The organism is Sinosporangium siamense (genome assembly GCF_016863435.1).
Classification (GTDB): domain Bacteria; phylum Actinomycetota; class Actinomycetes; order Streptosporangiales; family Streptosporangiaceae; genus Sinosporangium; species Sinosporangium siamense.
Window position 1 is genome coordinate 173,015 of the sequence record NZ_BOOW01000010.1, and the last position, 53,993, is coordinate 227,007.

General features: G+C 68.9%; 46 protein-coding genes and 1 pseudogene (1 of these 47 cut by a window edge). 34 read left to right on the forward strand and 13 right to left on the reverse strand.

The window, feature by feature from the left end:
* Positions 1–391 carry the 5' end (the start) of an esterase-like activity of phytase family protein gene (locus Ssi02_RS09095; RefSeq protein ID WP_204023417.1) on the reverse strand. Its footprint begins 761 nt before the window's first position, so 391 of the gene's 1,152 nt are visible here — the first part of the coding sequence; its start codon is at positions 389–391; its stop codon lies off the left edge, out of view.
* A gap of 447 nt (positions 392–838) precedes the next feature.
* On the opposite strand from Ssi02_RS09095, the gene Ssi02_RS09100 reads away from it, so the two are divergent.
* The 5 genes from Ssi02_RS09100 (at position 839) to Ssi02_RS09120 (ending at position 5,950) form a co-directional block, all read left to right on the forward strand.
* Complete coding sequence (locus tag Ssi02_RS09100) at positions 839–1,348, forward strand: SigE family RNA polymerase sigma factor (protein ID WP_204023419.1); 510 nt, start codon at positions 839–841, stop codon at positions 1,346–1,348.
* Positions 1,348–2,727 carry a hypothetical protein gene (locus Ssi02_RS09105; RefSeq protein WP_204023421.1) on the forward strand — a complete coding sequence of 460 codons (1,380 nt, stop codon included), beginning with the start codon at positions 1,348–1,350 and terminating at the stop codon, positions 2,725–2,727. The genes Ssi02_RS09100 and Ssi02_RS09105 overlap by 1 nt, the downstream gene beginning before the upstream one ends.
* A 144-nt stretch (positions 2,728–2,871) precedes the next feature.
* Positions 2,872–3,906, forward strand: a complete 1,035-nt coding sequence (locus Ssi02_RS09110; protein WP_204023423.1) for a FecCD family ABC transporter permease — start codon at positions 2,872–2,874, stop codon at positions 3,904–3,906.
* Between the two features lie 5 nt (positions 3,907–3,911).
* On the forward strand, positions 3,912–4,961 hold the full coding sequence (locus Ssi02_RS09115) for a FecCD family ABC transporter permease (RefSeq protein WP_239128743.1): 1,050 nt from the start codon (positions 3,912–3,914) through the stop codon (positions 4,959–4,961).
* Positions 4,961–5,950: an ABC transporter substrate-binding protein gene (locus tag Ssi02_RS09120; RefSeq protein WP_204023430.1), complete on the forward strand. Its 990-nt coding sequence runs from the start codon at positions 4,961–4,963 to the stop codon at positions 5,948–5,950. Before Ssi02_RS09115 ends, Ssi02_RS09120 begins: the two co-directional genes overlap by 1 nt.
* An 87-nt stretch (positions 5,951–6,037) precedes the next feature.
* Here Ssi02_RS09120 and Ssi02_RS09125 read toward each other — a convergent pair whose 3' ends face one another.
* Complete coding sequence (locus tag Ssi02_RS09125; protein ID WP_204023432.1) at positions 6,038–6,739, reverse strand: DUF4328 domain-containing protein; 702 nt, start codon at positions 6,737–6,739, stop codon at positions 6,038–6,040.
* A 242-nt stretch (positions 6,740–6,981) separates the two neighbouring features.
* A complete protein-coding gene (locus Ssi02_RS09130; protein ID WP_204023435.1) occupies positions 6,982–7,632 on the reverse strand; it encodes a response regulator in 651 nt (216 codons plus the stop codon).
* 123 nt (positions 7,633–7,755) lie between these two features.
* Between Ssi02_RS09130 and Ssi02_RS09135 the strand changes: the two genes are divergently transcribed.
* The 14 genes from Ssi02_RS09135 (at position 7,756) to cobA (ending at position 23,047) form a co-directional block, all read left to right on the forward strand.
* A complete protein-coding gene (locus Ssi02_RS09135; protein ID WP_204023437.1) occupies positions 7,756–8,481 on the forward strand; it encodes an ABC transporter ATP-binding protein in 726 nt (241 codons plus the stop codon).
* On the forward strand, positions 8,478–10,223 hold the full coding sequence (locus Ssi02_RS09140) for an FtsX-like permease family protein (RefSeq protein WP_204023439.1): 1,746 nt from the start codon (positions 8,478–8,480) through the stop codon (positions 10,221–10,223). Before Ssi02_RS09135 ends, Ssi02_RS09140 begins: the two co-directional genes overlap by 4 nt.
* A 182-nt stretch (positions 10,224–10,405) precedes the next feature.
* Positions 10,406–11,398 (forward strand): ABC transporter substrate-binding protein, encoded by a 993-nt coding sequence (locus Ssi02_RS09145; protein WP_204023441.1) that lies wholly within the window; start codon positions 10,406–10,408, stop codon positions 11,396–11,398.
* Positions 11,395–12,378: an ABC transporter substrate-binding protein gene (locus Ssi02_RS09150; RefSeq protein ID WP_204023450.1), complete on the forward strand. Its 984-nt coding sequence runs from the start codon at positions 11,395–11,397 to the stop codon at positions 12,376–12,378. Before Ssi02_RS09145 ends, Ssi02_RS09150 begins: the two co-directional genes overlap by 4 nt.
* Positions 12,375–13,289 (forward strand): ABC transporter permease, encoded by a 915-nt coding sequence (locus Ssi02_RS09155; protein WP_204023453.1) that lies wholly within the window; start codon positions 12,375–12,377, stop codon positions 13,287–13,289. The genes Ssi02_RS09150 and Ssi02_RS09155 overlap by 4 nt, the downstream gene beginning before the upstream one ends.
* The gene (locus Ssi02_RS09160; protein ID WP_204023456.1) at positions 13,286–14,059 is read left to right on the forward strand and encodes an ABC transporter ATP-binding protein; all 774 of its coding nucleotides are present in this window, start codon (positions 13,286–13,288) and stop codon (positions 14,057–14,059) included. Before Ssi02_RS09155 ends, Ssi02_RS09160 begins: the two co-directional genes overlap by 4 nt.
* Entirely contained in the window at positions 14,056–14,937 is an 882-nt protein-coding gene (locus Ssi02_RS09165) for an ABC transporter substrate-binding protein (RefSeq protein ID WP_204023466.1), read from the forward strand. The genes Ssi02_RS09160 and Ssi02_RS09165 overlap by 4 nt, the downstream gene beginning before the upstream one ends.
* Positions 14,934–16,016: an LLM class flavin-dependent oxidoreductase gene (locus Ssi02_RS09170; RefSeq protein ID WP_204023468.1), complete on the forward strand. Its 1,083-nt coding sequence runs from the start codon at positions 14,934–14,936 to the stop codon at positions 16,014–16,016. Before Ssi02_RS09165 ends, Ssi02_RS09170 begins: the two co-directional genes overlap by 4 nt.
* Before the next feature lie 477 nt (positions 16,017–16,493).
* The gene (locus tag Ssi02_RS09175; protein WP_204023470.1) at positions 16,494–17,228 is read left to right on the forward strand and encodes a (Fe-S)-binding protein; all 735 of its coding nucleotides are present in this window, start codon (positions 16,494–16,496) and stop codon (positions 17,226–17,228) included.
* A complete protein-coding gene (locus Ssi02_RS09180; protein ID WP_204023472.1) occupies positions 17,225–18,619 on the forward strand; it encodes a lactate utilization protein B in 1,395 nt (464 codons plus the stop codon). The genes Ssi02_RS09175 and Ssi02_RS09180 overlap by 4 nt, the downstream gene beginning before the upstream one ends.
* Positions 18,616–19,257 (forward strand): LutC/YkgG family protein, encoded by a 642-nt coding sequence (locus Ssi02_RS09185; RefSeq protein WP_204023486.1) that lies wholly within the window; start codon positions 18,616–18,618, stop codon positions 19,255–19,257. The genes Ssi02_RS09180 and Ssi02_RS09185 overlap by 4 nt, the downstream gene beginning before the upstream one ends.
* A gap of 104 nt (positions 19,258–19,361) precedes the next feature.
* Complete coding sequence (locus Ssi02_RS09190; RefSeq protein WP_204023488.1) at positions 19,362–20,267, forward strand: sirohydrochlorin chelatase; 906 nt, start codon at positions 19,362–19,364, stop codon at positions 20,265–20,267.
* A 190-nt stretch (positions 20,268–20,457) separates the two neighbouring features.
* Complete coding sequence (locus Ssi02_RS09195; protein WP_204023490.1) at positions 20,458–21,591, forward strand: nicotinate-nucleotide--dimethylbenzimidazole phosphoribosyltransferase; 1,134 nt, start codon at positions 20,458–20,460, stop codon at positions 21,589–21,591.
* Positions 21,592–21,814: 223 nt separating this feature from the next.
* Entirely contained in the window at positions 21,815–23,047 is a 1,233-nt protein-coding gene (gene cobA / locus Ssi02_RS09200) for a uroporphyrinogen-III C-methyltransferase (protein ID WP_204023492.1), read from the forward strand.
* 881 nt (positions 23,048–23,928) lie between these two features.
* Here the strand turns inward: cobA and Ssi02_RS09205 are convergent.
* On the reverse strand, positions 23,929–24,528 hold the full coding sequence (locus tag Ssi02_RS09205; RefSeq protein ID WP_204023493.1) for a hypothetical protein: 600 nt from the start codon (positions 24,526–24,528) through the stop codon (positions 23,929–23,931).
* Between the two features lie 15 nt (positions 24,529–24,543).
* Here Ssi02_RS09205 and Ssi02_RS09210 point away from each other — a divergent pair, with 15 nt between their 5' ends.
* From Ssi02_RS09210 to Ssi02_RS09240, 7 genes are all read left to right on the forward strand, one after another.
* Positions 24,544–26,895 (forward strand): dynamin family protein, encoded by a 2,352-nt coding sequence (locus Ssi02_RS09210; RefSeq protein WP_239128734.1) that lies wholly within the window; start codon positions 24,544–24,546, stop codon positions 26,893–26,895.
* Entirely contained in the window at positions 26,892–28,592 is a 1,701-nt protein-coding gene (locus Ssi02_RS09215) for a GTPase (protein WP_204023494.1), read from the forward strand. Before Ssi02_RS09210 ends, Ssi02_RS09215 begins: the two co-directional genes overlap by 4 nt.
* Positions 28,593–28,678: 86 nt before the next feature.
* Positions 28,679–29,317: a single-stranded DNA-binding protein gene (locus Ssi02_RS09220; protein WP_204023495.1), complete on the forward strand. Its 639-nt coding sequence runs from the start codon at positions 28,679–28,681 to the stop codon at positions 29,315–29,317.
* Between the two features lie 1,072 nt (positions 29,318–30,389).
* Entirely contained in the window at positions 30,390–31,688 is a 1,299-nt protein-coding gene (locus Ssi02_RS09225; protein ID WP_204023496.1) for a GGDEF domain-containing protein, read from the forward strand.
* A gap of 1,000 nt (positions 31,689–32,688) precedes the next feature.
* On the forward strand, positions 32,689–34,353 hold the full coding sequence (gene ettA, locus Ssi02_RS09230) for an energy-dependent translational throttle protein EttA (RefSeq protein WP_204023497.1): 1,665 nt from the start codon (positions 32,689–32,691) through the stop codon (positions 34,351–34,353).
* Positions 34,346–35,062 carry an acyl-CoA thioesterase gene (locus tag Ssi02_RS09235; protein ID WP_239128735.1) on the forward strand — a complete coding sequence of 239 codons (717 nt, stop codon included), beginning with the start codon at positions 34,346–34,348 and terminating at the stop codon, positions 35,060–35,062. The genes ettA and Ssi02_RS09235 overlap by 8 nt, the downstream gene beginning before the upstream one ends.
* Positions 35,063–35,172: 110 nt before the next feature.
* Positions 35,173–35,397: a hypothetical protein gene (locus Ssi02_RS09240; RefSeq protein ID WP_204023499.1), complete on the forward strand. Its 225-nt coding sequence runs from the start codon at positions 35,173–35,175 to the stop codon at positions 35,395–35,397.
* Here the strand turns inward: Ssi02_RS09240 and Ssi02_RS09245 are convergent.
* Together Ssi02_RS09245 and Ssi02_RS09250 are read right to left on the reverse strand one after the other, a co-directional pair.
* A complete protein-coding gene (locus tag Ssi02_RS09245; RefSeq protein WP_204023508.1) occupies positions 35,394–35,789 on the reverse strand; it encodes a globin in 396 nt (131 codons plus the stop codon). The genes Ssi02_RS09240 and Ssi02_RS09245 overlap by 4 nt on opposite strands.
* Before the next feature lie 113 nt (positions 35,790–35,902).
* Positions 35,903–36,778 carry a mechanosensitive ion channel family protein gene (locus Ssi02_RS09250; RefSeq protein WP_204023513.1) on the reverse strand — a complete coding sequence of 292 codons (876 nt, stop codon included), beginning with the start codon at positions 36,776–36,778 and terminating at the stop codon, positions 35,903–35,905.
* Positions 36,779–36,824: 46 nt separating this feature from the next.
* On the opposite strand from Ssi02_RS09250, the gene Ssi02_RS09255 reads away from it, so the two are divergent.
* Entirely contained in the window at positions 36,825–36,965 is a 141-nt protein-coding gene (locus Ssi02_RS09255; RefSeq protein WP_204023518.1) for a hypothetical protein, read from the forward strand.
* Positions 36,966–37,982: 1,017 nt separating this feature from the next.
* Here the strand turns inward: Ssi02_RS09255 and Ssi02_RS09260 are convergent.
* Positions 37,983–38,270, reverse strand: a complete 288-nt coding sequence (locus Ssi02_RS09260) for a hypothetical protein (protein ID WP_204023523.1) — start codon at positions 38,268–38,270, stop codon at positions 37,983–37,985.
* A 422-nt stretch (positions 38,271–38,692) separates the two neighbouring features.
* On the opposite strand from Ssi02_RS09260, the gene Ssi02_RS09265 reads away from it, so the two are divergent.
* From Ssi02_RS09265 to Ssi02_RS09275, 3 genes are all read left to right on the forward strand, one after another.
* Positions 38,693–40,207, forward strand: coding sequence for an NsdA family TPR-like regulatory protein (locus Ssi02_RS09265; RefSeq protein ID WP_239128736.1), 1,515 nt, complete (start codon positions 38,693–38,695; stop codon positions 40,205–40,207).
* Positions 40,204–40,704: a GNAT family N-acetyltransferase gene (locus Ssi02_RS09270; protein WP_204023529.1), complete on the forward strand. Its 501-nt coding sequence runs from the start codon at positions 40,204–40,206 to the stop codon at positions 40,702–40,704. The genes Ssi02_RS09265 and Ssi02_RS09270 overlap by 4 nt, the downstream gene beginning before the upstream one ends.
* A gap of 464 nt (positions 40,705–41,168) precedes the next feature.
* Positions 41,169–42,446, forward strand: coding sequence for a DMT family transporter (locus tag Ssi02_RS09275; RefSeq protein ID WP_275410637.1), 1,278 nt, complete (start codon positions 41,169–41,171; stop codon positions 42,444–42,446).
* A gap of 1,080 nt (positions 42,447–43,526) precedes the next feature.
* Here the strand turns inward: Ssi02_RS09275 and Ssi02_RS09280 are convergent.
* Together Ssi02_RS09280 and Ssi02_RS09285 are read right to left on the reverse strand one after the other, a co-directional pair.
* Positions 43,527–44,096: a TIGR03086 family metal-binding protein gene (locus tag Ssi02_RS09280; RefSeq protein WP_239128738.1), complete on the reverse strand. Its 570-nt coding sequence runs from the start codon at positions 44,094–44,096 to the stop codon at positions 43,527–43,529.
* A 20-nt stretch (positions 44,097–44,116) separates the two neighbouring features.
* A complete protein-coding gene (locus Ssi02_RS09285) occupies positions 44,117–44,569 on the reverse strand; it encodes an NUDIX hydrolase (RefSeq protein ID WP_239128739.1) in 453 nt (150 codons plus the stop codon).
* Between the two features lie 91 nt (positions 44,570–44,660).
* Between Ssi02_RS09285 and purU the strand changes: the two genes are divergently transcribed.
* Complete coding sequence (gene purU / locus Ssi02_RS09290) at positions 44,661–45,509, forward strand: formyltetrahydrofolate deformylase (RefSeq protein ID WP_204023545.1); 849 nt, start codon at positions 44,661–44,663, stop codon at positions 45,507–45,509.
* A 60-nt stretch (positions 45,510–45,569) separates the two neighbouring features.
* On the opposite strand, the gene Ssi02_RS09295 is transcribed toward purU, so the two are convergent.
* Complete coding sequence (locus Ssi02_RS09295) at positions 45,570–47,645, reverse strand: prolyl oligopeptidase family serine peptidase (protein ID WP_204023547.1); 2,076 nt, start codon at positions 47,643–47,645, stop codon at positions 45,570–45,572.
* Positions 47,646–48,035: 390 nt separating this feature from the next.
* On the opposite strand from Ssi02_RS09295, the gene Ssi02_RS09300 reads away from it, so the two are divergent.
* The 3 genes from Ssi02_RS09300 to Ssi02_RS09310 all read left to right on the forward strand — a co-directional run bounded on the left by Ssi02_RS09300 (position 48,036) and on the right by Ssi02_RS09310 (position 50,314).
* Positions 48,036–48,545 (forward strand): HNH endonuclease, encoded by a 510-nt coding sequence (locus Ssi02_RS09300; protein WP_204023548.1) that lies wholly within the window; start codon positions 48,036–48,038, stop codon positions 48,543–48,545.
* Positions 48,546–49,043: 498 nt separating this feature from the next.
* Positions 49,044–49,760 (forward strand): GNAT family N-acetyltransferase, encoded by a 717-nt coding sequence (locus tag Ssi02_RS09305; RefSeq protein WP_239128740.1) that lies wholly within the window; start codon positions 49,044–49,046, stop codon positions 49,758–49,760.
* A 341-nt stretch (positions 49,761–50,101) separates the two neighbouring features.
* A complete protein-coding gene (locus Ssi02_RS09310; RefSeq protein ID WP_204023552.1) occupies positions 50,102–50,314 on the forward strand; it encodes an FmdB family zinc ribbon protein in 213 nt (70 codons plus the stop codon).
* Positions 50,315–50,415: 101 nt separating this feature from the next.
* Here the strand turns inward: Ssi02_RS09310 and Ssi02_RS09315 are convergent.
* The 3 genes and pseudogenes from Ssi02_RS09315 to Ssi02_RS09325 form a co-directional block, all read right to left on the reverse strand.
* A pseudogene (locus Ssi02_RS09315) lies at positions 50,416–51,108 on the reverse strand (aminoglycoside 3'-phosphotransferase); the annotation flags it as partial.
* Between the two features lie 872 nt (positions 51,109–51,980).
* The gene (locus Ssi02_RS09320) at positions 51,981–52,916 is read right to left on the reverse strand and encodes a serine hydrolase (protein ID WP_204023554.1); all 936 of its coding nucleotides are present in this window, start codon (positions 52,914–52,916) and stop codon (positions 51,981–51,983) included.
* Positions 52,917–53,215: 299 nt separating this feature from the next.
* A complete protein-coding gene (locus tag Ssi02_RS09325; RefSeq protein ID WP_204023563.1) occupies positions 53,216–53,707 on the reverse strand; it encodes a WYL domain-containing protein in 492 nt (163 codons plus the stop codon).
* Between the last annotated feature and the right edge of the window lie 286 nt (positions 53,708–53,993).

A 53,993-nucleotide genomic window follows, 5' to 3' on the forward strand; every position in this document is an offset into this window, starting at 1 on the left:
CGACGGTCTCCGGCAGGCCGAAGCCGGGGTAGGGCGTGCCGTCGGCGCGGAGCAGGGTTTTGACGCCGGTGAGGCGAACTCCGGTGAACGCACCGGTCACCCGGTTGAAGTCGAGTTTGCCGGTATAGAAACGGGCGGGGTTGTAGCGCGCCCGGTCGTCGGAGAGGAAATACCACGTGTTCGTGAGCGGGTCGCGGTCGATGCCGGAGAATCCGCCCACGGTGGTGCCGGCGTATTGGAGTTTATGCTCCACGCGTTGTTCGCCGAGGAAGCGGGTGATCTGAACCTCTCGCGGTGCGGCGGCGCCGGCGGGGTGGGTGCCGGCGCCGGTGATTCCGGCGATTGTCGCAAGGGCCAGGGCGACTCTGGTCACGCTCCGCCAACGTGTCATGGGTGCTCCGAATCCGCGAATTGGACAGCTGAAGGATTGGCGATCATATGAGATCGCGAATCCAGGGAATTGTCCAATGAGATCGGCGGCCGTCGGCAAGGGATGTCGGGCGAATCGCGCCTTTTAGATTTATAGCCTTATAGGCCGATAAATCGGGGCAAATGAGGTCCAAGTTCCCGGATAAATCCGTCTATGTCGGACGAGCAGAAGGGCGCGGAATGCGGCCCCGCTCCCTGAGAGGAGGGGTGTAAACGGGGCCGCGGTCTCGATCGTGACACGGAAGCTGCGCGGCCGGGAGGGGTATGCGGAGCGCCCCGGCCAACGGGGAGGAATGTCACCCTAGGGGCAGTCGCCGGCAAGCCATGGAAACAGTCCCCCCACGCTCTCAACCTTTCCCACCCACCCCGGTATCTGAAGGGGAGAAGGGCCACGAGAGGAGGCACACGCGTGAGGCAGGACGGCGAGGAGCGTTTCCGTGAGTTCGTCACCTCCCGATGGCAGGCACTGCTGCGTACGGCATGCCTCCTGACCGGCGACGACGACAGGGCCGAGGACCTGCTTCAAGTGGCCCTCGTCCGTGTCCACCGCCGCTGGAACCGCATCGACGACCCCGAACTCTACGTGCGGCGCGTCGTGATCAACCTCAACAACTCCTGGTGGCGCAGACGCCGGGTGCAGGAACAGCTCATGGGCGTCGTGCCCGACACGCCGGGGGCCGAGCCGCAGGAGGCCCTCGCCGTACGCGACGAGCTGTGGAGGGCCGTGCTGGCCCTGCCACCGAGGATGCGGGCGGTGCTGGTGCTGCGCTATTTCGAGGATCTCCCGGAGGCCGAGGTGGCGAGGCTCATGGGCTGCTCGCTGGGCTCGGTGAAGAGCCAGGCGTCACGCGGCCTGGACCGGCTGCGGGGAGTACTCGGACGTGAGGCCCGTGAAGCCGATCTGGCGAGGAGGGTGTGATGACCGACCTGGAAGAGAGATTGCGCGACACCTTCACCGCGCGGGCCGAGAGCGCCCGGGGCCGCTCGGATCCTTACGAGGCGGTCATGGGCAGGGTGCGGCGGGCGCGGGGGCGTCGCCGTAAAGCCGTCGCGGGGGTGCTGGCCGCGGCGTCGGTGCTGGTGGCGGTCCAGCAGTTCGAGGTGGTGTCGGTGCGGCAGTCTCCCTTGGCTGAGCAGCAGCAGCAGGAGGAGGAGCAGCAGGAGCAGAAGCAGCGGCGGGTGCGGGGCGTGCTCGCCTGGCCGGCGCGTGGGTCGTTGGCGAGGGACGCTGATTTCCTGGGGGAGATGCGAGCGTGGTCCGCCCGCGAGACCGCTCGTGTGCTGTATGCCGAGGACGCGGGCGACCTGGGCCGCGTGGTGGTGGCCGCGTTGTGGAACGGGAGCACATGGCGGGTCGCCCTGCTGGAAGGGGAGGCCGGTACATCCGTGGCGCGCCTGACCGAGCACGCGATCTCCGACGTGGGCCCGGAGGTGCCCGTCTCGGCTCCGCTCTACTGGTTTGGCGAGGAGCGGTCTGTCGCGCTCGTGGTGGGACCGCCGGAGATGACCAAGGTGAAGATCTCAGGCGGCATCGACTATCTCGCGGACGGCACCCCCTCGCGTGTCGTCCATACGCCGCCCGTGGACAACGGCGTGGTGTTCACCGAGGTGCCCGAACCCCGGTCTGGGCAGATCGCCTTCAAGGCCCAGGTCGGTGACACCGTCTACCCGGAGGCCGTCCTCCCCTCAAAGAGGGAACGGGACGCGGACGCCTTCAGCCGGGAGGTGGGGAAGGCCGCGCGCCGGGCGGCGGGGACGGTGGATCCCGCTCGGGCGCTCGATCTGCTCTACAGCGTGCCGGCCTTGGCGAGTCCGGTGGAGCGGCTCACCTACGACCTTCTGTGGGGAGGTTCGCTGGGCGATGGACGTGACGCGGTGGTGGCGACCGTGTCGGGACCTGGGACGCCCACCTTCCTGGCGGTGCAGGTGATCGGCGTCCTCCCCGGCGGCGTCACCGAGACGGCGCTCATGGGGCGGGTGGTGCCGCGTGATCTGTGGCCGGACGGGGCGCGGGCACGGGGGGAGGAGCCGGTCGTGGCGTGGACCACGCGTGAGAACGAAGTGGCCGTCTACACGCCGACCCGGCCGAGGAGCAAGGTCGAGATCCACTCCGAGGGAAGGATTCTGGTCGAAGGGACGACCGATGCGACGGGCTTCGTCCTCCTTCGCCCGCTGACGCCGCCCTCACTCCAGAGCGAAGCCCGAATTCTTGACGAGAGGGGCAGACCGGTCGTAGTCACCAAGACCCACCTCGGGGACCTGTGGACGGCGGTGCACGGAGACGACTCCTCCTGGTAGGTCAGGAAGGCGTGGCCGTCGAGTGGCCCATGTCGTGATGAACCTGACATAGGCGTGGCTAGAGGGGTGTGCCATAGTGGTGCGCAGCTTAGGTATGCCTTACCTAAGCAAGCCTCCCCTTGGTTCGTCGAAAGTTGTACACGCATGCTCGTAAGCGCGCCCACCGCGCCCAAGGGCAGGGAATCCCGCTGGAGCCGCAACTCCGGCCTCGCCCTGCTCCTGACGGCCGTGCTCGTGGTGGCGGTGCTCTCCCTGGGGATCGGCAGCCGATTCGTGCCCCCGGGCGAGGTGTTGAACGCCCTGTTCAACCCGAGTTCCAGCTTCGCCACGACGATCGTGCACGACCTGCGCATGCCCCGCACCCTCGGCGGGCTGGCGCTCGGGGCCGCGCTCGGCATGTCGGGCGCGGTCATGCAGGGCCTGACCCGCAACCCGATCGCCGACCCCGGCATCCTCGGGGTGCACGCGGGCGCGGCGTTCGGTGTGGTGCTCGCGATCCACCTGTTCGGCATCCTCGGCTTCCACGGACACATGCTCTTCGCGTTCGCCGGCGCCGTCGTCGTCAGCGTCGTCGTCTGGATGGCGGGCTCCTCCGGCCGCGGCGGCGCGACACCGGTCAAGGTCGCCCTCGCCGGGGCGGCGATCACGGCGTTCGTCGGCTCGGCGACCACCCTGGTGCTCTATGCCGACGAGGTCGCCTTCGACGAGTTCCGCTTCTGGACGATCGGCTCGCTCTCCGGCACCAAGGCCACCACGCTCGTCTCGGCTCTGCCGTTCCTCATCGCGGGCACGCTGCTCGCGCTGATCCTCACCCGGGGGCTCAACGGCCTGGCGATGGGGGAGGACATGGCACGCTCGCTCGGGCTGCGTGTGCACAACGTGCGGGTGTTGTCGGCGGTCGCGGTGGTGCTCCTGTCGGGTACGGCTGTCGCCGTGGCCGGCCCGATCGGCTTCATCGGGTTGACCGTGCCGCATCTCGCGCGGTTCGCGGCCGGCCAGGACTACCGCTGGATCGTGCCCTACTCGGCGCTGATGGGGGCGGTCCTGCTGCTCGGGGCCGACGTGATCGGGCGCGTCATCGCGAGTCCGGCGGAGGTGCAGGTCGGCGCGGTGACCGCGGCGATCGGCGCGCCGCTGTTCATCTGGTTCGTACGGCGTGCGGCGGTGCGTGCCCTGTGACCACGATGACGGCCAGACGGAACAGAGTCCGCCTTGGCAGTGCCGTACGGCTCGGCCCCGCATCCATGCGTGTGTTCCCGAGGGCCGTGGCGGTCGCTGCGGCGGTGGGGCTGGCGCTGCTCGGTGTGCTGCTGCTCGCGGTGTGCGTCGGCGACTATCCGCTGCCGATCGACCGGGTGCTCCACGCGGTGTTCGGCGGCACCGGCGGCCAGACGTACATCGTCAGGGAGTTCCGCCTGCCCCGCGCCCTCGTCGGGGCGCTGGCGGGGGCGGCGCTCGCGACCGCGGGGGCGATCTTCCAGTCGCTGACCCGCAACGATCTGGCGAGTCCCGACATCCTCGGCGTGGAGTCCGGTGCCGGGTTCGCCGCGGTCATCCTGATCGCGTTCGGGATCGGCGGCACCCTGTCGGTCACCGGCATGGCGCTGCTCGGCGCGGTCACGGCGACGCTCGTCGTCTATGTTCTCGCCTACCACCGCGGCCTTCTCGGCATGCGGATGATTCTCGTCGGCATCGGCGTCAACGCGGTCATCGCCAGTGCCACGACCTACGTGCTCATGCTGGCCGACCTGCACGACGCCCAGATGGCGCACAACTGGCTGCTCGGCAGCTTCAACGACCGGCGCTGGGAGCACGTGCTCTCCCTCGGCGTCCCCGTGGCGATCCTGCTGCCGCCGGCCCTCCTCCAGGCCAGGCGGCTGCGCATGCTGACGCTCGGCGACGACGTGTCGCGCTCCCTCGGACTGCGGGTGGAGCCGGCGAGGTTCGGCCTGGTCGCCGTCGCCGTGCTGCTGGCCGCGGTCACCGTGTCCATCGTCGGACCGGTCGGCTTTGTGGCCCTCGTCGCCCCCCACATCGCGCGCCGGCTCACCGGCCGGCCCGGCGGAGCGCTGTTCACCTCGGCTCTCGTCGGCGCGCTGCTCGCGGTCGCCGCCGACCTCGCGGGCCGGACGCTGTTCGGCGCGGTGGAGATGCCCGTCGGTGTGATCACGGCCTTCGCGGGCGGGCCGTGGCTGATTTACCTGCTCATTCGTCCAGGACGAAAGGAATCATGATGTTCGGCAAGACCGCGTGGCGCAGCCTCGCATTGGGTGTGGCCGCCATGCTGGCGCTGTCCGCCTGCGGCGGCGGCGAAACCGCCGCCGCCCCGGCGGGCGACGGCGGAGACAAAGGGGGCGCCGCGGCGACCCGTGAGGTCACCCACACGCTCGGCACCACCAAGGTGCCGGCCGATCCCAAGCGGGTGGTCGTGCTCGGCGACCAGACGCTCGACTTCGCCGTCGCCGCCGGCATCAAGCCGGTCGGCATCAGCTCCACTCGCGGTCTGTCCGGCCCCAACCCGTACATCGCGGACCAGGTGGCGGGTGTGCCCGTCGTCGGCAACCTCCGTGAGATCAACTACGAGGCCGTCGCCAAGACCGAGCCCGACATGATCGTCGCGGTGGGCTGGCTGCTCGACGACGCCTCCTACAAGCAGCTCAGCGGCATCGCCCCGACGGTCACCACCGGCGACCCGAAGGCCGAGATCGAGCGCTGGCGCGAGGACATCGTCGAGTCCGGCCGCGTCTTCGGCAAGCCCGACGTCGCCACCAGGCTCGTCGGCGAGATCGAAGACAAGATCAAGAAGACGAAGGAGGTCCTCGGCGACGTCAAGGACGAGAAGGTCGTCCTGATCCGCTGGGCCGACTCCGGCCCCACCCCGATGCTCCGCGGCATGCAGGCCGGTCAGCTCCTCAGCGAGCTCGGCTACTCGTGGCCGTCGATCGTCGACAAGGAGGCCGGCGGCCACGGCCCGGCGCTGAGCCTGGAGCGCCTCGACGAGATCGACGTCGACCACATCTTCGTCAGCACGCTGAACCCCGCGGCCGACAAGAGCCTCGAAGAGGCCAAGACGCAGCCCGCGTGGACGTCTCTCAAGGCCGTCAAGGAGAACCGCGTCAAGACCGTGCGCAACGACCTGTGGAACAACAGCCCCGGCCCGCTGGCCGCGAAGGCGTTCCTGGACGACTTCGCCGCGCAGTTCAAGCTGACCGTCGCGCAGTAGCGCGCCAGTGGACGAGGCCCGCGTCCGGGGGAGCGCGGGCCTTCAGCTCGCGTGCGCCGGCGACCGGGCGTGTGCCGTGCCGGGTGTTCAGCGTGTGCGCGGCGGCACGGAGGTGAGCTCGTGTGGGAGGGGTACGGTGACCAGCGGCGGCGTCGCCGGGCGGGGTGCCCGGGCGACTGTCGTCTGGAGGCGGGTGATCTCGCGTACGGTGGCCGCGCAGAGCAGCGCCGCGACGACGGTGACAGCGGCCTCCAGCGGCCCAAGGCCGGTGAGTCCGGGCATCGCGGCGTCGGCCGGGGGCGCCAGCCGCACGACGAACAGCACCACCGTCGCCGCGAGGCTCAGCCACCAGGCCAGCACCAGCGCCACCCAGCGGCCTCTGCGCTCCTCCACGGGGGCGGCGCCCTGCCAGAGGCGGTCCAGCAGCATCGGCGGCGCCATGAGGTTCACAAGGGGGACGGCCCAGGCCGCGAGGGCCGACCGCAGCGCGGGGGCGCCCGGCTCGTCGGCCTGGCAGGCCCGGGTCAGCCAGGTGAGGTAGCTCAGCGCGGCGGCCGCCGTGGTGGCGACCGCGGCCAGGATGAGCACGGCGAAGACGGTCACCGCGCCGACGACGGCCTGCGCTCCGGGGGAGCGGGGGTCTCCGTCGAGGGCGGCGAGTTCCTCGGCCAGCCGCCTGCCGCGGAGCGTCTCGAACACCACCAGTGCGATGACCGCCGAACACTGCGCCGCCAAGGTCGTATAGACGGCGGAGGCCGACCTGGTCGGCGGTGGCGGGGCAAGGCGCATCTGTCATTCCCCCCGGCGTGCGCTGAAGGACTCGCCAGGTTCCTATCCCGTGGTCACCACCGTTAATCAGGCCATCGCGCCTGGTCACAGCACTATCACCTGACTATCACCCAATGAGGGTGACAAACCCCCTCAGAACGCAGGCTTCACAAGCTGCCCCAAGGACGTCACAACTCACCTCACAACGCGACCGGGCGTCTCGGGCGCCACGTGACTGGGGATCCCCCCAAGGACGTCGCGACTCACCTCACGACGCCCGACTCCCAAGCCCAGGCCGCGATCTCCCCCCGGTTGCGTGCGCCCAGCTTCGCCTGGATCGATCCCAGGTGCGTCTTCACCGTGGACAACGAGATGAACAACTCGGCGGCCACCTCCTGGTTGGTCCGCCCTCGCGCCACGTGCCGCACCACGTCGAGCTCACGATCGGTCAGCGGCTCGATGAGCGGCTTGGCGTTGCTGGGACGCGGCTTGGCGAAGTGGGCGAGCAGCCGTACCGTCACCGAGGGCGACACGAGCGCGTCACCCGCCGCGGCGGCCCTGACGGCCTCGATGAGCAGTGTCGGCCCGCTGTCTTTCAACAGGAAGCCGCACGCGCCGGAGCGCAGCGCCCCGTAGACGTATTCGTCCAGGTCGAAGGTCGTGACGATCACGACGCGCATGGGCTGTTCCGCCTCAGGGCCGGCGAGGATGCGCGTCACCTCCAGCCCGTCCAGCTTGGGCATGCGGATGTCGAGCAGGCACACGTCCGGGCGCAGCCGCCGCGCCTGCTCCACGGCGGCGGCGCCGTCTGCCACGGCAGCCACGACCTCCATGTCCGGCTGGGCGTCAAGGATCATCTGAAAGCCGGTACGCACAAGTTCCTGGTCGTCGGCGATGAGTACCCGAATCGTCACCTTGGTGATTCTGCCAGCCTCTATCAGCCGTTCGGCCGATACCTGCTCAGCGTGGACCCGACGCTCGGCCGATCCGCAGGACCGGGTGCCCGCGAAAGGCTTTCCTGCATGAGTGAGGCATCGATGAGAGCGGCGGGTCCATGGAACACGCATGACAAGACGCAGGGAAGCGTCGTGCTGGAGGGCCGCGCACTGGAGAAGCGCTTCGGCTCGACGGTCGCGCTGGCCGGGGTCGAGCAGGCGGTGCGGCAAGGGGAGGCGCTCGCCGTCATGGGCCCGAGCGGATCGGGCAAGTCGACGCTGCTGCACTGCCTGGCCGGGATCATGAAGCCCGACGCCGGGGAGGTGCACCTGCTCGGCCGCCGCGTCGACACCATGGGCGAGCGGGAGCGCAGCGCGCTCAGGCGCACGAGGTTCGGGTTCGTGTTCCAGTTCGGCCAGCTCCTGCCGGAGCTCCCGGCCGAGGAGAACGTCGCGCTGCCCCTGATGCTGGGCGGCGTGCCGCGAGGCCAGGCCGTACGGCAGGCCCGCGGATGGTTCGCCCCGCTCGGCCTCACCGGCATGGAGGGCCGTAGGCCCGGCGAGCTGTCCGGCGGGCAGGCGCAGCGCGTGGCCATCGCGCGGGCCCTCGTGACCCGCCCGGCGGTGGTGTTCGCCGACGAGCCGACCGGCGCGCTCGACCAGACCACCGGCCACGAGGTGATGAACCTCCTCGTCTCGGCCATCAAGGAGAACGGCGCCGCCCTGGTCGTCGTCACCCACGACCGGCAGGTCGCCGACTGGTGCGACCGGGTCGTGGAGGTCCGCGACGGCCGCATCGTCACCCCCGCGGCAGGCGCGGCGCGATGAACTCGATCAGGCTGAGCTGGCGGCTGCTGCGCGGCGGCGGTCGTAAGGGGCTGCTCGGGGCGGGACTGACATTGGCCGCGGTGGCGGTGTCGTCCATGTTGCTCGTCTTCGCGGTGACGGTGAATTTCGCGTTCGACGGCCGCGCCGATCGCAGCGCGTGGCGCAACCCGCCACCGGCGGCGAAGGTGACCGGAAAGAAGAGCCCGCACAAGAAGGACGCGGTCGCGGTGCAGGCCGTGCACTATCAAGCGGTGGGCGACCGGATGCTCACCGTCGTGCGCCTGGCCGCGCTCGACGAGCGGGCCACACCCCCGCCCGGCCTCGACCGCCTGCCCGCCCCAGGCCAGGTCGTGCTCTCCCCGGCTCTGGCGGAGGTCCTCTCCGGGCTCGGCGGCGCGATCGGCGACCTGCGCCCGCAGCCGGAGGGTTCGGTCCGGCTCGGCGACGAGGCGCTCATCCATCCGGGGGAACTCGTCGCGGTCGTCGGCCACACCCCGGACGACCCCGAACTGCTGAAACCCCGGAAGGGGGCCCACGGCAAGGACGTCCCGGCCACGTGGATCAAGGGTTTCGCCAACGAGCCGACCAACGACGCCATCGCCTATCAGGCGCTCGCCCTCATCGCGACGGTGCTGATCGTGGTGCCGCTGCTGGTGTTCGGCGGCGCGGCGGCCAGGCTCACGGTGGCCAGGCGCGACCAGCGGCTCGCCGCGCTCCGGCTCGTCGGGGCGACCCCCGGCCAGGTCGTGCTGATGACGGTCGCCGAGGCCATGGTGGTGGCCTTCGCGGGCGCGGTGCTCGGTGTCGTGTTGTACGGCGCCGCCGCGCCGGCGTTGTCCCGCATCGAGATCGGCGGCGGCCCGTGGTTCGCGGGTGACCTGTGGCCGGGTCCGCTCCCGCTGCTCGCCGTGGTGCTCGCCGTGCCGCTGCTCGTGGGGGTCTCCGCCGTCGCCGGCCTGCGGCGTGTCGTGGTGAGCCCGCTCGGCGTGGCCAAGCGGGAGACCCCGCCCGGCATGAGGGCCGTCCGGGTGGTCGTGTTCCTCGCGGTGGTGGCGGCCTTCCCGGTGAGGACCGCCGGGGTCGGCGTCGGTGTCGTCGCGGTGATGCTGGGCCTCGTCTTCCTCTGCGTCAACCTGGTCGGCCCCTGGGTGGTGGCCCTGATCGGACGCGTCACGACGCGTATGGCGAGGACCCCGGCCAGGCTGCTCGCGGGACGCCGCCTGACCGACGACCCCCGCTCCGCCTGGCGGACCGTCAGCGGTGTGGCGATGACCGGGTTCGTGGCGGGGTTCATCGGGCTGCTGACCCCCGGCATCACGTCCGGCGAGGTGGAGGACCCCGGTGTCGCCATGCTGATTCAGGATCTCAAGACCGGGACGATCGTGGTGCTGACCGTGTCGTTCCTCGTCGCCATCGCGAGCGCCGGCATCACGGCGGCCTCGTCGATCCTGGACCGCCGGCAGACCTATGCGCTGCTGCGCCTGGCGGGCACCCCGCTTGAGGTGCTGGACCGGGCGCGGCGGGCCGAGACGCTGATCCCGCTGACCGTGATGGGCGGCGGCTCGATCGCGACGGGCGCCTTCACCGCCATGTCGTTCACGGGGGGCGTGCCCAGTGCCGACGGGCTGATCGTCCTTGGGGTGTCGGTGGCCGCCGGGTTCGCCGGTGTGGTCGCGGCCGGAGCTCTGAGCAGGCCGCTGCTCCGCTCGGTCACGACCGAGCCGGTGCCCCGGCCGGATTAGGAATTCCATGTTATTCAAGTAGGAAAAGTTGCAAAGGAGCACGGTGGTGTCTTACGGTGATGGCGTGATCCTCAGCGCACATCTGACCACCCGCGACCACGTCGACTTCTGCCGCGTCGCCAGTGCGCTCTGTCGTGACGAGCCGTTCCCGCACCGCTCGACCACGACAGGAGAGACCCGACATGCAGGAGCTGTGGTTCACCCGCTGCCCCGTGCCCACCGCGACAGGCGTCGCCGCTGACCTCGGCTGGCTCGACGACGAGTTCGGCCCCGACGGCATCGCCGTACGTTCACTGCAAGGCGGCCCCGACCCCTGGGGCCGGCACGTTTCCCGGCGACGCTTCACTCATCAGCACTTCACCCACGAGCTCTCCGCGCTGATCCGGGAGGGCGGCAACGTGCCCGCCCTCTGGGCGAAGGCGCGGGGGCGGGACACCCGGCTGATCGGACTCACCTGGATCGAGGAGCGCCAGGTCGTCCTCACCACGCCGGGTTCCAGCATCCGCGACGCCGCCGATCTGCGCGGCAGGCGGCTCGCCCTGCCCGTGCGCACCGACGCTCCCGTCGACTTCTGGCGGGCGATGGCGCTGCGCGGCTTCCACGGCGCACTGTCCATCGCCGGGCTGACGCTCGGCGACGCCCGCCTGACCGACGTATACGTCAAGGACGATCCCGGCCACTGGGCGCCCGAGCTCGACGCTCTGGCGGCCGGCGACGTCGACGCCGTCTACGTGAAGGGCGCCCGCGCCGTCGAGGACGCCGAGCGGCGCGGCCTGCGCGTCGCGGTCGACCTCGACGCCCACCCGGACCCCGCGGTCCGCGTCAACAACGGCACACCACGCCCCATCACCGTCGACCAGTCCTTCCTCGACACCCGGCCGGACCTGGTGATCCGCTTCCTGCGTGTGCTGCTCGACGCCGTGCGCTGGACGGCGGCCTATCCGGGGGAGGCCGCACTGGTCCTCGGCCGTGAGACGGGTGCGGGTGCGGCCGGTGTCGCCGGGGCGTACGGCACGCCCGACCTGTCCATCGACCTGTCGGAGGAGCGGCTCGCGCTCCTCGCCGACCAGGAGCGGTTCCTGTGGGAGCACGGCTTCCTCGCCGAGGCGGTCGACGTCGAGGCGTGGGCCGACCACACGCCGCTGTACGGCGCACGCCTGAGGAGGACGGCATGAGGCGGCTCGCCACGGCGGCGCTGCTGCTCGCCGCACTCGTGCCGGTCGCGGGATGCGCCGCCACCTCCGCTCAGGGGGCGCAGACCGTGACGGTGCGCCTGCCCGACCCCGGCAACGCCGGGGTGCTGGCGGCGGGCAAGAAGGACGGCAGCCTGGCCAAGGCCCTGGAGAAGGCGGGCGCCCGGATCGAGTGGACGGGGCAGTTCGCGGCCTTCGCTCCCATCGCCCAGGCGATTAACTCCGGTCAGCTCGACTACGGCGTCGGCTCGATCACCTCCGGGGTCGGGGCACTCGCCGCCAAACCCAGCTTCAAGATCTTCGCGGTCGGCAAGCCCGACCTGGCGGGCGAGGGCATCCTCGTCAAGGAGGGCAGCCCGATCGCGTCGGTCGCCGACCTCGCCGGCCGCAAGGTGGCCGTCAACAAGGGCGGCACCGGTGAATATCTGTTGCTCAAGGCACTGGCGAAGCACGGCATAAGCCCCGACAAGGTCGAGCGGGTCTACCTGCCGCCCGCCGACGCGGCCACCGCCTTCAACGCCGGCCAGGTGGACGCCTGGGCGTCGTGGGGCAACTTCGTGCTGGCCGCCCAGGCCAACTCGGGAGCGAAGTTCCTCGCCGACGGCACCGCGATCGGGTCGGACAACTACCAGATCCACGTCGTGTCCACCGCACTGGCCGACAAGCACCCGCGGGTGGTGCGTGCCCTTTACGACTATCTCAACCGGGGTAGCCTCGCCAGCCGCGAGAACCCCGCTCCCTACATCAACGTCTTCACGTCGGCCGGGCCCACCGCCGTCGCGGGCCGGCTCAAGGAGCTGACCGAGGCGTCGGTCAGGGAGGACCCCGTCATCGAGGCCGTCACCCCCGCGGACCTGCCGAGGTTCGACGCCGTGGCCGGTTTCTTCGCCGAGCAGAAGGTCACCCAGACCCGCGTCTCGGTCAAGGAGCACGTCGTCGACCCGCTGAAGGCCGCGCCATGACGGTCCTGCACACCGGGGGCGTTCCCGCCCCCCGCGAACGCGGTGCGGTGGGCCCGGGGCCCTCGCCGCACGCGACGGATCCCGGACCGGGGCGGACGACCTCCACCGCTCTGGTCCGGCCCGAGCCTCCACGACGGGTGAAACGCGGGGCCGCGGCCGCCTTCGCCCTGAGAGCGCTCGGACCCGTGGTGCTGGCCGCCCTCTGGGCGGCCGGCACCACCTCCGGCTGGATCCGCCCCGACGTGCTGGCCTCCCCGGCGCAGGTCGCCGCGGCGTTCGCCGAGCTGTACGGCGACGGCCAGCTCGGCGACGCCCTCGCGGTCTCGCTGACCCGAGCCGGGGTGGGGCTCGCCCTCGGCGCCGCCGCCGGGCTGGCGCTCGGCCTGCTCAGCGGGCTGGTGGCACTGGGCGAGGAGCTCGTGGACCCCACCGTGCAGATGCTGCGCACGATCCCGTTCCTGGCGCTCGTGCCGCTGTTCATCGTGTGGTTCGGCATCGGCGAGGCGTCCAAAGTCATCCTGATCGCCGTCGCCACCTCCTTCCCGATGTACGTCAACGCCCTCAGCGGCACCCGCAACGCCGACCGCAAACAGGTGGAGGCCGCCAAGGCGTTCGGGGTGCGCGGGTTCAGGCTCGTGCGCGAGGTGATCCTGCCGGGCGCGCTGCCGTCGCTGCTCGTCGGGCTGCGCCTGTCGCTTACGCTCAGCGTGATCGCGCTGATCGCGGCCGAGGAGATCAACTCCACGGCCGGGCTCGGCTATCTGATGACGCAGGCCAGGGAGTTCGTGCGGACCGACATCCTGGTGGTCGTCATCCTGCTCTACGCGTTGCTTGGGCTGCTGGCCGACCTGCTCGTGCGCACGCTGGAGCGGGTGCTCATGCCGTGGCGGGCGGGGGTGGCGATCCGATGACCGGGGCTGCCGCCGAGGCTCCCGCCGTACGCACCGGGTGGACCGCCGAGGCTCCCGCCGTACTTTCCGATCGGGCCGAGGCCCTCGCCGTGCACGCCACCGGGGTGCGCCGGGTGTTCGGGGAGCGGGCGGTGCTCGACGGTGTGGACCTGTCGATCGCGCCGGGGGAGTTCGTCGCGCTCCTCGGCGCGAGCGGCACAGGTAAGACGACCCTTTTGCGGATCCTGGCCGGACTGGACGGCGCGGACGAAGGGGATGTGTTCGTCCCCGAGGTGCGCACCGTCGTCTTCCAGGAACCCCGCCTTATCCCCTCCAAAAGGGTCGTCGACAACGTCGTCCTCGGCCTGTCGCGGAGTGCCCGCGCCGCAGGGCTCACCGCGCTGGCCGAGGTCGGCCTCCACGCCCACGCTCAGGCGTGGCCCGCGACCCTCTCCGGCGGCGAGGCCCAGCGGGTGGCGCTCGCCCGCGCCCTCGTGCGCGAACCCGGGCTGCTCCTGCTCGACGAGCCGTTCGCCGCGCTCGACGCCCTCACCCGCCTGCGCATGCAGGACCTGATCGCCGAGCTCTGCCGCAAACACCGCCCCGCCGTACTACTCGTGACACACGACGTGGAGGAGGCCGTGCGGCTCGCCGACCGCGTCGTCGTGCTGTCGGAGGGGCGGTTCGCCACCGATGTGCGCGTCGGCCTCGACCATCCGCGCGACCGCACCGACCAGGCGTTCGCCGCGCTCCGCCGCCGCCTTCTCGAAGACCTTGGAGTCGACCAGTGACCATCCGCATCGGCGTTCACGCCAACAACCCCTCGCTGCTCTTGCTCTCCCACCTGGACCACCTGCTGGCCGGCATCGAGGTGCACCGCTACACCGACGGCACCACCACAGGCCGCCTCCTCGCCGACGGAGTCTTCGACGTCGGCGGCACCGGTTCCACCCCGCCGCTCGCCGCCCAGGCCGCCGGCCTGCCGATCGTCTACGCCGCCGCCTCCGCACCCCGCCCCGGCCACGGCGCGCTGCTCGTCGCCAAGGACGGCCCTGTCACCGGGGTCGCCGACCTCGCGGGGCGGCCCGTCGCGTTCGGTGTGGGCTCCTGGCAGACGCACTTCCTGGCCAAACTGCTGGCCGTCGCCGGACTCTCCTACCGCGACATCGAGCCGCGCCGGGCCACGTCCGACTCCGGGCCGGACCTGCTGACCGGCGTCGTCGCGGGATGGGTCGCGCAGGGCGCCGAACTGGTCGAGGCCGAGCGGTCAGGCAGGTACACCCGGCTCGCGGTCACGGGGGAGGTCATCACCGACCGATCGGTCTACTTCACCAGCAGATACGTCGCAGAAGAGCGGCCCGAGGTCGTCGCCACCGTGGTGAAGGCGCTGCGTGAGGCCGACCGCTGGGCCGTGGAGCACCCGCGCGAGGCGGCCGAGATCACCGCCGCCGCTCTCGGAGGCACCGCCGGCTCCTGGGAGACCGCGCTGAAGCGGCTGCCCTGGGCGCTTGAGCCGGTGACGCCCGAGTTCCTGGCCGAACAGCAGGAAGGGGCCGACATCCTGGCCGCCGCCGGCTACCTGCCGGGCCCGATCGACGTGCGCGCGGCCGTCGTGCCCGCCCTGAACACGGCGGTCGCGTCGGTGCTCGCCGAGGCGGCGGCCCGATGAGCACCGAGGTGCTGTGGTACGCCGTGCCGCGCGACGGGGCATACCCCTGGGAACCCGAAGGGCGGCAGGACGTCGACCTCGGCCACCTGCAAGACCTGGCGGTCACCGTCGACCGGCTCGGCTACGACGGCGCGCTCTTCGCCACCGACCTGCACGACGTGTGGGTGCTCGGCAGCGCCCTCGCCTCGGTCACCGAACGCCTGCGGCCCCTGCTCGCCGTCCACCCCGGGCTCATCTCACCGACGCTGCTCGCCAAGATGGCCCTGACGTTCGACCACTTGTACGGCGGGCGCCTGCAGATCAACGTGGTCAACGGTGACACACGCACCCTGCGGCAATACGGGCTGCACGTCGACCACGACGAACGTTACGACCTCAGCGCGGAATACTGGCAGATCTTCAAACGGCTCACCGCCGGGGAGCAGGTCTCCTTCCAAGGGCGCTACTTCACGGTCGACGGCGCCAGTTTCCCCGAGCTGCCGCCGATCCAGCGTCCGCATGTGCCGCTGTGGTTCGGCGGCTCCTCCGAGGCGGGCCTGCGGATGGCGGCCGAGCACATCGACGTCTACCTGTCGTGGGGGGAGCCACCCGCCCAGCTTGAGGAGAAGATCGCCAGGCTGCGGCGGGCCGCCGAGGAGTTCGGCAGGGAGATCCGGTTCGGGGTGCGGCTCCACCTGATCGTGCGCGACACCGAACGGGAGGCGTGGGACTGGGCCGACCACCTCCTCCGCGTCACCAGCCCCGAGACCTACGCCCGCATGTCGGGCGTCAACCTGGCCGCCGACTCCGAGGGCATGCGCCGCCAGTTCGGCCACCACGGCGGCCGCGTGCCCGACCGGGCCAAGGACCTGGAAGTCCATCCCAACATCTGGCCCGGCATGAGCCTCTTCCGCCCAGGCCCCGGCACCGCCCTCGTGGGGAGCACCGAGAACGTCCTGGAACGACTCCAGGAGATCCAGGCACTCGGGGTGGACACGTTCATCCTGTCGGGCAACCCCCTGATCGAGGAGGCCGGGCGCATCGCGGAAACCATCCTCCCGGCCCTGCGCACCGACCGTGCGGAGGTGGCCACGGCCTGAGCTGCGCGGCTGGTGTGATGCGGCCACGTCTTTATACGGCACGTCTTTATACGGCACAGCCGGAATGTCGGCCGGGTAATCCGTTGGCGGATGCCGCGCCCGGTTCGCCATGACCCGGCGCGGCCGTTCTCCGATGCGTCCGCGGCCAAACTGCCGCGGGCACTCACGCGGGCCCACGTTATCGCCGGCCACGCCCTCCCCCCCACCGCACTCAAAGGCGGAGGCCGGCATAACGCTCGCGTATGACGTGCGCCGGGTTGAGTCGTCGGGGGGCTCAACCCGGCGTCACGCCGCCCCCGCCCGTAGGGGGAGGCGCCGACCACGCAGGTGCCTTCGTGTCCCGCTCGCCGGGATACCCGCGCCGCTGACTGGAACGTGTTTCAGTCAGCGGCGTCGGGCGTGTCGTGGGGGTGTGAGATGGGGTTGTCGTGGGTGGCGGCGTAATGTGGTGCGGCCGATGGTGGTTGAAGGAGCATTGTGCGCGTCGCCCTGTTCATTACCTGTGTCAACGACACCCTCTATCCGGGGACCGGGCGGGCGGTCGTGTCCCTGTTGCGGCGGCTCGGTTGTGAGGTTGATTTTCCCGAAGCCCAGACCTGCTGTGGGCAGATGCACCTGAACACCGGATATCAGGACGAGGCGCGGCGGCTGGCACGGCGTTTCCGGGCGGTGTTCGCGCGGCATGAGATCGTGGTCGTGCCGTCGGGGTCGTGTGCGGCGACCATTCGGGAGCACTATCCGAGGCTTGGAGTGGAGACGCCGAGGGTGGTGGAGCTGACGGAATTCCTGGTAGACGTGCTCGGCGTAACCGACGTGGGCGCATATTTCCCGCACCGGGTGACATATCACCCGACCTGTCACTCGCTCCGCGGCTTGCGCCTCGGCGACCGCCCCGAGACCCTCCTCCGCGCCGTCCGCGGACTAGAACTCGTTCCACTCCCAGGCGCGGAGGAGTGCTGCGGCTTCGGCGGCACCTTCGCCGTCAAGAACCCCGCCGTCTCTGCCGCCATGTGCGCCGACAAATGCCGTGCCGTGCTCGACACCGGCGCCGAGGTGCTCTGCGCCGCCGACAACTCCTGCCTCACCCACCTGGGCGGCGCGCTGCACCGCCAGCGCACCGGGGTGCGGGTGGTGCACATCGCCGAGATCCTCGCCAGCACGGAGCAGGACAAACCGGCGGGCACGCCGATCGCGAGCGGGCGCGGCCGATGAGCGGCACGTTCCTCGGAATGCCCGCGTTTCCCGCCAACGCGGCTCGTGCCGTACAGGACTCCCAGCTTCGCCACAACCTGCGCAAGGCCACTCACACCATCCGCGCCAAACGGCTCAGCACCATCGCCGAGGTGCCCGACTGGCGCGAGTTGCGTGAGGCGGCGAAGGCCGTCAAGGACGCCACCCTGCGCGACCTGGACCGCCACCTGCTGTGCCTGGAGGAGCAGGTGACCGCGACGGGCGGACACGTGCACTGGGCGCGGGACGCGGCCGAGGCGTGCCGCATCGTCGCCGGCCTCGTGCGCGCCACCGGCGAGACCGAGGTAGTCAAGGTCAAGTCCATGGCCACCCAGGAGATCGGCCTCAACGAGGCGCTCGCCGAGCACGGCATCGAGGCCTACGAGACCGACCTCGCCGAACTGATCGTGCAGCTCGGCGACGACCGGCCGTCGCACATCCTGGTGCCCGCCATCCACCGCAACCGCGCCGAGATCCGCGAGATCTTCCTGCGCTCCATGCCCGACGCGCCACCCGGCCTCACCGACGAGCCCGCCGCCCTCGCCGAGGCCGCCCGCCTCCACCTGCGCCAACGTTTCCTGGCGAGCAAGGTCGCGATCTCCGGCGCCAACTTCGCCGTCGCCGAGACCGGCACCCTCGTCGTCCTCGAATCCGAGGGCAACGGGCGCATGTGCCTCACCCTCCCCGAAACCCTGATCAGCGTCGTCGGCATCGAGAAGATCGTGCCCACCTGGCGGGACCTTGAGATCTTCCTGCAGGTGCTTCCGCGCAGCTCCACAGGGGAGCGGATGAACCCCTACACCTCCACCTGGACCGGCGCGACCGAGGGGCAGACCTTCCACCTGGTGCTCCTCGACAACGGCCGCACCGACGTGCTGGCCGACGAGATCGGGCGGCAGGCGCTGCGCTGCATCCGCTGTTCCGCCTGCCTCAACGTCTGCCCTGTGTATGAGCGCGCAGGCGGCCACGCCTACGGCTCGGTCTATCCGGGCCCGATCGGCGCCATCCTCACCCCCCAGATGCGCGGCATGGGCTCGCCGCTCGACGCCTCCCTGCCATATGCGTCCACCCTGTGCGGCGCCTGCTACGACGCGTGCCCGGTCGCGATCGACATCCCGGAGGTCCTCGTCCACCTGCGCGCCCGAGCCCCGCACCCGCCCGCGGAACGCGCCGCCATGGGCGCCGCGGCGTGGACCTTCTCCCGTGCGGTACGGCTGACGCGCGCCCAGCGTCTCGCCTCGCGCCTGCGGCGGCTGCTCCCGCGCCGCCTGCCCGGTCCGCTGTCGGCCTGGACCGACACACGCGACCTTCCCGAGGTCCCCGCGGAGTCCTTCCGCGACTGGTGGAGCCGCACCCAAGGAGGCCCGCGATGAGCGCCCGCGAGACGATCCTGCGCCGCATCAGGGCCGCCGTCGCAGATGCGCCCGAGGTCGCCGTGCCCCGGGACTATCGCACGGCGTCCGGGGCGGGCGGCCTCGGCGGCTCCGCCGTACAAGACCTTCCCGGGTTGTTCGCCGAGCGGGTCGACGACTATCGCGCCACCGTGCTCCGCGCCGGTCCCGGGGAGGTCGCCGGGGTCGTGGCCGAGCGTGCCGCCGCACGCGGGGTGGAACGGCTCGCCGTGCCGCCGGGGCTGCCGGAGGAGTGGCTCGCCGGGCTCTGCGATGTGCGGCTTCTGCGGGACGATCCGCCGCTCGCCAACGATGAGCTGGACCGTGCCCACGGCGTGATCACCGGGTGCGCGGTCGCCGTCGCCGAGACCGGCACCATCGTGCTGGACGGCGGGCCCGGGCAGGGGAGGCGCGCGTTGACGCTGCTCCCCGACTATCACCTGTGCGTCGTTCCGGCGGGCCACATCGTGCGCGGTGTGCCAGAGGCGGTGGCGCTGCTCGACCCGCGCCGCCCGCTCACGTGGATCAGCGGGCCGTCGGCGACGAGCGACATCGAGCTCGACCGCGTCGAAGGAGTGCACGGACCGCGGGTGCTGGATGTCGTCATCGTAGGGAACTGACCTGCAAAGCTCACCGTTGCCTGGGAGAGCGAGCGCTTGATGGGCTATTCTCGCGTGTCTTGCTCAAAAAAGTCCCAGGTCACTGACACGGAGATCCACATACAATGAAGCCGCCGTTGCTGCTCATCGGGCACGGCTCGCACGATGACGCGGGCGTCGCGGAGTTCGGCAGGTTCGTGCACCGCCTGCGTTGCCGGCTTGATCGTTCCGCGGCCGACGTCACCGGTGGCTATCTGGAGAACTCCCGCCCCGGCCTCCGCGATTCGATCGCGTCGCTCGTCGCCAGGGGCCACCACCGCGTCGTCGCGCTGCCGCTCGGCCTCGCCGGCGAGTCGCGGATCGCCGCGGAGACCTCCGAGGCGCTGGCCCGCGAGCAGGAGCGCCAGCCCACGCTGGCCTACGAGATGTGCCCGCCGCTCGGTCCCGACCCCGCGGTGCTCGCGCTGCTCGCCGAGCGGCTCGCCGACGCCTCCGTCGACATGCCCCGCCCCACCCTGCGCTCCCGCCCCCTGGTCTCCGTGGGCGACGCCCCACGGCTCAGGGTGGTGGGCTCCCCGGCCGAACCGCCGCAACTGCGCGCCGTGCCAGCGCTGAACGAACTCGACGGCCACGAGCGCATCGACCCCGCCGACACGGCGGTCGTGCTGGTCGGCGAGGGGGCTACCGACCCCGTGGCCAACGCCGAGATCCACCGGGTGTCGCGGTTGTTCTGGGAGACCCAGGCCTACGACCTGCTGACCGTCGAGACGGCCTTCGTCTCCCTCACCCCGCCCGGCGTCGCGGGCGGTTTGGAACGCTGCCGCCGCCTCGGCGCTAAACGCGTCATCATCGTGCCCTACCTGCTGTTCGCGGGCAGCACGCTGGAACGTGTCTGGGCCCAGGCCCTCGCCTACGGCGCGGGCCACCCCGACCTCGACATCCGCTGCGCGGAGGCGATCGGCGACTGCGAGGCGCTGGCCGACATCGTCATCGATCGTTACCAGCGCGCCCTGCTGGCCGCCGCGGAGTGAACATCGGGGCAGGCCGGAGCCGGTCTGAGAGCCAATTCACCGAGTGAATCCGCTCACGTCGCCCGTGTGACCTCCGAGCAGGTCAGCGTCTTTGCTGAGGATTTCGTAGCCGTTGAGAGATAAGCGAAACGCGTCGATCTCGTTAGGATCGGTCTCGCAGGTCGCTCAGGTGAGTGCTAGGAGAGGCTTTATGACCCTTCTTGAGACGACCGTCGCCGAGATCCGGCCCGCCGACCCGGCGGTCATCGCGAGCGCCCGTGCCCACCAGGACCGCCTCACCAAACCCCGGGGCGCCCTCGGTGTGCTGGAGGACGTCGCCGTCCGTCTCGCCGGCGCGGCGGGACACAACCCCGCCCCCATCCCCGCCCCCGCGGCACTCGCCATCTTCGCCGGCGACCACGGCGTGCACGCCCAGGGCGTCTCGCCCTGGCCGCAGGAGGTCACCACCCAGATGGTGGGCAACTTCCTCGCCGGAGGGGCCGTCGCCAACGCCTTCGCCGCCCAGGTCGGCGCCTCGGTCACCGTCGTCGACGTCGGCGTGGCCGCCGACCTCCTCGAAGGGCCGGGCCTGTTCATTCACAAGGTCGCGTACGGCACAGCCGACCTCTCGCGAGGCTCGGCCATGACCGCCGCCCAGGCCGTCGCCGCGCTGGAGGTCGGCATCACGACCGCCAGGCGGCTCGTCGACGGCGGCGCCCGGTGCCTCATCACCGGCGACATGGGCATCGCCAACACCACTCCGTCCGCCGCGCTGATCTGCGCCTTCACCGGCGCCACCCCCGAGTCGGCCACCGGCCGCGGCACGGGCATCGACGACGAGACCCACCGGCGCAAGATCGAGGTGGTGCGCAACGCGCTCGCCGCCAACGGCCTGAGCGACGGACTCGCCGGGGTCGACGCCTCGGGCGACGCCGGCGCGATGCCGGGCATGGAATGGCTCAACGGCGAGGCCGCCGCGGGGCTTCGCGTGCTGGCGGCCGTGGGCGGACTCGAACACGCCGCGATCGCGGGCTTCATCCTCGGCGGCGCCGCCGCGCGGGTGCCGGTGATCCTCGACGGGGTGATCGCCGGTTCGGCCGCGCTGGCCGCCGCCGCGCTGGCCCCGGCCGCCGTCGACCACTGCGTCGCCGGTCACCGGTCGGCCGAGCCCGGCCATCGCATCGCCCTCGACCGTCTCGGCCTGCGCCCACTGGTCGACCTGGAACTCCGGCTGGGCGAAGGCACAGGTGGGCTACTCGCACATCCTTTGGTGTGCTCCGCCGTACGCGTCATGCACGAGGTCGCGACCTTCGACGCGGCGGGGGTCACCGAGAAGGAGGCATGATCCCGGCGCGGGGGCCGTGAGGGGGGCCGGTATAACCTCTGGTCTCGCAGGTCCGCGCGGCGGGGTGCTCGGCGCCCCTCGGGATTCGAATGTTCTCCAAGGACTTCTGGGACAGGTGAATCACGACTTGACGCACGTTAACCCAGCGACCGCAAAATGCCAGGGCGGACCAGGTAGGTTTACCTCTTAACACGCCATACTTCTCGAACGGGAGATCCGTCGAATGTCCCCGTACCTGCTCGGACTTCGCCTCACCGGGCGGCGGGTGCTCGTCGTGGGAGGAGGCAGGGTCGCCCAGCGGCGCATCCCCGCTCTCCTCGACGCGGGCGCTATCGTGACACTCGTCTCACCGAGCGTCACGCCCGCACTCGACGACCTCATCGCGGCGGGGCGGTTCACGTGGGAGGCGAGACCTTTCCAAGTCGGTGACTGCGACGGCGCGTGGCTGGTGCAGGCGTGCACCGACGACCGCGCGGTCAACGGCGCGATCGCGGCGGAGGCCGAGGCCAAGCGCATCTGGTGTGTCCGCGCCGACGACCGTGACGCCTCCGCGGCCTGGACCCCCGCGAGCGGGCGTGTCGACGAGATCACCGTCGCCGTCACCGCGGGCGGCGACCCGCGGCGTGCAGCAGGGGTCAGGGACGCCGTGGTCGAGGCCCTGCGTGACGGCACCGTTCAGGCCAGGCGCAGCCGTACCAAACCCGTGGGAGTCGCCCTGGTCGGCGGCGGTCCCGGCGACCCCGGCCTGATCACCGTGCGGGGCCGCCAGCTCCTGGCCCAGGCCGACGTGGTGGTCGCCGACCGCCTCGCCCCCCGCGCGCTGCTGGACGAGCTGCCGTCCGACGTCGAGTTGATCGACGCGGCGAAGATCCCGTATGGGCGCTTCCTGGCGCAGGAGAAGATCAACGAGCTGCTGATCGACCGCGCCAGGAAGGGCGCGTTCGTGGTCAGGCTGAAGGGCGGCGACCCGTTCGTCTTCGGGCGCGGCGGCGAAGAGGTGCTCGCCTGCGCCGAGGCGGGCATCCCCGTCACCGTCGTCCCCGGCATCACCAGCGCCGTCGCCGTCCCGGCCGCGGCAGGTGTGCCCGTCACGCATCGGGGCGTCAGCCAGGAGTTTCACGTCATCTCCGTGCATGTTCCGCCGGACCACGAGCAGTCGACCGTCGACTGGCAGGCGCTGGCCCGGTCCCAGGGCACGCTGGTGTTGATGATGGCGGTCGAGAGGATTGAGGCCGTGGCGCAGGCATTGGTGCGCTATGGACGTTCGGCGGATACTCCCGTCATGGTGGTGCAGGACGGTACCCTTCCCACTCAGCGAGCGCTCAGCGCGACACTCGCCACGGTGTCCGAGCGTGTCGCAGCCGCTGGGATCCGGCCTCCGGCGATCGTTGTCGTCGGCGAGGTCGTGAAAGTCGGCCAGGAGGTCGAAATGGTGCGAGCGGGGCGGGTTCCGTGAAATCTGCTGCCGACGACAGGACGGAACCGCGCGACGGGTCCGGCGGGCAACCGGAGCATGCCGAGAGTCCTGGCGAACAGACCATTGCATTTCCGGCTATAGGCTCCGATGCCGCCTCGTCTGCGGAGGATTCCCCGGCCACGGCGCCCGAGTCGCTGGCGCCCGAGCCCCGGCAACGCGTCGACTGGTTCCGCGACACCGCCTCCAGGGTGAACGCGAAGCTCTCCCCGCCCGCCGAGGAGGGCATCGACTGGTTCCGGGCCGCGCCGCCCCAGGCTGCTTCGGAGGATTCCCCTACCGGGCCCCCGGTAGAGGAGCCCGCCTACGACCTGTTCCGGCCGAGACGTCAACCTGGCGCCGCCTCGCGGCGGCGGGACCCCGACCTGGACTTTCCCGCCGGGCTCGTCAACGCCGCGAGTGGCGACTACACCGACCTCGACGAGGAGGACGGGCCTGAGGGCGCTCCTTCCCCGGGTGAGTCCGGGGGAGATCGCGATGTGGATGTCACCGTCGTGGGTACCGATGGCGGTGTGGGTGACGTGGCGATCAGAGAGTCGGGTACGGATGAGCCTGGCAGGGGCGGTGATTCAGAGGTTGAGCCGCCGGTCCGGGGAGGCGTGGAGGACCGTGAGCGGGCCGAGGCCGCCCTTGGGGCGGAACCCGAGGGCGAGGCGGTCGCGGGATCGGTTGGGGACGCTGCCGTCGCCGGCGCCGTGGATCCGGGCGGGGAGGTTGCGGACTCAGACGTCGCGGCTTCGCTTGGGGAGGCCGCCGCTGAGGTGGACGATGTGCCCGCGGTCAGCGAGTCGAGCTCCGGGGCGGACGAAAACGTTGCCCTCGAAGCCGACCTTCCGGACGGTAGCGGGGGTGAGGAGGCAGCACTAGCCGGGGTTGATGCCGGCTCGGGTGTGGCTGCCGTCGAGAGTGATGTTGCTGCGGCTGGGGAACCGGCCGGTGTGGCCGCTGCGGATGACGCGGTGGCGGATGCCGCCGTCGCCGACCTTTCGGTCGGTAGCGGTGGGGTTGATCCTGAGCCGGTTGAGGTATCGGGTTCGGACTTCCCGGTGGATGTGGCTGCCGCCGAGAGTGATGTCGCTGCGGCCGGGGATCCCGACGGTGTGGCCGCTGCGGATGCCGCTGTTGCCGACCTTCCGGTCGGTAGCGGCGATGCCGATCCTGAGCCGCCCCCGGTGCCGGGTTCGGACTTCCCGGTGGATGCGGCGGCCGATGATGACCTTCCGGTCGGCAGTGGTGAGGTTGACCCTGGGCCGGTTGAGGTGCGGGGTTCGGACTTCCCGGTGGATGTGGCGGCCGATGGCGACCTTCCGGTCGGTGGCGGCGGTGCCGATCCTGCGCCGGTGGACGCGCCGGAGGCTGAATCCGGCTCGGACGGTGAGCCCGAGGTGGAGCTCCCTGCCGAGTCGGTGGCGGGTCATCAGGCCGAGGCCGATGCGATAGGGCTTCAGGCCGGCGTTGGGCACGACCCGGGCGCCTTCGTGGGTGACCTGTTGGGCGACTACGACGGCGGTTATGTGGGTGCCGCAGAGCGGGTCGAGGACGCCGCTCACGACCAAGGCCTCGGTGACGAAGAGCCGGGTGGGTTGCCCGGAGACGATCCGGTCGCCCCTGAGGAAGACGCGGCTGAGGGGGAGTGGGACTCGCGAACTGCGGCCGGGGTCGAGCCGGAAGGCGAGTCGGCCGAAGGCGGGAGCCTTGAGATCGCGGGTGCCTCCGAGGAGGCTGAGCCCGGCTCAGGACCAGGCGACTCCCAGGCCGAGAGCGAACCGGTTGGTGCGCGGGCCGAGAGCGAAGCGGACGACGCGCAGGCTGAGAGCGAACCGGTTGGTGCGCGGGCCGAGACCGAGCCGGACGACGCGCAGGCCGAGAGCGAACCGGTCCGTGCGCGGGCCAAGGCCGATGACGGCCCGGATTCGGTCGATGACGTGTCAGACCCGATGGAGCATGAGTCTGGCTCGGCTGACGGCGGGGACGACTCGGCTGAGGGCGAGGCCGGCTCAAGCGAGGACACCGGCGGCTCGATCGATGGCGGCTCCGGCGGCGATGTGGATGAGGCGGCCGACGAGGCGGCTCCCGCCGTACCCGGCGTCGGTGCTGATGTCGATGAGGCGGGGCCGTCGGGGCGTGTGGTGGAGATCGCGCTGCCCGATGCCGCCGTGGAGGCGTTGACCGGGGCGCTGGCCGCGCTCAGGGACAGTGTGATCAACCTCAGGTTCGGCCTGGATCTCCCAGGGGCCGAAGAGGCGCAAAAGGCCAAGAACGAGATCATTGCCCAAATCGGTGACTATGTGATCCCGAGGGTGCGCATGGCCGCCGCTCCCGTGCTGGTCGTCGTGGCCGGATCCACGGGGGCGGGTAAGTCCACGCTGGTCAATACGCTGGCCGGGCAGAAGGTGAGCGCGACGGGGGTGCGGCGTCCGACGACCGCCGTACCGGTGCTGGCATGTCACCCCGACGATCACGAGTGGTTCTCGGGGGACGGCCTGCTCCCCGAGTTGGCGCGGCTCACCGATCCCGCCGCCCCCGTCGAGGGGGAGAACGGCGCATTGGTGGTGGCGCCGACGGAGCGCCTGCCGCACGGTGTGGCGTTGCTCGACACTCCCGACATCGACTCGGTCGTGGAGGAGCATCACGAGATCGCGCACCGCATGCTGGATGCCGCTGATCTATGGATTTTCGTGACGACAGCGGCCCGATACGCGGACGCCCCCGCCTGGCGGCTTTTGCGGCTCGCCAAGGAGCGCGGAGCGAAGCTGGCGATCGTGTTGTCCCGGGTGCCGCCGAGATCCCGTGAGATTGTGCTTAAGCACTTCGTGCGAATGCTCACCGAATACGGGTTGGGAGAGGTCGACCGGTTCGTCGTCGACGAGGGCGCGGTGTCGGATGGCCTGCTCAAGGACACCCAGGTGGCCGAGCTCCGCATGTGGCTCGCCGAGTTGTCGGTAGACGAGGAGCGGCGCGCCGAGGCCGTTCAGGCGACGTTGAACGGTGTGCTGAACAGTTTCCGCTCCCGCATCCCGGCGCTGGCCCGGCATGTGGAGGCGCAGGTCACGTTCCGCGCCGAGGTGCGGGGGGACGTGGACGCGGCGTATATGGCGGCGCTGGCTGAGATCGACGAGATGAGCCGCAACGGTTCGCTGCTGCGCGGCGAGGCGCTCGCGCGCTGGCAGGACTTCGCCGGGTCCGGCGATCTCAAGCGCACGTTGCGTCTCCGCAAGCCCGGCCGGTTCGCCGGGAAGGCGGTACAGCAGGGGCCTGAGCGGCTAGGTGCTCTGAAATCTTCCCTTAAGTCCGGCTTGGAGTCGGTGATCGTCTCGGCGGCACACCGTGCGTCCGAGGAGGTCGTGGCCCGATGGCTGCACCGTAACGGCACCGGTGAACTACTGTCCGCCAATCCGGGGCTTGACCGGCCGTCGGAGGAGTTCGTACGCAAGGTGAGCCGGAGCATCGGCGCCTGGCAGGATCACGTTGTGGAGTTGATGCGCACGGAGGGTGTCACCAAGCGTTCGGTGGCCCGGGTGATCTCCTATGACCTGGAGTCGCTGTCCTTGATTTTCACGGTCGGTCTGCTCGGCTACGGCACCTCCGAGGTCAAGGCGGAGGGCTCGGCCGGCACCCTGCCGCAGCGGTTGCTCCGGGCGGTGCTCGGAGCCGAGTCGCTCCGCGGCATCGGCGCCAAGGCCCGCAGCGATCTGCGCGCCCGGATCAGCATGTTGTTCGACGAGGAAGCGCTGCGATATGTCCAGGCGCTTGACGCTTCCGGCGTTCCCGACGAGACTGCGGCGACCCGCCTCTACCAGGCCACATACCAACTTGAGGTCGCCCGATGAGCAAAAGCGTCAAAGCTGCACCAGCGGGAGTTAGGCAGGGGCTCGGTGCTCGGCTGGCCGCCCTGGGCAAGGTCGTGGAGCTGGGGCCGGGCAGAGTCGAGCAGAAGGTGCTGGCCGAATCGGGCAGATTGTTGCTCCGCGCTGGCGACCGCCTCAAACTCTCCTCCGAACACACGGTGGTCGCGCTGGCCGGAGGCACCGGCAGCGGCAAATCCTCGCTTTTCAATGCGATTTCCGGATTGGAGCTCTCTCCTACCGGAGTGCGCAGACCGACGACCGCCCGCACACACGCCTGCGTGTGGGGTCTCGACGGCGCCGGGCCGCTCCTCGACTGGCTCCAGGTCCAGTGGCGCCATCGTTTCGCCCGGGCCAGCGCCCTCGACAAGGGCGACGGCCGGCTTCACGGCCTGATCCTGCTCGATCTGCCCGACCACGACTCGATCCGCGCCCTCACCGATCACGAGGCGGACCGGCTCATCCAGATCGCCGACCTGATCGTGTGGGTGCTGGACCCGCAGAAATACGCCGACGCCTCCGTCCACCGGCGCTACGTCGCCGAGCTGGCCGGCCACGACGCCGTGACGGTGTTCGTGCTCAACCAGGCCGACCGGCTGTCCCCCGAGGACCAGGCCGAGTGCGTGCAGGATTTGAGCGACCTGCTCAAGCGCGAGGGCGTGGCCGACCCCGTCGTCGTGACCACGTCCGCCCTCACGGGCCGCGGGGTCGACGGGCTGAAGAACATCCTCGCCGAGGTCGTGGCGAACCGCCGGGCCGCCGTGCAGCGCATCGAGGCCGATCTCGACCGCATCACCCTCGACCTGGCCAAGATCATGCCGCCGGAGGGCCCGCCCCCGACCGGCGTCACCGTGGACGCGGCCCGCCGGGTGGGCCTGACCGACGCGCTCTGCGACGCCATCGGCGTGCCGGCCGTCGGCGAGGCCCTGGAGAGCGTGTACGGCGCCCGCTCGGCCGAATGGACCGGCTGGCCGTACTCCCGCTGGATGCGCAGGCTCAGCCGCGACCCGCTCGGCACCCTGAACCTCGGCGACCTGCGCGGCGAGATCCGAGACCTCACCGGCACCGCGGTGAGCGCGCAGCCGGCCGAGGTGGACAACGCCGTACAGGCTCTCGCCGACGGCCTCGCCGCGGGCATGCACGACGCCTGGCGCAACGGTGTGCGCGACGCCGCGCGGTCCAACGTCTCCGCGCTGCCCAAGACGCTGTCCGACGAACTCGCCGAGGTGGCCCCGCGCCTCGACCGCGTGCCGACCTGGTGGAAGGCCGTGAAGGCCGGGCAATACTCCCTCGTCGGGCTTTTCGCCGCCGGGCTCGCCTGGGTGGCCACGGCGACGTTGTCCGGTGGGCTCGGCGCCTTCGAGATGCCGAGCGGCATGGAGGTGTTCGGCGACACGGGGTCGCTGCCGTGGGTCGCGCTGGTGATGGCCTCACTGCTCGGCCTCGGGGCACTGTCGGCCGTCGCCGCGCGCAACTTCGTCGTGATGGGCGCCGGCACCGAGCGTGAGCAGCTTGAGCGCGAGATGCGGCGCAGGGTCGCCGCCGTCGCCGAGTCCCAGGTCGTGGTCCCCGTGGAGCGGGAACTGGCCAAGCACAAGGAGTTCTACGCCGCCATGGAGGGAGTGCAGCCCCGTTCGTCCACAGGGCGGCTGCCCTCAAGGCCGCTTATCCACAGATCATGAATCGGTGGCCCGCGCCGGGTGCGGCGTGGGCCATTCTGCTTCCCAGAGCCGCGGGCAGTCCGCTCCGGCCCGCGGGGGAGGCGGAGATGAACGACATCTACATCACGTTGACCGGCAATGTGGCCACCGAGCCCAGGCAGCATCATTTCCCCGACGGGGCGCGGGTCACCACGATGCGGGTCGCCACCGCGAGTCGCTACTTCGACCGCAGGTCGCAGGAGTGGCGATCCAGCGGCACGACGTTCTTCACCGTCCGATCCTTCAGGTCACTGGGGGACAACGTCGCTCAGTCGGTGCGTCTGGGGCAGCCCGTGGTTGTGCACGGGAGGCTGCGCATCAGGCAATACCAGCATGAGGAGGAGACACGGTTCGTCGCCGAGGTCGAGGCGTCGTCGGTCGGTCACGACCTGCGCTGGGGGATCGGGAGCTATATGCGGCCCCATCGCGACGAACGGTCCGACCATCTCCCTGCCGGGCGGCCGGTTTGGGCTGGGGGAGACCCGCTTGACGGGGGAGGGGGTCTGGCTTCGCCGGACTCCGCCGAGCCCGACTCCTCTAAGGAGGTGGATCGGGAGGGCGGCGTCGAGGGGAAAATATCGAGTGGCTCGTCCGGTTCACAGGTGGGCATAATCGAGTTCCGCGCTGCTGGTGAGGCCGCTGAGACCGATGTTCCACCTGGTCGCAGGGGTGCCGGCGAGATGTTGGGCGACGACCGCGCCGCTTGAGGTCTTCAGCGCGATCGCACTAAACGGCACTTCCCGAGTCGGCACTGCTTGCCTTGGAGCCTGTTGAGAGGGTTCCGCTTCGGTGACGCATTGCTTGACCTGGCTGCGCCGTAGGCACATCGAGGTTTGGCACGGCGTCTCGGGCTTCGGCATGGCTTGCCGTGGGTGGTGCCGGAGCTCTTGTGCGGTTCGGCCTGCCTCGAGGTTTTGGTGCAGCACAGCGTGTCTTGTGCAGTGCCGGGATCTTGGAGTGATCTGGACGGCTCGCTTTAGGTTTTGGCATGACGCAGAGCCCTCTGCACGGTGTCGAAGCTCTCGTCCGCCCGGCGGGCGAGGTTTGCCGGTGCCCAGCGGTGAGGTCGTGCTTACGTCCGGCGATGAAGGTGTGGCGGCAGCGCGGCAAGGGTGTTCCGTTGTTTTAGCACCGCGTGGTGAGGGTTGTGTTCCAGCACGGCACGGTGAAGTGGTCCTTGTATGGCACAGCTTCTCGTATGGCACAGCTTCTCGAACTGCACAGCTTCTCGTACGGCAGAGCTTCTTGTGCGGCGCAGCTCCTTGCACGACCGAACTTCTTGCACGACCGAACTTCTTGTACGGCGGAACTTCTTGTACGGCAGAGCCAACGATGCCTAGGTCATGAGCGTCTGACCATTTGGTCAGACGCGGTGCGTGGGGAAGGCGGTGACCATGGAGGGAGGGGTGGGGTGCCCCGGTGGATGGAGGGGGCATCGGCTGCCCTTTGATCCAGTGCTCCCGCTTCGCAGACGGGGTTTCCTGGCGGCACCGACCGCGTGGTGGTCGGGCCTTCAGGGGCATCACCGGGGGCTTCACCGAGGGGGGATCGGCCGATGGTCGGTTGTCCATGGCGGATGCTCAAGCACCCGTTAGGTCCAGGTCACGCCCCGCGCCATTGTCGCTCCTTTCCCGCGCGGCCCGCTCGATCTCACTGAGCGGATTCCGATTGACCGTGGCCTCAGAGTGAGGCCACGGAGACCCAACGTATCGGTTCTCGTCGCGCGTCGCACACACCGCAACTATTGTGTTACACATCGTTAGTCGGGAAGGAGGAGACATGGTCGCGCCCAGCCATACTTCGGCAAAGCCTCACGCCCGCGTGTCCGCGTTGGCGGGCCGGTGGCCCCTGCTGGGGCAGCGCCGTCCGCTGGTCGCCTACTTCTTCGGGATCGTGGCATTCCACCTGGTGGCCATCGCGTTCTTCGCCGCCTCGACGGTCTTCCGCTGGCCCGACGTGATCATGTTTGTGGCGCTCATGGTGTGCGGGGCGGTCTGCATCGAGGCCACCCGGCGCCTAGGGATGCCGGCCGGCGTCTCCCGTGACCTGCTCTCGGCCTGGTGGCTGCCCGCCGCCCTGCTGCTGCCGCCGGTCTACGCGCTGCTCGCGCCGATCCCGCTGCAGATCCTGCTCCAGTTGAGGGTCAGGGCCACGGTGCTCTATAGGCGGGTGTTCAGTGCGGCGGCAATAGGGCTCGCCGGCTGCGTCGCCTCGCTGATCTTCCAGAGCCTCGTCGCCGACCCCTTGTCGATGGCGCGGGGCGCGGGCACCTCGATCGTCCTCGCCATCGGCTGTGCCGTGGTCTTCACCGTGCTCAACACGGCGCTGATCGCGGTCGCCGCCCACACGGCCGACCCCGACACGAGCTGGCGGGAGGTGTTGTGGAACCGCGAGAGCGCCACGCTGGACGTGGTGGAGCTCTGCCTCGGCGTGATCGTGACCATCGCCTGCGCCCTCAATCTGGCGCTGCTGATCTTGGCGCTCCCACCTGTGGTCCTGCTCCAGCGCAGCCTGCTCCACGCCCAGTTGCAGGCCGCCGCCCGCACCGACCCCAAGACCGGCCTCCTCAACGCCGCGGCCTGGCAGCGGGAAGCCGACACCGAGATCGTCCGCGCCCGGCGCACCGGGGAGACCCTCGCCCTGCTCATCGTCGACATCGACCACTTCAAACGGGTCAACGACACCCACGGCCACCTCGTGGGCGACCAGGTCCTGGTCGGCGTCGCCGCCACCCTGCGCAGCCAGCTCCGCGATTACGACGTGGTCGGCCGCTTCGGCGGTGAGGAGTTCGTGGTCCTCCTGCCGCGCGCCGACGTGGCCGAGGCCCGCCGCGTCGCCGAACGCCTGCGCACCCGCGTGGGCCGCATGGCCGTCTCCGCCGACGAGGCCATGGTCACCGTGACCATCTCGGTAGGCGTAGCGATCATGAGCATCCACGGCGACGACCTCATCGAACTGCTGGCCGCGGCCGACCTGGCCCTCTACCGCGCCAAGGAACTCGGCCGCGACCGGGTGTGCATCCCGGAGACGTCGTCCCGAGGGCAGGGCTCGGCGGAGGCCCAGCCGCCGCACGCCTAGTGGCCCTGGTTTCACCGGCCACTTGGGGTGCTGACGTCACTGGTTGTGTCGGCAGTAGGAATGAGCCATGCTTTGCAGCAGACCTCCAGGGTTTGATGCGCGACCGGGGGTCTGCTGCAAAACGCAGCTACCGAATCCTTGAAGGTCGCCGCCTGACCTGCGGCTTTACCTTGGGGTACTCATCACCCTTCCGAGGGGTTGAAACAAGAGGTCTGCGAGTACCACCCGGACAACGCCAAGTACTCATCACCCTTCCGAGGGGTTGAAACGAGAAGCTGATCTGGCGAGAGGCCGGGGCGGCATGGGTACTCATCACCCTTCCGAGGGGTTGAAACACGATCAGGCTTTCCAGCATCCAGGCGAGCGCGATCGTACTCATCACCCCTCCGAGGGGTTGAAACGCCATCCATGCCGAGATGAGATCACCGGCGGCGAGGTACTCGTCACCCTTCCGAGGGGGGCGAAACCCACGCCCCTCCTCCGGCGGCGAATATGCCGCAGTACTCATCACCTTTCCGAGGAGTCGAAACTTAGGGCATCCGCCCCAGTCCTTTTCTACGTTGCACCTGTCCTCATCGCCCTTCCGAGGGGTCGAAACCGAACGGCCTGGGCGGGGACAAGGACCAGATTCGCCCTTCCGAGGGTCAGAACTGTATCCGCATGCGCACCTGAGGCTGCGCAGGGATGTCCTCATCACCTCTTTGAGATCGAAACACCGGCAGGCCTCAGAGGTCTGGCTGTGCCGTACGGTCCTCGTCGTGCTCTGAGCGCTCGGGCCTCAGTCCCGCTGAAGTCAGGACTCGGCACAGCATGTGGCCGAAGTCACCCGCGAGTGGTGGTTCCGGTCTCTCAGGGGACAGGAATGTGGCCTGCAAAAAGGGAGACCTAAGGTGTGTCCGGGAGGCAAGGGGCCAAGGTGGGTCCTAACCCCCGATTGTGACCTGGGGAGGGGCCCACGGTCTGGTCCTGTGAAGTGCCTTGTCCGGATAGGCTTTACGCCATGCCGGAGTACATCTACACGATGCAGCGCGTGCGCAAAGCGCATGGCGACAAGGTGATCCTCGACGACATCACGTTGTCGTTCCTGCCTGGGGCAAAGATCGGTGTGCTGGGCCCCAACGGCACCGGCAAGTCGACGCTTCTCAAAATGATGGCGGGCATTGAGCACCCGTCGAACGGCGATGCCAAGCTGATGCCGGGGTTCACGGTCGGCATGCTGCAGCAGGAGCCGCCGCTCAATGAGGCGAAGACCGTCCTGGGCAACGTCGAGGAGGGGGTCGCCGAGACCAAGGCCCTGCTCGACCGCTACAACGAGGTGGCCGAGCTCATGGCCACCGACTACAGCGACGAGTTGCTGGACGAGATGGGCAGGCTGCAGGAGCAGCTTGAGCACCGCAACGCCTGGGAGCTGGACAGCCAGCTTGAGCAGGCGATGGACGCGTTGCGCTGCCCGCCGCCGGACGCCGAGGTGACCAAGCTCTCGGGTGGTGAGCGTCGCCGGGTCGCGCTCTGCAAGCTTCTGCTGGAGAAGCCCGACCTGCTGCTGCTCGACGAGCCCACCAACCACCTCGACGCCGAGAGTGTGCAGTGGCTGGAGCAGCACCTGGAGAAGTATCAGGGCACGGTCCTCGCCGTCACCCACGACCGTTACTTCCTGGACAACGTCGCGACGTGGATTTTGGAGCTCGACCGGGGCCGCTGTTTCGTCTACGAGGGCAACTACTCGACCTACCTGGAGGCGAAGGCCGCCCGGCTCAAGGTCGAGGGCCAGAAGGACGCGAAGCGGAAGAAGCGCCTGGAGGACGAGCTCCAGTGGGTTCGCTCCAACCCCAAGGCGCGTCAGGCCAAGAGCAAGGCCCGTCTGCAGCGCTACGAGGAGATGGCCGCTGAGGCCGACAAGTATCGCAAGCTGGACTTCGAGGAGATCCAGATTCCGCCGGGTCCCCGCCTCGGCACCACGGTGATCCGTGCCCAGGGGCTGACCAAGGGCTTCGGCGACCGGGTCCTCATGGACAACCTCTCCTTCGATCTTCCCCGCAACGGCATCGTCGGCATCATCGGCCCCAACGGTGTCGGCAAGACCACGCTGTTCCGCATGATCATGGGTGGTGAGACCCCTGACGGCGGGTCGTTCACCATCGGTGAGACGGTGCAGATCTCCTATGTCGACCAGGGCCGTTCCAACATCGACCCGGTGAAGAACGTCTGGCAGGTCGTCTCCGACGGGCTCGACCACATCAAGGTCGGCCATGTGGAGATGCCCTCCCGCGCCTACATCGCGGCGTTCGGCTTCAAGGGCCCCGACCAGCAGAAGCCGGCGGGCGTGTTGTCCGGTGGAGAGCGCAACCGCCTCAACCTGGCGCTGACCCTGAAGCAGGGCGGCAACGTGCTGCTGCTCGACGAGCCGACCAACGACCTCGACACCGAGACGCTCTCCAGCCTGGAGAACGCGCTGCTCGACTTCCCGGGGTGCGCGGTCATCACCTCCCACGACCGGTGGTTCCTCGACCGCATCGCGACTCACATCCTCGCTTGGGAGGGTGAGTCCAACTGGTTCTGGTTCGAGGGCAACTACGCCGACTACGAGAAGAACAAGGTCGAGCGCTTGGGCGCCGACGCCGCGCGCCCGCACCGGGTCACCTACCGCAAGCTCAGGCGTGACTGACGCCATAGGCGAGCGCTCGGCCCCCGCTCTCGACGAGAGGGCGGGGGCCGCCATCGCGCCCGGGGCCGCCGACACCTTGCCTGGGGCCGGCACCTCGCCTGACGTCGCTATCTCGCACGACCACGACCACGAGCACGACCACGGCCACGACCACGAGCACGACCACGAGCACGAGGGCGAGGCCACGCCGTACGGCATGAGCCCGCTTGCCCCAGAGCCCCGTGATCAAGAACCGAAGCGGGAGCAAGCGCGGTATAAGCAGGAGCAAACCCACCCTCAAGCCCCCGAGGGTGGCCAACCCCATTTGCTCCTCCGCCAAGTGCGCTTCGCCGACATCGACTCCCTGGGCCACGTCAACAACGTGCGCTTCCTCGACTACCTGGAGGACGCCCGCATGGCGCTCCTCTACGTGGATCCCGCTCAAGCGGGCGGGCAACCGTACCGCGGTTTCGTGGTGCTCAAGCACGAGATCCACTACCGGCGCCCGCTGACGCTGCGGCCCGACCCGGTGACGGTGGAGACCTGGGTGAGTGATCTCGCCGGGGTCACCTTCACGTTCCACCACGAGATCCGCGACGACACCGAGGTGTTCGTGCGTGCCTCCACGGCGATGGCGGCCTACAACGCCGAAACCGCGAAGCCGCGGCGCCTGTCGCCCGACGAGCGCGCCTACCTCCGCAAGTTCGCCGTGGACCGGCCATCCCGCTGACCCAAGTTTTCACCTCGCGCCATCGGGGATGATGCGGAGTGTTATCGGGTGATTACGCTGAGCGTCGCTGACGTGAGCGTGTTCGGGGGATTCTCGTGTGTACGAAGTCGTTGTCACGTTCCATCGTCATGGCGGCCGCCGCGGGTGTGGCCTTGATGGCGTTTCCCGGGGCGGGGTGGGCCGCGGACGCCCGCTCGATCCCCATGATCGCTGTCGGGCCTGTCTACCTCGACCAGGAATGCGTGGAGCCGGCTGCTCCGGAGCAGAACAGTCCGGAGCACACCAACCCAGGGCAACTGCCTCTCAACGCCCCTGAGGGGTCACCACCGGCTTAGGTTGGGGAGTTCACCATGCTGTGGGCGGCGTAGACGAGATAGTCCCACAGCCGCTTCTCCAGCTCCTCGGGCAGCTCGATCTCCTGCACGGCATCGTGCATGTGGCGCAGCCAGGCGTCGCGTTCGGCGATGCCGATGACGAAGGGGGCGTGCCGCATGCGGAGCCTGGGGTGGCCGCGCTCCCGGCTGTAGGTGTTGGGACCGCCCCAATATTGGATGAGGAACAGCCTTAGCCGCTCCTCAGCGCCCTCCCAGTCGTCTTCGGGATAAAGGGGGCGAAGCAGCGGGTCCTCGGCGACACCCACATAGAACCGGTGCACGAGGCGGCGGAAGGTCTCTTCGCCGCCCATGGCCTCGTAGAGGGTCACAGACTCCTCGGTGCTCCCTGACATGTCCATCAGCCTAAGACAACCTTGGCATGGTGTTGTCCGCCGAGTCCCCGATCTTCACGGTGAGAGGCGGGCGCAGGCACAATGCCGGCCGCCGCCGCTCGAACGGGCGAGGATCAGACGCTGGATTCCGCCACGATTGCGATGTCATGCGCGTCGAGCACTCGTTTGACACGCTCACGCAGCTCGCGGGCGAGCGCGGCGCGGTGCAGCGGGTCGGTCTTGGCGGTGACGCGGAAGATGATCGCGGTGTCGGAGAGCCCTTCGAAGCCCCACACCTGTGGCTCCTCGAAGATGACCGTCTCGTGGTAGGCGGGGTCCTCCCACAGCTCCTTGGCGGCCTCGACGAGCAGCTCCTTGACCCTGGCGGCGTCGGAGTGGTTCGCGACGGGCACGTCGACCAAGGCCCTGGCCCAGCCCTGCGACTCGTTGCCGACCCGGGTGATGGTGCCGTTGCGGACATACCAGACGCGCCCGTCGGCGTCCCGCATGCGGGTGACGCGGAGGGTGACGGCCTCGACGGTGCCGGTGGCCGAGCCGACGTCGATGACGTCGCCCACACCGAACTGGTCCTCAAGCAACATGAACATCCCGGCGAAGAAGTCCTTGACGAGTTCCTGGGCGCCGAAGCCGAGGGCCACGCCGAGGATGCTGACGCTGGTCAGCACGGGGGCGAGGTTCATGCCGAGCCGGTCGATGACCATGAGCGCGGCGGTGCCGATGATCACGATGGAGGTGAGGCTTCGCAGCACCGACCCCATGGTCTCGGCGCGTTGCCGCCTGCGTTCTGAGAGCAGCGCGGGGCTGCTTTCCGACACCGTGGGAGTCTTGTTGCGCAGCCGGTCGGGCATGACACCCTCGGCCATGCGTGCCGTGACGCGCGTGATCAGCCGATGGGTGAGTCGGCGAAGGACGAGAGCCGCCGTCACGATCAGCACGATCGCGAGCAAGCTGCCGAGCGCGGGAACCCAGGCCTCCTGCACGTACGTCATGAACGTCTTTGGGTCGGGAAGATCGGTGAGGTCGGGCACATTGTCGATGAGCGCTGTCTTCGACGGTGTGGGAGTGGGGGTCGGCGTAGGTGTGGGAGTGATCGTCTCTGTGGGGGTGGCCGAGGGAGGTGCCGGCGTGGTGACGTCGGGTGTGGGCGTGCTCACGGGACTCGGCGAGGCCAGGTAGGGCACGACGGAAATCCCCCTCGTTCGATCGTTCATAACGTACAGGTCACGGGACCTCCACAATATTGCCGATTGAGTGGGGAATCGTCACGTCTCCTAGACCGATCATGTTCTGTTCTTGGTTGATCGCTCCTGATGTCCAGGTCAATCCAGCTGCAGGTCGCCAACCGGCGATGTACGGCATAAGCCCAGGCCCATGGCCGGAACACCCCGCGGAAGCCGCGGCTGGCCGGCGAAGTGCCGCGGCGGCCTGTGATATGCGGCACAGGCCGGTGCTCGGAGGCGGATCCCCTCCGGATCGGCCCGGACAGAAGCCACCAGGCTCATTGAACCTGGGTGCTCCCACCCGGGCCGGCCGATGTCACATGACGCCGGGGAAGACGGGCAGGTCCCGCCCGCGGGCCGCGGAGGGCGGGGCAGGGCCTGCCGGTGACGTACGGCTCGGCAGGGCCACGCACCCGGAAGCATGTCCCGTACCGGTCCGGAAAGGGGATCCCCCCGAGCACTTTCCGGGCGAACCCGAAAAGTGAAACGCAGCGCCCAGGCCAACCCCGGGCGCTCACCCCTGGGGGAGGGGCGAGTCCTCGTTTTCACGCGAATGTCCGGGCGAGGCGCGGAGGGGGAGTTTCTGCGCTGCTCCCGGACATTGCGCGGATAGCTGTGTGAGCAAACAGACCTCCGCTCACCAGTGCTTTTGGGCAAGCGCACCAGCCGGACCGTTGCTCGCGCGGGCTTGTGAACGAGGTGGGCTTGGTGCTTGAGGAGGGGGAGGTAGGCTCGCATGCCGGCCGGATGCCGTCAAGTCACCCGTCAGGTGGTCTGTTTGCCGCCAAACAATGTCCGGTCGTCATGCTGTCGACGGCAGTAGCGGGCCGCGGCGGTGGGCATAAGGACCGACGGGGTGTCCAGTGTCCTCCGCCCGGAAGACACTCCGCACCGGCCACCCCGTCGGCCCCGTGGGGCCGCGGTAGACGCGGTGAGCCTGGGTGGCTGCGCTCCACCTGGTTCACCGCCTGGCTCATTCGCCCACCGCGGCGAGCACGCGCGCGACTTTCGTCGCGGCGCCCGCCGGATCGTCCGCGTGATGCATACGCTCTCCCCAGGACCACCAGTAGTACCAATCGCGGCGGTCTTTCAGCGGGGCGTGCGGTCGGCAGGTGACGTTCTCGGCCAAACTGGTGGCGTTTGGGTTGATTACGCGGACGAATGCGCGCCCCGAATGGTTACGCACCACCCGTGCGAGCAAGCCCCTAGCGCCAAGTTCGGACACCAAACGTTCTAGATGTCCGAAATCTTCCTCCCCCACCTCATGCCCTCCTTCATTGGCTTGTCCGGCAACTGCCCTCGGTCCCGTCGTCACGGGAATCGTTGCCGGCTGGCCCAAGATGACTCACTCTGCGGGTGGGGTCAACGCGGCAGAAGTCAACGTCAGGGTTGTCGATGTGCCAACTGGGTTGAAAGAACCTGTCCGGGGGAGGACGATCCTTAGCCAACGACTTTTGTCGAACGTTCTCCATCAGTAGAGATGTGGTCCATCATTTCTCATAGGCGCAGTGGAACATCCGACGTGATGCTGCGCGCGAGTGTGTGCGTGTGGACCCGGTCGGGACATGTGTGCCAGCCCGCTCCGCTGGCCGCGAGAGAGGGGCCGGTATGTCCGGCAGGCAGCACAGGGAGACAGAGGTCGCGCGACGCATCCGCGCGAAAGGCCTGGCTGTGGGTCAGCCAATGCCGCAAATCGCCGACGAGATCCATGAAGCGTGCCATCCGCAGTTCGGCACGACCCGCATCAAGAGCCATCGTCTCACTCACGGCATTGCACTCGCCGATGTCATCGAACAGGTCAGAGCACTGTTCGAACGCGACGGCAAGCCGGTCCCCGGCATCGGTGAGACATTGTTATCCGCATATGAGAGCGGGCTGAAGAAACCAGGTCCCGAATATCTGCATTACCTATGTCTGGTATACCGCGTCGAGCCGGTGTCCCTCGGATATGAAGGCCCGTGCATCTGCGGCCAGAACCACCGCCAGAGCGGCGGCCGGGGCGACTTCTCCGAAGGGCGCGCGGCCGCCTTCTCGGGTTCCCGGGGCGACCTGCACTATCAGCCCGCAGGCGGCGGGGATCCGGCGGCCGACTCCTCCGGCGACGAAGAGATCGTCCTGCGCAGGACATTGCTGAACCTGCTCATGCGCAAACCGGCCGATCTTCTGGGCCAGCCCGCCGACCTGATGGACGAGCAGGTACTTGGAGCGATCGAAGGCATTCGCCGCCGCATGGACGACACCCTCGTCTCCGGCACGGTGTCCGCCGCCATGCTGGACCACTGGGAGGAAGCCACCACCGGGTTCGGCCGCCAATACATGAACACCCCGCCGCTGCGCCTTCTCTGCGACGTGCTGCTCGAATTGAACGCCGTCCGCCAGGCTTTGGAGCGGCGCCAGCCGATGGACATCCAGGACGGCCTTCTGCGCATGACGGCCCGCCTGGCCGGGCTCAGCGGCATGGTCATGATCAACCTAGGCGATCATCGCATGGCCAGGGCGTTCTTCCGCACCGGCCGCACCGCCGCCGACGAGACCGGAGACCGTGCGCTGCGGGCCTGGGTGACTGCCCGCGAGGCGCTGGTGCCGCTCTACTACGGCGACCCGCGTGAGGCGCTCAACCTGGCCAAGAAGAGCCGCGACCTGGCCGGCCAGACCGTGTGCGCGGCCCAGGCCATGGCGCCCGTCGTGGAGGCGCGCGCGCTCGCCATGTTGGCCGGAAGCGGCAAGAAGGACGTGATCGAGCAGGCCAAACGCGCGTTGTCCCGGGCCAGAGCGGCTTTCGCCCAGATGAGCGTGGAGGATCAGAGCGATGCCACGTTCGGCTACACCGAAAAGCAGCTCTACTTCCATCAGGGCGACGCCCTGGTGAAACTCGGCGACACCGTCGAGGCCGACAACTCCCTCATGCGCGCGCTCAGCAAGTATGAGTCGTCGGAGTGGCTGGACCCAACCCTGATCAAATTCGACCGGGCCAAGTGCAAACTGCTGGAGGACGAGGTCCAGGAGGCCCTCACCATCGCCAGGGCCGCGGTCGACGCCCTCCAGAGCGAATACCGCACGGATATCGTCATGCGGCGCGCCTTCGACCTAATGCGCCAGATCGAGGGCCGAGGGGGAGCCACACTCGAAGGTCTGGTCGAGTTCAAACAGAGCCTGGCCGCGGACCAGGCGGACGAGGCCCGGAGGGCCGGGAGATGAGCCTGAAGATCAGACGTTATCGTCCGTCTGATCTTCAGTCCGTCCGGACCCTGCATCGGCTGTGCCTCGCGCAGGTGGGCCTGGCCCCCGGTGACGGGGTCTACTACGACGACGATTTCCCGCGCATTCACGAGGTCTATCTGGCCGACCGGGGAGAGTTTCTCATCGGCGAGTCGGAGGGGCGGACGATCGCGATGGGGGGCCTGCGCCGCATCGACGACGACAACGCCGAGATCTGCCGCATGCGTGTGCATCCCGATTTCCAGCGCCGCAGCTACGGCGCCTTGATCCTGCGACGGCTTGAGGAGCGCGCGGCCGAACTCGGGTATCGCCTTGTGCGCGGGGACACGACGCTCAACCAGTCGGCGGCGATGGCGCTCTATCGGAAGTTCGGCTGGCACGAGACCGCACGCGAGCTGGTCGGGGACCTCGTGGTGATCTACGGGGAGAAGACGCTCACCCCGGCCGCGGGGGCGGGGGAGCACTCCGCCGGATGAGCGGGCGGGGCTCGAACCCACCCATGATCCTCAATAGGGGCCACTTCCCAACATTTCGGGGATTTCCATACTGATTCCCCGTGTGCCCGGTCGATCCCGATCCGTGAAAGACACATCACCTTCCGGAGCGATCGCCCCCACGTGAATATCCCCCGGGCAGCACAGGGCGAGATGAAATGCAGTCCTGCGTGATCTTTCACAGTGAAAGTGGAAAAATCCGACTAGTGGAGATCGGCCGCCTCGATCGGCTAAGCTGGTTGGGTTGCCCACAGGGGAAAGAGGGCCACGGGGACGCCGTCCCGCCGGATAAGAGGGCCACCCGGCGGTATGAGATAAGTCGTAGAGTGACGGAAATAAGCCTGAGTATAAGACTAATACCCCTGGCTCGACCGTCACGATAGGGCATTCAACTTTGACAGTGGAATGCTGGATTTATGGCAATGCTGCCCGCTTCCTACCCCCTCATGGGAGCTGTGCTTCTATTGTTCGTCAGTGCCGCCTGGGGGTCGGCGTTCCCACTGATGAAAGACCTCATGATCCGTATGCCCGTCGAGGACCTCCTCGCCGAGCGTTACGGGGTCGCCGCGGTGGCGCTGTTCGCCCTCAGGCCGCATTCGCTGTTCCGATTACCCCGGGCCACCTGGACAAAGGGGGTGCTGCTCGGCTTGATGTTCGGCGTCGGGCAGACCTGCCAGGCCGTCGCCCTCAGCGGCCTCCCGGCCTCGGTGTCCGGCTTCGCCGTAGGCTGCAACGTCGTCATGACGCCGGTCCTCGGTCTGGTGCTGCTCGGCACGCGACTACCCGCCCGCACCTGGCTGGGAGTGATCCTGGCCATGGCGGGAGTCACCGTCTTCACCCTCCTGCGCGGAGTGGAGGGCAGCGAGATCTCCCTCCTCGCCCTCGGCGCCACCCTGTTCGCGGCGGCGCTCTACTCCGGCCACACCCTGGTGCTCGGACGCGTCGCCGGCCCCCAGGAGGTCTACGCCCTGACCGTCATCCAACTGGGCACAATCGGTGTCATGACCGGCCTGCTCGCCCTCCCCGACGGTCTGACGCTGCCGTCCGGCGCCGGAGACTGGTGGATCATGGTCCACCTGGCCGTGGTCTCCTGCGCGCTCGGCTTCCTGGCGCGCTCGCTCGGGCAGGTCTACGTCGCCCCCGTCCCAGCGGCGATCCTGCTCTCATCGCAACCACTCTGGGTGGCCGCACTCGCCGCCACCCTGTACGGCGAAGCCATCACGTGGAGCATCGTCATCGGAGGCGGGTTGACCTTGGCCGCGATGCTGCTCGCCGTACCCGCCGGGGACAAAACGGGGAGCAGAACCGGGGACAAAGCGCACACCCCACCGCCGACAGTGGCCCCGGCGGCGGAGCGGGAGGAGGTCGTCCACCGCGCCACGCAGGTGTTGTCGACGCTGCTCCACGCACGCCCGGATCCCGGCGTGCCGACCGCGGGCGGCGGGAGCGGGCCCACACTGCCGCACCCCACACTGCCGCCCGAGATCCCCGTCCCGCGCGAAGGGCCGTCGCACGGCGACGTCGGTCCGGTGGTGCTGCACGCGCTCGCCATCGTCAGGGCGAGGAGCCCGCAGGGGGAGATCGATCCCCTGCCGCTGAGGGAGGAACCGTGCCGGCCGGACGGCGAGACCCCACTGTCCGATGATTTGCCGGAAATGACGGACCCTGCGGTGACGGACAGGAATCATCCCATCGCACAGGGGTCGATGTCAGAGGAGTCGTAAGATCGGGCAGGGGGTGGATCTTCCCGAAAACGGACGACCGCCTGCTCTGCCTTATCTCCAGCTATCTGTGAAGAGGGTGGGAAATAAGAAACAGATCGGAGCGTGCAGGTTGTTCGCACAGGTATGAAATCGACAAAGCACCACATCTGTGCTAATTCACTCATGGCCGAATATTCGAGCCTGTTAGTTCTCCGCGCTCGTTGTCAGCGCTTCCTGGATTGCGGCGGAGCATACAAGGTGCGAACAATCATTTCTGTCCGCAAGGAAAAGGGGGGTTTGATGAAGAGGATCATCGTGGAAACCAGGGACCGTCCGGCTCTCCGGCACTTCCGGCGTCATCCACAAAGGGTGATTGATTCCCACCACCACCGGGTTCGGGGGGCGCTCGCGCGCGACAGTCTCACCCTGATCGCGAACCGGGCTCTCACCCCTCCCCTGACACCTGTGGTGAACGCGCACCGCCGCCTCCAAGGGCCATACACCGCTGCCGCCGCGCACGGCACAGCCATGCTGGACGCCCGCCACCCTGACCCCCGGAGCCGTGACCTCGGCCGGGGCCACCGGCTGGAGCAACGCACGCTCTTGCCGACCCCCTCGAACGTGCCTCCAAGCTGGGGTCCGACCTCAACGGCCCGGCTCTGGCCGAACTCCGGCATGGAACCGCCGTACCTCACTTGAACTGGTCGAATCCGCCCTAGACCTCACCGCGGGTGAACTCGCACCACGACATCCTGTGCACCGCACGGTCCTGCTCGCCAACCGCGCGATGGCACATTGGGCGTTGGGGATAAGCGATGAGGCCGTAACCGACCTGCAACTGGCATATGATTTGGATCCGCACGATCCAGAGATCGCCGACGCACTCGTAGGTGGTGGTTTCCCCCACTGAGATGAAGGGCCGTGCCTCAGACAGGAAACAAGTTTCCGCCGGAGATGTGCACCCGGAGGAGAATCTTCCGCCTTGATGAAAGATCTCAGTGCCTTAGGAGAACGATTTCCCACCCCCGGCACCCGCGCACCACGGCCGACGCGTCTCACACGCAAGCAAAGCGAAGGCGGCCGACGGGGTCGGGCCTTCCCTCAGGCGCAGGCGCGGCCGAACGCCCCGAGTAGCTTCGCCTGCGCATCGGCCCCCGGCGGCGGCTTGACCCGGGGGCCGATCACCCCGGCACCCCGATAAGAGTCCTCCGAGTCCGCGAACCACCGCGCACACTGCTCCACCAGCTCCGGATCGAGCCGATCACTCACCCCGATGGCACGCGCCAGATCCCACGAGTGGATAAGGGCGTCGGCGAACAACTGGCTTAGATACTCGGCCGCCGGAACATCACCGAAAGACAGATGTGCCGTGCGATCCAGCACCCCTTCCTGCCGCACCGCCTCCGTCGCCTCTATAGCCGAGGCGTCGAACGCCTTCACCGGCTCGTCCCCCAGCAGATCGCCGTCGAGGGCGCTGCCCACCTCCGCGATCGTGCGTCCACCGAGAAGCTCCGGCACCCAGAGATTCTCGGTGACCATGTGGTTGACCAGCGTGCGCACATCCCAGTTCGTGCAGGGCGTCGGATCGTCCCACTGGTCGTCGCGAATGGCGTGCACACGAGTGCCGAATCCGTGCAGAGCCCGATCATGGGCCTCGCGGATGTCAATCATGACCGCTCCTCCCCACACATTCATGCTATGCGTGAGGCACCGAGCAGACGCTCGACGACGGCAGGCAGTTCAGGGGGCTCCACGTCGGCCAATGCGTGTATCTCCGCCGGTGAGAACCATCCATAACCCATGAAGGTGTCGTTTTCCTCGGCTGTGAATGTGGTGGGAGCCGCCCGTGGGGTCCGGTCGAAGACCGCCAGATAGAACCTTTCCGCTTTCACAAAGCGCTCCCCGAGCCACCACGAATCCCGATCCACCGAAATCCACGTCTCCGACACGGCCTCCCCCGGCAGCCCCGTCTCCTCCGTCAACTCCCGCCGCGCCGCATCGATCGGCGTCTCACCCGCCTCCAGGCCACCGCCCGGCGGCTCCCAGAAGACCTTCCCGCTCACGGTGTCGTGCCACTGCATCAACAGAACCCGCCGCTCGCCGTCCACACAGATCACACGAGCAGCAGGACGGTCATTGTTCACCACAGCCTCCCAGGGGTTAGTACGGCGCAGCCGGCCCGATGACGTGGGCCGGGGCTGAAAAAGGCATACGAGGGCGGTAATCTTCGCAGGCATGAGCTCCGAATATGTGCTGACGTTGTCCTGCCCCGACCGGCCCGGGGTGGTCGCCGCGGTCTCCGGACTGCTCGCCGCACACGGATGCAACATCATCGAGAGCCAGCAGTTCGGCGATCGCGACGCCGCACGCTTCTTCATGCGCGTGCAATTTGCCGCCACCCTCCCCGAGGACGATCTGCGCAACGCCTTCGCCGGCCTCGCCCCCGAGTTCGGCATGGACTTCAAGCTTCACGACGTGGCCGTCAAACCGCGCGTCCTGGTCATGGTCAGCAAACTCGGCCACTGTCTTAACGACCTGCTCTACCGCGTGCGCTCCGGCCTGCTCGGCATCGAGATCGTCGCTGTCGCCTCCAACCACCCCGACCTGCGACCGCTCACCCAGTCCTACGGCATCGACTATCACCACCTGCCGGTCACCCCTGAGACCAAGCCCCGCCAGGAGGCCGAGGTCCTAGCCCTCGTCGAGCACTATCAGGCCGACCTCGTGGTCCTCGCCCGCTACATGCAGGTGTTGTCCGAGGACCTCTGCACCAAGCTCGCCGGCCGAGTGATCAACATCCACCACTCGTTCCTGCCGTCCTTCAAGGGCGCCCGCCCCTATCACCAGGCCCACTCACGCGGCGTCAAACTCATCGGCGCCACAGCGCATTACGTCACGGCCGACCTCGACGAGGGCCCGATCATCGAGCAGGAGGTCGCCCGTGTGAACCACACCCACTCGGCCGACGACCTCGCCGCCGTCGGCCGCGACCTCGAATGCCTGGCCCTGGCCCGCGCCGTCGCCTGGCACGCCCAGCAGCGCATCCTCTTGGACGGTCACAAGACCATCATCTTCCCCCGCTGACAGAGCGGGTTCTTGTGCTTCTTGTGCGCCGACACGACGTGTCGGCGCACACGAGGGGAGCTAGCGGCTCAGGCCGGTGTAGTGCGCGAGGAAGGCGAGTTGGTCAGCAGCCAGCTCGACGGTCTTGCTGACCGCGCGGGCGCCGTGGCCGGCCTCGCTCTCGTTGCGCAGGAGGATGGGCCGGTCAGGGTTGGTCTGCACGTGCTGGAGGGCGGCGCACATCTTCCAGGCGTGGAGGGGGTGCACCCGCGTGTCGGAGTTGAACACCGTGAACAGAGTGGCCGGATAGGTGACGCCCTCGCGGACGCGGTGGTAGGGCGAGTAGGCCAGAAGCCACCGGAAGTCCTCGGCCTTGTCGGCTGAGCCGTATTCCACGTTCCAGGTGGCCCCGAGGCCGAACTTCTCGTAGCGGATCATGTCGAGCAGCGGCGCGGAGCACGCGACCGCGGCGTAGAGCTCGGGCCGCTGGGTGAGGGCGGCGCCGACGAGGAGGCCGCCGTTGGAGCCGCCGGAGATGCCGAGCCGGTCGGCGGTGGTGACGCCGGTGGCGATGAGGTGTTCGGCGGCGGCATGGAGATCGTCGAAGACGTTCTGCTTGTTGCCGAGCATGCCCGCGCGGTGCCACTCCTCACCCTGCTCGCCACCCCCGCGAAGCTGGGCGATGGCATAGGACCCGCCCGACTCCACCCAGGCGAGGATGGAGGCGGAGTAGCCAGGCGTCATGGAGAGGCCAAACCCGCCATAGCCGTAGAGCACGGTGGGGCGGGGCCCCTGCCGGCCGGGCGGGGAGATGAGGATCATGTGCACCTGCGTGCCGTCCTTGGAGCGATATGTCACGTGCTCGGTGTGCACGTGAGGCACCTCCACGGCACCGGGGGAGGCGGCCCACAACGTGGTCTCACCCGTGCGCGCGTCGTAGCGCTGGACCGACGGCGGCGTGACGTTGTCGGTGTAGGCGAACCAGGCTTCGTGGCCGCCTTCGGGCCGCTCGGTGAGGCCGCCGATGGTGCCGAGACCGGGGGTGGGCACTTCGCCGGTGCGGGCTCCGGTGGTGAGGTTGTGCACCGTGACCTCGCTGATGGCGTGCCGGGTCCACACCACGAGCATGATCGGCGACGGCAGGTCGTCGAGGACCGCGAAGTCCGACAACACGGCCTCGGGGTCCTCCGGAATGAGGTCGCGCCACGACTCGTAGCCGGGTGTGGTGGGATCGGTCACGCAGATGCGGCCACGGGGGGCGTCCCGGTCGGTGAAGACATACATCTTGCCGTCGCGGCCGAAGTAGAACCCGCTTTGGGCGTCGACGTCCTGCTGCACGACGGCGAGCGCCGGGGCCTCGGGCGATGACGCGGTCAGATCGGCCAGCCACAGGTCGTTGCGCGGCGCCGTGCCGCGGGACGCGGAGATCGTCAGCCATCTGCCGTCGCGGGAGACGGTGACGCCGTAGTAGTTGGTCTTCTCCATGCCGTCCCCGAAGATCAGGGTGTCGGCGCTGTCGGGCGTGCCGACCCGGTGGAGATAGACCCTCCGGTGATATTGCTCCTCGCCCGCCGGCACCTGGTCGCTGGGCAGTCTCCGCACGTAGTAGAAGGACTCGCCGCCCGGCATCCAGGCGATGGGGGAGTAGCGGCACCGGTCGATGGGGCCTTCGAGCCGGTTGCCGCTTTCCACGTCCATGACGTAGAGATTTGACTCTTCATCGCCACCGACCGAGATCTGGTAGGCGATCAGCCGCCCTTCCTTGTCGGGTTGCCACGAGTCGAGCGTGGTCAGGCCGCTCGGGTCGAGCTTCATCGGGTCGAGAAGCACCTGCTCGGCGCTGTCGCCGACCGCGGTGTAGAGCACCGCGTGCTCCTGGTCGGGGGTGCGCCGCATGAAGAAGCGGCGCTCGCCTCGCCACACCGGCGGGCCGATCGTCCCCGACCGCATCAGCTCGGCCACCCGCCCGCGGAACCGCTCGCGCGAGGTGAACCCGTCGACGGCATCCTCGAAGAGGGTGTCCTGGGCGTCCAGCCACTCTTTGCTCGCCGGGTCCTCCGGTGACTCCAGCCATCGGTAGGGGTCGGGCACGGGCGTGCCGTGCAGCATGTCGACGACATCGTCACGGCGGGCGGGTGGGTACGGCTGTCGGGTCATGTCTCGCACCTTATGACGTGGCGAGCGCAAGCGGCGACTGCCGTAGGGCATAGCCGTGTCGGGCAGGTGTCCTGGAGGGGGAAGCGCGGATGAAAATTGCTTAATCCGCAGGTGACAGGCGCCTTAAACCATGATTGAAAAGTCTTCAAACCGGGCATAAATCACACCAGGCGTCTCTCCCGTTGTATCCAGCAGGATCTTATGGGGTGGCGGGGACGCCATTGGAAACGCCAAACTTGGTGGAGGACGGTGCCGTGGTGACCATCCGCTGGGCCGTCCGGCGGAGGTCCTCGTGACGGATGCACCAGGGGCCCAACAAGGCGGGCCGCCACCTGGGTCGCGTGAGAGCGCGGCCCCCGATATGTCGCATGCGGCGGGAGAGGCCCGCTGATGCGCCAAGTTCTCCTGCTCAACGCCACCTACGAGCCGCTCACCACCCTGTCCATGCACCGAGCCGTGGTGCTGGTGATCAGGGAGAAGGCGGATGTCGTCCACCGCGACGGGCGGGGCGCCGTGCTGCGTTCCGCGACCTGCGTGGTTGATGTGCCGTCGGTGATCAGACTTAAGAGATATGTGCGCATCCCCTTCCGGTCGCGCATCCCGCTCACCCGGGCGGCCCTCATGCGCCGGGACGACTACCGGTGCGCCTACTGCGGCCACCGGGCCGAAACCATCGACCACGTCATCCCCCGCTCCCGCGGAGGCCCCCATACGTGGGAAAACTGCGTAGCCTCGTGCATGCAGTGCAACCACCGCAAAGCCGACAGACTCTTGGAGGAGCTGGGGTGGACGCTCAACGTCGCCCCGGTGGTGCCACGAGGCGCTCACTGGAGGCTCATCGGCGCGGGACTGGTCGGAGACCCTCTGTGGGCGCCCTACCTCGCGGAGAACGCGGCCTGACCGTCAGTGCGACCCGTCCTGCGGCCGGTCCGGCGACGGACCGGCCGTCTGGGCGCTCTTGAAGGCCCGTGACCTGCTTCCCGCTTCCCGCCTCTCCCTGCGCGCGGTGGGCTGCTGCTGCCTGCCGGATGACCGGGTGCACAGCGCTTCAGTCACCGCCGCCCGTTCTGCGGGTGCCACGCGGCGGGACGGCTCGGCCCGCTCGCCGGGGGCCGCACCCGTCCGGGCGGGGCGGCGGCACTGGCCTGGACTTTGATCCCCGGCGCCTACGCGCAGAGACATGAGGACTTACGCGACTGCTGTCCACCCAAACCAGGCGGGATTTGATCAGTCAGGCTGGGGATACCTGGCATGCGGGCTCACACGACGACCACGGATAAGAATCTAACTATGACTTGGAAATTCACCTCCAATATCGCTGATCTTCCGGAGAAGGCAGAAAAGTGGCTTCTGCGGGCTCCGGTGCATAACACCGTGCTACTCACGGTGTTCAATGCGATGCGAGCAGGAGTGTGGACCGAGAACCTGCTCGTGGCCTGGCACGAACAAGACGGCGAGATCGGCGGAGTCGCCTGCCAGACGCCCCCGCGAGGACTGCTCCTCGGCCAGATCCCCGCCGCCCTGATCCCCTCCCTGGCCGCCGAACTGATCGATACAGAACGCCCCTTGCCCGGCGCCGGTGGCCCGTTGCCCACGGCGGAGGCGTTCGCCGCCAACTGGTGGCGCCCCGAAAACGGACGCATCACCCAACGCCTCTACCGCCTCGACAACCTCCGCACCCCCTCCAGCCCGGCCCCCGGCCGCATGCGCATGCCGGCGCCCGCCGAACTGCCGCTCCTCACCGCCTGGACGATCGAGTTCGAACGCGAATCCGGCCACGACGACGGCGGCGACCCCACCCCGGTCGTCGCGAGCCGCCTCACCCGCGAAGAACTCATCTGGTGGGAGACCGGCACCGGAGAACCCGTCTCATTCGCCGGCGTCTCCCAGCCCATCGCCGGCATGTCCCGCATCGGCCCCGTCTACACCCCACCCCAACACCGCGGCTCCGGGTACGGCACAGCCGCCACCTACGCGGCCACCAAACTGGCCATGGAACGGGGCGCCTCCGAGATCGTGCTGTTCACCGACGTGAGCAACCCGACCTCCAACCGCATCTACCAGTCCCTCGGCTACCAGCCGGTGACCGACTACGCCTGGATCACCTTCGCCTGACCACCAACCGGATCCATCGGCCGGCCGGCTACATGTGGATCACCTAGGCCCGGCCGTCAAGCGGATCCATCGGACCATCGGCCGGGGACCGACTGTGCTTGGATCACCTTGGCTCGACCGTCAACTGCGGTGGTAACTCGGCCTCGCCATCTGGGCCTGGTCCTCGTGAGCACCGTCCCTGACTGCGTATGAACCTCCGACGCCGTCTCCTTTGCCGTGCCCGTTCAGCCGGCCCTGCAGAGTCACGCAGCCACCGTTTGGCGACCGGCCAAGCCGAGATCACCTTCTCCCGCCCCTCCCTACCGTGGCCCCACCACCCCCAAGCCGCGTAACCTTTGGGCATGCCGCGATACGACTACCGCTGCCGCGCCTGCGGTTCCACGTTCGAACTCAGCCGCCCCATGGCCGAAGCCGACGCCCCGGCCACGTGCCCCGACGGCCACCCCGACACGGTGAAACTCCTGTCCACGGTCGCCGTGACCGGTGCCGCCTCCGCCCCCCGAGCCACAGGCGGCGGCGGTGGCGGATGCTGCGGCGGAGGATGCTGCGGCTAGGGCCCGCTTCAGAGATAGATCACATGAGTGATTTACTTCTGGCGTCCTGTCTCGCCGGAGCTCAGGCAGTCTCATCGATCACGAGGCACCTTGTCGTTGTCTCACCGACCTGAAGCATGATCACTGTCCTGGGTCAGAAGCTCGTCCAGCAGCCGGTAGTAGTACAACCGCTCTTCCTCGATGTGGTCGACGAGACCATAGGCGGAAAGGAACCCCTCCCAGGCCGCCGGGCCGTGGTCCTCTGACAAATCCCTGTGGACAATGGCGAGGTCGCGGTACCGGTCGGCCACACCCAGCGCCGGGACATCGATGACTACGGCCTCTCCCGAGGCAGGCAGCAGCACGTTGGAGAGGGTGTAGTCCCCGTGCGCGACGACGAGGTCCTCGACGCGCGGGCGCGTGACCAGCAGTCGTTCGTAGATCGCCTCAGGAGTCAGTCCGAGATGGTCGGGGTCGAAGTCGTCCGGGTCCACGAGGCCGTCGCGGATATTGGCGCCGGCGCGTTCGAGAACCGCCGGCAGTCGGCCGTCGAAGGGGCACTCGGCGATGGGTAACTCGTGCAGCATGCGCAGCGTCCGGCCTAGCACGGCGCCTACGTCGGCGGGTGCGGCGGCTTCCAGCGACGGAGCGCCTACGTCGGCGAGAACGAGAGCAGGGTCTTCGAAGGCGACCACCTCAGGGATGGGTACGCGTCCGTGAAGCCAGCACAGTCGCAGGTGCTCAGCTCTGGCGAGGGGTCCGTGTTTGACGTAGAAGACCTTCGACCCCGATATGACCCGCAGGGCCGTACCACTGGCTCCTTCGTGATCAGTCGACCAGGAGGCGTCCTACTCGACTAGCCGGCGAAGTTGTTCTGGGAGCGGCCTAGATCCCATTCTCCTCCAATCTGATGCATCGCCGGTGCTCCACGCCATGCCTCAAGTTCAACGAGACAGGACTTCTGGGATGATCTTTGGGTGGGGAGTGGGGACTTGCCCGCCGCGCAGTGGGCGGTCCTGGCGCCACTGCTGCCGGCCGGGAAGAAGCCGGGCCTTCCCGCCGGCCCCAGATCTCGGTGTCAGGACCGAGCACTGCTTGTATCGACCGCTGGGAACAAACCCTGCTTTGCGGCAGCGGACCTCCCGGAGCTGCTGCGCTGACGGAGGTTCACCGCAGAACGATCACCACCGAGGCGTCCGCCACTACCTCACCGACGAGACCTTCCCCGCGGGTCCGGAGGAAGAGATCGACGAGCACCTCGCCGTGCCCGACTGCTCTAGCCGCGGAAGTGGTCGGGCGATCTACCCTTAACCAGGGGCTCTTCCGAGAGGTTGGAACAGCGGCGGGGATCTCGTGCAGGCCGCGCCTGTAGCCTCTCCCCGTGACTCTTCCGAGAGGTCGGAACACTCAGGGTCGGCAGCAGTTCGTCCCGCGCTCCCGCGTCCTCATCGCCCTTCCTAAGGGTCGTAACAACATGGCCATGGCCGTGCCGTCTCTCCCAAGCACGGCCGGGTCCTGATCACCGTTACCTTTTTGATCAACCGACGAGAGTCGGGGAGCCAGGTCACCCGACCCGGCATGACTTGCGTTGCTTCCACCTCGGAGTCACCGCCTCCGACCAAGGTGACGTGAGGCTGCGCTCAACCAGGTTTTGGTAGGGGAGATGGCTACGCATGTCTCCCGTCGTCTACCTGGCTTCGCCGTACATCTCTATTGGGGGGTGGAACCGGAGTTGGGAGTAGTCGGGCATGTCGATTTTGTTGAGGGCGCGGGTGATGAGGGTGGCCACGCGTTCCACGGTGGTGATGCCGGCGGCCATGGTGGGGCTGCGTTCCGAGAGGACGGCGATTAAGAGGTCGTGACCCGGCCAGGTGAGGCGGCCGATGCTGTTGACGGTCCACAGACCGCCTTGGGACTGGGCGGGGAGCCAGCCGTTCTTCAGTGCGACGATCGTGCCCTTCGCCGCGCCCGCGCTCACGCCCCACGCCTGGGTCGGGGTCACCGTGGTCATGAGGCGCATCGCATAACGGCGGTGGGGCTCGATCAGGGGGCCCTCGGGGTCGGACAGCACGTCGAGGAGTCTGACCTGGTCGGAGGGGTGGCTCAGGGTTGCGCCCCAGAGGAGGCCGGTGCCGGGGCGGGTGTTGTGGATGCCAAGGCCGGTGAGCACCCGGCTCAGGCCCTGATGGCCGCCGATCGCGGTGTAGAGGCGGTGGGCGGCCACGTTGTCGCTTTGCCTGATCATGCGGGACGCGAGGGTGCGCTCCTCACGGGTGAGTGTGCGCCCGGCCTGTTGGGCCTGGAACAGCAGCGCGGTGAGGATGTCGACCTTGGCGACGCTGGCCAGCATGAAAGCCGAGTCGTCGCGGAAGGAGTAACCGACCCCGGTGGCCCGGTCGTAGGCCGCCGCGGCGACTGTGCCCGGACGCGACCGCGCGAAGCGGTTGAGCGCCTGGTTAAGCCGCCGCCGCCCCGAATCGGGCATCTCCAGGTCGAGTGCCCGGCTTGCCGGGGTGGCCGGCTCCGAAGGGGAGGACACAGCGGCCGCAGGTGAGGCGACCTCGCCGCATCCGGACACGGAGATCATCAGGCCGATGAGGAGGAACACCCCCGAAATCTTCATGCGCGGGAGTGTTGCAGCCGGGCACGGGCGGGCTGAGGCGTTAGCCCGGGGTTTTGCCTCCCCTATCCCCGAGCGTGACGGGAGACCCGCCCGGCTCCGCTTCAATGGCCACGATCAGTTCGGCTGCCAAGGGTGCCTCTTGGCCTGGTGGCAGCAGATCTGCCCGGTTCCGTTTCAACGGTCACGGCCAGTTCGGCCGCCGAGGGGTCATCCCGGCATGGTGCCGGGAGACCCACCCGGTGCCGCTTCAACGGCCACCGTCCGCCCGGTTCGCACCGGGAGGTACGGCAGAGCCGGCCTTATGCGGCCATGCGCTTGCGTCGCTGGAACGGCAGGAAGCGCTCGGCCACGTGGGGGCGGGCCGGCACCGTGGTGGGCTCGACCGCGATCAGCCGGTCGAAGCGGAACGCGCGGATGCCGTGGCGGAGGCGGCACATGCCCACGAGATACCAATAATCGCGGTGGACGAGGCAGGTGACCGGGTCGACCTCGCGCACCGTGACGCGGTCGGCCGCGTCGCGGTAGTGCAACCGGACGACCAGGCCGCCGGTGATCGCGTCGGCGACCAGCCGGGCCCGCGAGGCGGTCTCGGCGGTCAGGGGAGCGGTGAGCGTCGCCAGCGTGGAGGCGACGACCTGGTCGCCGGGCTGGAGGTGCTCGAAGGCGTGGCGCAGGCCCTGGCGGGCGGTGTGAGCCTGGGGGCCGGTGCCGAGATGGGCCAGTGAAAGAGCGAGGGCGGCGATCTCGGCGGTGGTCAACGTGTGGGCGTCGGGCTTCACGTCGTTTGCCATAACCCAAGAATAGAGATCGGCACCGACAATTTTTCGAACACATCCTCGACAGATCCCAGCCGTATGTCAAGCCACTCAAGTCACAGCCCCACCAAGAAGTGGAGATTTGGGGAGGGCGCTGTGTCCGGGAATCTCAGGCACGAGACCAGCGGCCTTGGCACTCCCAGGTCGCGCAAGGCGGGGGTTGGGAGTGCAGTGCCCCTTGGGGGCTGAGACCGAGGCGTGAGCCGGAGTCGAGTTCGGTGTCGGTGCCATGTGAAGGGTGGCCGGGACAGCCTGAGGCCGG

Excerpts from the sequence above, each read along its gene's own strand:
- Ssi02_RS09105 (WP_204023421.1), top strand. The coding sequence starts at position 1,348 with ATGACCGACCTGGAAGAGAGATTGCGCGACACCTTCACCGCGCGGGCC.
- Ssi02_RS09110 (WP_204023423.1), top strand. The coding sequence starts at position 2,872 with ATGCTCGTAAGCGCGCCCACCGCGCCCAAGGGCAGGGAATCCCGCTGG.
- Ssi02_RS09115 (WP_239128743.1), top strand. The coding sequence starts at position 3,912 with ATGACGGCCAGACGGAACAGAGTCCGCCTTGGCAGTGCCGTACGGCTC.
- Ssi02_RS09120 (WP_204023430.1), top strand. The coding sequence starts at position 4,961 with ATGTTCGGCAAGACCGCGTGGCGCAGCCTCGCATTGGGTGTGGCCGCC.
- Ssi02_RS09125 (WP_204023432.1), bottom strand. The coding sequence starts at position 6,739 with ATGCGCCTTGCCCCGCCACCGCCGACCAGGTCGGCCTCCGCCGTCTAT.
- Ssi02_RS09135 (WP_204023437.1), top strand. The coding sequence starts at position 7,756 with ATGAGAGCGGCGGGTCCATGGAACACGCATGACAAGACGCAGGGAAGC.
- Ssi02_RS09140 (WP_204023439.1), top strand. The coding sequence starts at position 8,478 with ATGAACTCGATCAGGCTGAGCTGGCGGCTGCTGCGCGGCGGCGGTCGT.
- Ssi02_RS09145 (WP_204023441.1), top strand. The coding sequence starts at position 10,406 with ATGCAGGAGCTGTGGTTCACCCGCTGCCCCGTGCCCACCGCGACAGGC.
- Ssi02_RS09150 (WP_204023450.1), top strand. The coding sequence starts at position 11,395 with ATGAGGCGGCTCGCCACGGCGGCGCTGCTGCTCGCCGCACTCGTGCCG.
- Ssi02_RS09155 (WP_204023453.1), top strand. The coding sequence starts at position 12,375 with ATGACGGTCCTGCACACCGGGGGCGTTCCCGCCCCCCGCGAACGCGGT.
- Ssi02_RS09160 (WP_204023456.1), top strand. The coding sequence starts at position 13,286 with ATGACCGGGGCTGCCGCCGAGGCTCCCGCCGTACGCACCGGGTGGACC.
- Ssi02_RS09170 (WP_204023468.1), top strand. The coding sequence starts at position 14,934 with ATGAGCACCGAGGTGCTGTGGTACGCCGTGCCGCGCGACGGGGCATAC.
- Ssi02_RS09180 (WP_204023472.1), top strand. The coding sequence starts at position 17,225 with ATGAGCGGCACGTTCCTCGGAATGCCCGCGTTTCCCGCCAACGCGGCT.
- Ssi02_RS09185 (WP_204023486.1), top strand. The coding sequence starts at position 18,616 with ATGAGCGCCCGCGAGACGATCCTGCGCCGCATCAGGGCCGCCGTCGCA.
- Ssi02_RS09190 (WP_204023488.1), top strand. The coding sequence starts at position 19,362 with ATGAAGCCGCCGTTGCTGCTCATCGGGCACGGCTCGCACGATGACGCG.
- Ssi02_RS09195 (WP_204023490.1), top strand. The coding sequence starts at position 20,458 with ATGACCCTTCTTGAGACGACCGTCGCCGAGATCCGGCCCGCCGACCCG.
- cobA (WP_204023492.1), top strand. The coding sequence starts at position 21,815 with ATGTCCCCGTACCTGCTCGGACTTCGCCTCACCGGGCGGCGGGTGCTC.
- Ssi02_RS09215 (WP_204023494.1), top strand. The coding sequence starts at position 26,892 with ATGAGCAAAAGCGTCAAAGCTGCACCAGCGGGAGTTAGGCAGGGGCTC.
- Ssi02_RS09220 (WP_204023495.1), top strand. The coding sequence starts at position 28,679 with ATGAACGACATCTACATCACGTTGACCGGCAATGTGGCCACCGAGCCC.
- Ssi02_RS09225 (WP_204023496.1), top strand. The coding sequence starts at position 30,390 with ATGGTCGCGCCCAGCCATACTTCGGCAAAGCCTCACGCCCGCGTGTCC.
- ettA (WP_204023497.1), top strand. The coding sequence starts at position 32,689 with ATGCCGGAGTACATCTACACGATGCAGCGCGTGCGCAAAGCGCATGGC.
- Ssi02_RS09245 (WP_204023508.1), bottom strand. The coding sequence starts at position 35,789 with ATGTCAGGGAGCACCGAGGAGTCTGTGACCCTCTACGAGGCCATGGGC.
- Ssi02_RS09250 (WP_204023513.1), bottom strand. The coding sequence starts at position 36,778 with ATGACGTACGTGCAGGAGGCCTGGGTTCCCGCGCTCGGCAGCTTGCTC.
- Ssi02_RS09255 (WP_204023518.1), top strand. The coding sequence starts at position 36,825 with ATGAGCGCTGTCTTCGACGGTGTGGGAGTGGGGGTCGGCGTAGGTGTG.
- Ssi02_RS09265 (WP_239128736.1), top strand. The coding sequence starts at position 38,693 with ATGCCGCAAATCGCCGACGAGATCCATGAAGCGTGCCATCCGCAGTTC.
- Ssi02_RS09270 (WP_204023529.1), top strand. The coding sequence starts at position 40,204 with ATGAGCCTGAAGATCAGACGTTATCGTCCGTCTGATCTTCAGTCCGTC.
- Ssi02_RS09275 (WP_275410637.1), top strand. The coding sequence starts at position 41,169 with ATGGGAGCTGTGCTTCTATTGTTCGTCAGTGCCGCCTGGGGGTCGGCG.
- Ssi02_RS09280 (WP_239128738.1), bottom strand. The coding sequence starts at position 44,096 with ATGATTGACATCCGCGAGGCCCATGATCGGGCTCTGCACGGATTCGGC.
- purU (WP_204023545.1), top strand. The coding sequence starts at position 44,661 with ATGAGCTCCGAATATGTGCTGACGTTGTCCTGCCCCGACCGGCCCGGG.
- Ssi02_RS09295 (WP_204023547.1), bottom strand. The coding sequence starts at position 47,645 with ATGACCCGACAGCCGTACCCACCCGCCCGCCGTGACGATGTCGTCGAC.
- Ssi02_RS09300 (WP_204023548.1), top strand. The coding sequence starts at position 48,036 with ATGCGCCAAGTTCTCCTGCTCAACGCCACCTACGAGCCGCTCACCACC.
- Ssi02_RS09305 (WP_239128740.1), top strand. The coding sequence starts at position 49,044 with ATGCGAGCAGGAGTGTGGACCGAGAACCTGCTCGTGGCCTGGCACGAA.
- Ssi02_RS09310 (WP_204023552.1), top strand. The coding sequence starts at position 50,102 with ATGCCGCGATACGACTACCGCTGCCGCGCCTGCGGTTCCACGTTCGAA.
- Ssi02_RS09320 (WP_204023554.1), bottom strand. The coding sequence starts at position 52,916 with ATGAAGATTTCGGGGGTGTTCCTCCTCATCGGCCTGATGATCTCCGTG.
- Ssi02_RS09325 (WP_204023563.1), bottom strand. The coding sequence starts at position 53,707 with ATGGCAAACGACGTGAAGCCCGACGCCCACACGTTGACCACCGCCGAG.